Origin of the sequence: Rhizobium sp. BK008, from assembly GCF_014197345.1 — a bacterium.
Taxonomy (GTDB): domain Bacteria; phylum Pseudomonadota; class Alphaproteobacteria; order Rhizobiales; family Rhizobiaceae; genus Rhizobium; species Rhizobium anhuiense.
On record NZ_JACIFK010000002.1, the window covers coordinates 340,845 to 397,974 of the forward strand.

55 protein-coding genes (2 of these 55 only partly in view) are annotated in these 57,130 nt (G+C 62.3%); 38 read left to right on the forward strand and 17 right to left on the reverse strand.

The window, feature by feature from the left end:
- The 5 genes from hutH to FHT69_RS13095 form a co-directional block, all read left to right on the forward strand.
- A protein-coding gene (gene hutH / locus FHT69_RS13075; RefSeq protein WP_028757211.1) for a histidine ammonia-lyase crosses the window boundary here: on the forward strand, positions 1-1,441 show its 3' portion. It extends 95 nt beyond the left edge of the window; the window shows 1,441 of its 1,536 coding nt (coding positions 96-1,536); the start codon falls outside the window, past its left edge; it ends in the stop codon at positions 1,439-1,441.
- 52 nt (positions 1,442-1,493) lie between these two features.
- Positions 1,494-2,297 carry an N-formylglutamate deformylase gene (gene hutG / locus FHT69_RS13080; protein ID WP_183905455.1) on the forward strand — a complete coding sequence of 268 codons (804 nt, stop codon included), beginning with the start codon at positions 1,494-1,496 and terminating at the stop codon, positions 2,295-2,297.
- A 44-nt stretch (positions 2,298-2,341) separates the two neighbouring features.
- Positions 2,342-4,015, forward strand: a complete 1,674-nt coding sequence (gene hutU / locus FHT69_RS13085) for a urocanate hydratase (protein WP_047612722.1) — start codon at positions 2,342-2,344, stop codon at positions 4,013-4,015.
- Between the two features lie 5 nt (positions 4,016-4,020).
- Positions 4,021-4,596, forward strand: coding sequence for a HutD family protein (locus tag FHT69_RS13090; protein ID WP_028757208.1), 576 nt, complete (start codon positions 4,021-4,023; stop codon positions 4,594-4,596).
- A 174-nt stretch (positions 4,597-4,770) separates the two neighbouring features.
- Complete coding sequence (locus FHT69_RS13095; protein ID WP_028756049.1) at positions 4,771-5,400, forward strand: J domain-containing protein; 630 nt, start codon at positions 4,771-4,773, stop codon at positions 5,398-5,400.
- 18 nt (positions 5,401-5,418) lie between these two features.
- On the opposite strand, the gene FHT69_RS13100 is transcribed toward FHT69_RS13095, so the two are convergent.
- The 3 genes from FHT69_RS13100 to FHT69_RS13110 all read right to left on the reverse strand — a co-directional run bounded on the left by FHT69_RS13100 (position 5,419) and on the right by FHT69_RS13110 (position 6,672).
- A complete protein-coding gene (locus FHT69_RS13100) occupies positions 5,419-6,120 on the reverse strand; it encodes a DUF899 family protein (protein WP_183905456.1) in 702 nt (233 codons plus the stop codon).
- Between the two features lie 80 nt (positions 6,121-6,200).
- Positions 6,201-6,356, reverse strand: coding sequence for a hypothetical protein (locus FHT69_RS13105; RefSeq protein ID WP_174824428.1), 156 nt, complete (start codon positions 6,354-6,356; stop codon positions 6,201-6,203).
- Between the two features lie 55 nt (positions 6,357-6,411).
- Entirely contained in the window at positions 6,412-6,672 is a 261-nt protein-coding gene (locus FHT69_RS13110) for a DUF982 domain-containing protein (RefSeq protein WP_028757206.1), read from the reverse strand.
- A 514-nt stretch (positions 6,673-7,186) separates the two neighbouring features.
- Between FHT69_RS13110 and FHT69_RS13115 the strand changes: the two genes are divergently transcribed.
- The 3 genes from FHT69_RS13115 to FHT69_RS13125 are packed head-to-tail and all read left to right on the forward strand — an operon-like array spanning position 7,187 to position 8,610.
- A complete protein-coding gene (locus FHT69_RS13115) occupies positions 7,187-7,531 on the forward strand; it encodes an ArsR/SmtB family transcription factor (protein WP_028756051.1) in 345 nt (114 codons plus the stop codon).
- Entirely contained in the window at positions 7,512-7,997 is a 486-nt protein-coding gene (locus FHT69_RS13120; protein WP_080759865.1) for an SRPBCC domain-containing protein, read from the forward strand. The genes FHT69_RS13115 and FHT69_RS13120 overlap by 20 nt, the downstream gene beginning before the upstream one ends.
- Positions 7,990-8,610 carry a glutathione S-transferase family protein gene (locus tag FHT69_RS13125; protein WP_028757559.1) on the forward strand — a complete coding sequence of 207 codons (621 nt, stop codon included), beginning with the start codon at positions 7,990-7,992 and terminating at the stop codon, positions 8,608-8,610. The genes FHT69_RS13120 and FHT69_RS13125 overlap by 8 nt, the downstream gene beginning before the upstream one ends.
- 321 nt (positions 8,611-8,931) lie before the next feature.
- Here FHT69_RS13125 and FHT69_RS13130 read toward each other — a convergent pair whose 3' ends face one another.
- Positions 8,932-9,114, reverse strand: a complete 183-nt coding sequence (locus FHT69_RS13130; protein ID WP_028756053.1) for a hypothetical protein — start codon at positions 9,112-9,114, stop codon at positions 8,932-8,934.
- 70 nt (positions 9,115-9,184) lie between these two features.
- Here FHT69_RS13130 and FHT69_RS13135 point away from each other — a divergent pair, with 70 nt between their 5' ends.
- Positions 9,185-9,826 carry an alpha/beta family hydrolase gene (locus FHT69_RS13135; RefSeq protein ID WP_028756054.1) on the forward strand — a complete coding sequence of 214 codons (642 nt, stop codon included), beginning with the start codon at positions 9,185-9,187 and terminating at the stop codon, positions 9,824-9,826.
- A 23-nt stretch (positions 9,827-9,849) separates the two neighbouring features.
- Here the strand turns inward: FHT69_RS13135 and FHT69_RS13140 are convergent, their stop codons facing one another.
- From FHT69_RS13140 to pcaQ, 4 genes are all read right to left on the reverse strand, one after another.
- Entirely contained in the window at positions 9,850-10,521 is a 672-nt protein-coding gene (locus FHT69_RS13140) for an RES family NAD+ phosphorylase (RefSeq protein ID WP_028756055.1), read from the reverse strand.
- Positions 10,518-11,042: an MbcA/ParS/Xre antitoxin family protein gene (locus FHT69_RS13145; RefSeq protein WP_063475968.1), complete on the reverse strand. Its 525-nt coding sequence runs from the start codon at positions 11,040-11,042 to the stop codon at positions 10,518-10,520. The genes FHT69_RS13140 and FHT69_RS13145 overlap by 4 nt, the downstream gene beginning before the upstream one ends.
- 81 nt (positions 11,043-11,123) lie before the next feature.
- A complete protein-coding gene (locus FHT69_RS13150; protein WP_097543548.1) occupies positions 11,124-11,738 on the reverse strand; it encodes a methyltransferase family protein in 615 nt (204 codons plus the stop codon).
- Positions 11,739-11,831: 93 nt separating this feature from the next.
- Positions 11,832-12,749, reverse strand: a complete 918-nt coding sequence (gene pcaQ / locus FHT69_RS13155) for a pca operon transcription factor PcaQ (protein ID WP_028756380.1) — start codon at positions 12,747-12,749, stop codon at positions 11,832-11,834.
- A gap of 94 nt (positions 12,750-12,843) precedes the next feature.
- Here pcaQ and pcaD point away from each other — a divergent pair, with 94 nt between their 5' ends.
- From pcaD to FHT69_RS13195, 8 genes are all read left to right on the forward strand, one after another.
- Complete coding sequence (gene pcaD / locus FHT69_RS13160; protein ID WP_183905457.1) at positions 12,844-13,653, forward strand: 3-oxoadipate enol-lactonase; 810 nt, start codon at positions 12,844-12,846, stop codon at positions 13,651-13,653.
- Positions 13,650-14,054, forward strand: a complete 405-nt coding sequence (gene pcaC / locus FHT69_RS13165; protein ID WP_028757479.1) for a 4-carboxymuconolactone decarboxylase — start codon at positions 13,650-13,652, stop codon at positions 14,052-14,054. The genes pcaD and pcaC overlap by 4 nt, the downstream gene beginning before the upstream one ends.
- Positions 14,055-14,063: 9 nt before the next feature.
- Positions 14,064-14,813 carry a protocatechuate 3,4-dioxygenase subunit beta gene (gene pcaH, locus FHT69_RS13170; protein ID WP_028757480.1) on the forward strand — a complete coding sequence of 250 codons (750 nt, stop codon included), beginning with the start codon at positions 14,064-14,066 and terminating at the stop codon, positions 14,811-14,813.
- Positions 14,814-14,815: 2 nt separating this feature from the next.
- Positions 14,816-15,427 (forward strand): protocatechuate 3,4-dioxygenase subunit alpha, encoded by a 612-nt coding sequence (pcaG, locus tag FHT69_RS13175; protein WP_028756260.1) that lies wholly within the window; start codon positions 14,816-14,818, stop codon positions 15,425-15,427.
- A 197-nt stretch (positions 15,428-15,624) separates the two neighbouring features.
- Complete coding sequence (locus FHT69_RS13180) at positions 15,625-16,671, forward strand: 3-carboxy-cis,cis-muconate cycloisomerase (protein ID WP_183905458.1); 1,047 nt, start codon at positions 15,625-15,627, stop codon at positions 16,669-16,671.
- A 326-nt stretch (positions 16,672-16,997) separates the two neighbouring features.
- Positions 16,998-17,828 carry an MBL fold metallo-hydrolase gene (locus FHT69_RS13185; protein ID WP_028756262.1) on the forward strand — a complete coding sequence of 277 codons (831 nt, stop codon included), beginning with the start codon at positions 16,998-17,000 and terminating at the stop codon, positions 17,826-17,828.
- 86 nt (positions 17,829-17,914) lie between these two features.
- A complete protein-coding gene (locus tag FHT69_RS13190) occupies positions 17,915-18,289 on the forward strand; it encodes a GFA family protein (protein WP_028756263.1) in 375 nt (124 codons plus the stop codon).
- A 23-nt stretch (positions 18,290-18,312) separates the two neighbouring features.
- Entirely contained in the window at positions 18,313-19,182 is an 870-nt protein-coding gene (locus FHT69_RS13195) for an alpha/beta fold hydrolase (RefSeq protein WP_028756264.1), read from the forward strand.
- A gap of 41 nt (positions 19,183-19,223) precedes the next feature.
- Here FHT69_RS13195 and FHT69_RS13200 read toward each other — a convergent pair whose 3' ends face one another.
- Positions 19,224-19,985, reverse strand: a complete 762-nt coding sequence (locus FHT69_RS13200) for a polysaccharide deacetylase family protein (RefSeq protein ID WP_028756265.1) — start codon at positions 19,983-19,985, stop codon at positions 19,224-19,226.
- On the reverse strand, positions 19,982-21,073 hold the full coding sequence (locus tag FHT69_RS13205) for a glycosyltransferase family 4 protein (RefSeq protein ID WP_028756266.1): 1,092 nt from the start codon (positions 21,071-21,073) through the stop codon (positions 19,982-19,984). The genes FHT69_RS13200 and FHT69_RS13205 overlap by 4 nt, the downstream gene beginning before the upstream one ends.
- A gap of 181 nt (positions 21,074-21,254) precedes the next feature.
- Between FHT69_RS13205 and FHT69_RS13210 the strand changes: the two genes are divergently transcribed.
- From FHT69_RS13210 to FHT69_RS13220, 3 genes are all read left to right on the forward strand, one after another.
- Positions 21,255-22,973 (forward strand): adenylate/guanylate cyclase domain-containing protein, encoded by a 1,719-nt coding sequence (locus FHT69_RS13210; protein ID WP_097543508.1) that lies wholly within the window; start codon positions 21,255-21,257, stop codon positions 22,971-22,973.
- On the forward strand, positions 22,973-23,851 hold the full coding sequence (locus tag FHT69_RS13215; protein WP_028755875.1) for an FkbM family methyltransferase: 879 nt from the start codon (positions 22,973-22,975) through the stop codon (positions 23,849-23,851). Before FHT69_RS13210 ends, FHT69_RS13215 begins: the two co-directional genes overlap by 1 nt.
- A 172-nt stretch (positions 23,852-24,023) precedes the next feature.
- On the forward strand, positions 24,024-25,088 hold the full coding sequence (locus FHT69_RS13220; protein ID WP_028755874.1) for an acyltransferase family protein: 1,065 nt from the start codon (positions 24,024-24,026) through the stop codon (positions 25,086-25,088).
- Positions 25,089-25,389: 301 nt separating this feature from the next.
- Here FHT69_RS13220 and FHT69_RS13225 read toward each other — a convergent pair whose 3' ends face one another.
- Positions 25,390-26,295, reverse strand: a complete 906-nt coding sequence (locus FHT69_RS13225) for an NAD(P)/FAD-dependent oxidoreductase (protein ID WP_028755873.1) — start codon at positions 26,293-26,295, stop codon at positions 25,390-25,392.
- A gap of 132 nt (positions 26,296-26,427) precedes the next feature.
- On the opposite strand from FHT69_RS13225, the gene FHT69_RS13230 reads away from it, so the two are divergent.
- A complete protein-coding gene (locus tag FHT69_RS13230; RefSeq protein ID WP_028755872.1) occupies positions 26,428-26,883 on the forward strand; it encodes an Rrf2 family transcriptional regulator in 456 nt (151 codons plus the stop codon).
- Positions 26,884-26,890: 7 nt separating this feature from the next.
- On the opposite strand, the gene FHT69_RS13235 is transcribed toward FHT69_RS13230, so the two are convergent.
- Entirely contained in the window at positions 26,891-27,370 is a 480-nt protein-coding gene (locus FHT69_RS13235) for a class I SAM-dependent methyltransferase (RefSeq protein WP_028755871.1), read from the reverse strand.
- 123 nt (positions 27,371-27,493) lie between these two features.
- On the opposite strand from FHT69_RS13235, the gene FHT69_RS13240 reads away from it, so the two are divergent.
- On the forward strand, positions 27,494-28,669 hold the full coding sequence (locus tag FHT69_RS13240; protein WP_028755870.1) for a DUF3095 domain-containing protein: 1,176 nt from the start codon (positions 27,494-27,496) through the stop codon (positions 28,667-28,669).
- On the opposite strand, the gene FHT69_RS13245 is transcribed toward FHT69_RS13240, so the two are convergent.
- Positions 28,659-29,996 carry a nucleotide sugar dehydrogenase gene (locus FHT69_RS13245; protein WP_028755869.1) on the reverse strand — a complete coding sequence of 446 codons (1,338 nt, stop codon included), beginning with the start codon at positions 29,994-29,996 and terminating at the stop codon, positions 28,659-28,661. The two genes, FHT69_RS13240 and FHT69_RS13245, sit on opposite strands and share 11 nt — an antisense overlap.
- 472 nt (positions 29,997-30,468) lie before the next feature.
- On the opposite strand from FHT69_RS13245, the gene FHT69_RS13250 reads away from it, so the two are divergent.
- The 10 genes from FHT69_RS13250 (at position 30,469) to FHT69_RS13295 (ending at position 45,107) form a co-directional block, all read left to right on the forward strand.
- Positions 30,469-31,812 carry an adenylate/guanylate cyclase domain-containing protein gene (locus FHT69_RS13250; RefSeq protein ID WP_028755868.1) on the forward strand — a complete coding sequence of 448 codons (1,344 nt, stop codon included), beginning with the start codon at positions 30,469-30,471 and terminating at the stop codon, positions 31,810-31,812.
- Positions 31,813-31,967: 155 nt separating this feature from the next.
- Complete coding sequence (locus FHT69_RS13255; protein WP_047612666.1) at positions 31,968-33,857, forward strand: ABC transporter ATP-binding protein; 1,890 nt, start codon at positions 31,968-31,970, stop codon at positions 33,855-33,857.
- The gene (locus FHT69_RS13260) at positions 33,857-35,764 is read left to right on the forward strand and encodes an ABC transporter substrate-binding protein (RefSeq protein WP_028755866.1); all 1,908 of its coding nucleotides are present in this window, start codon (positions 33,857-33,859) and stop codon (positions 35,762-35,764) included. The genes FHT69_RS13255 and FHT69_RS13260 overlap by 1 nt, the downstream gene beginning before the upstream one ends.
- A 3-nt stretch (positions 35,765-35,767) precedes the next feature.
- Positions 35,768-36,766 carry an ABC transporter permease gene (locus tag FHT69_RS13265; RefSeq protein ID WP_028755865.1) on the forward strand — a complete coding sequence of 333 codons (999 nt, stop codon included), beginning with the start codon at positions 35,768-35,770 and terminating at the stop codon, positions 36,764-36,766.
- Positions 36,766-37,938, forward strand: coding sequence for an ABC transporter permease (locus FHT69_RS13270; RefSeq protein ID WP_028755864.1), 1,173 nt, complete (start codon positions 36,766-36,768; stop codon positions 37,936-37,938). Before FHT69_RS13265 ends, FHT69_RS13270 begins: the two co-directional genes overlap by 1 nt.
- Before the next feature lie 96 nt (positions 37,939-38,034).
- On the forward strand, positions 38,035-39,243 hold the full coding sequence (locus FHT69_RS13275; RefSeq protein ID WP_028755863.1) for a glycosyltransferase family protein: 1,209 nt from the start codon (positions 38,035-38,037) through the stop codon (positions 39,241-39,243).
- 9 nt (positions 39,244-39,252) lie between these two features.
- Positions 39,253-40,500: a glycosyltransferase family 4 protein gene (locus FHT69_RS13280; RefSeq protein WP_028755862.1), complete on the forward strand. Its 1,248-nt coding sequence runs from the start codon at positions 39,253-39,255 to the stop codon at positions 40,498-40,500.
- On the forward strand, positions 40,497-41,642 hold the full coding sequence (locus tag FHT69_RS13285) for a glycosyltransferase family protein (protein ID WP_028755861.1): 1,146 nt from the start codon (positions 40,497-40,499) through the stop codon (positions 41,640-41,642). The genes FHT69_RS13280 and FHT69_RS13285 overlap by 4 nt, the downstream gene beginning before the upstream one ends.
- A 182-nt stretch (positions 41,643-41,824) precedes the next feature.
- Entirely contained in the window at positions 41,825-44,539 is a 2,715-nt protein-coding gene (locus FHT69_RS13290) for an ABC transporter ATP-binding protein (protein WP_028755860.1), read from the forward strand.
- A 100-nt stretch (positions 44,540-44,639) separates the two neighbouring features.
- Positions 44,640-45,107, forward strand: a complete 468-nt coding sequence (locus FHT69_RS13295; RefSeq protein ID WP_003563501.1) for a cyclic nucleotide-binding domain-containing protein — start codon at positions 44,640-44,642, stop codon at positions 45,105-45,107.
- A gap of 105 nt (positions 45,108-45,212) precedes the next feature.
- Here the strand turns inward: FHT69_RS13295 and FHT69_RS13300 are convergent, their stop codons facing one another.
- Positions 45,213-46,544, reverse strand: coding sequence for an MFS transporter (locus FHT69_RS13300; protein WP_028755859.1), 1,332 nt, complete (start codon positions 46,542-46,544; stop codon positions 45,213-45,215).
- A gap of 379 nt (positions 46,545-46,923) precedes the next feature.
- Here FHT69_RS13300 and cyoA point away from each other — a divergent pair, with 379 nt between their 5' ends.
- Genes cyoA through FHT69_RS13325 form a run of 5 tightly spaced genes read left to right on the forward strand, consistent with a single transcriptional unit; the run spans position 46,924 to position 51,955 of the window.
- Positions 46,924-48,105 (forward strand): ubiquinol oxidase subunit II, encoded by a 1,182-nt coding sequence (gene cyoA / locus FHT69_RS13305; RefSeq protein WP_028755858.1) that lies wholly within the window; start codon positions 46,924-46,926, stop codon positions 48,103-48,105.
- A gap of 42 nt (positions 48,106-48,147) precedes the next feature.
- Complete coding sequence (cyoB, locus tag FHT69_RS13310; RefSeq protein WP_028758834.1) at positions 48,148-50,151, forward strand: cytochrome o ubiquinol oxidase subunit I; 2,004 nt, start codon at positions 48,148-48,150, stop codon at positions 50,149-50,151.
- Between the two features lie 6 nt (positions 50,152-50,157).
- Positions 50,158-50,778, forward strand: coding sequence for a cytochrome o ubiquinol oxidase subunit III (gene cyoC, locus FHT69_RS13315; RefSeq protein ID WP_028756183.1), 621 nt, complete (start codon positions 50,158-50,160; stop codon positions 50,776-50,778).
- A complete protein-coding gene (cyoD, locus tag FHT69_RS13320; RefSeq protein WP_028756182.1) occupies positions 50,775-51,176 on the forward strand; it encodes a cytochrome o ubiquinol oxidase subunit IV in 402 nt (133 codons plus the stop codon). The genes cyoC and cyoD overlap by 4 nt, the downstream gene beginning before the upstream one ends.
- Positions 51,173-51,955 (forward strand): SURF1 family protein, encoded by a 783-nt coding sequence (locus tag FHT69_RS13325; RefSeq protein ID WP_097543510.1) that lies wholly within the window; start codon positions 51,173-51,175, stop codon positions 51,953-51,955. The genes cyoD and FHT69_RS13325 overlap by 4 nt, the downstream gene beginning before the upstream one ends.
- Here FHT69_RS13325 and FHT69_RS13330 read toward each other — a convergent pair.
- The 3 genes from FHT69_RS13330 to FHT69_RS13340 all read right to left on the reverse strand — a co-directional run bounded on the left by FHT69_RS13330 (position 51,936) and on the right by FHT69_RS13340 (position 56,270).
- On the reverse strand, positions 51,936-53,864 hold the full coding sequence (locus tag FHT69_RS13330) for a PAS domain-containing sensor histidine kinase (RefSeq protein ID WP_028756180.1): 1,929 nt from the start codon (positions 53,862-53,864) through the stop codon (positions 51,936-51,938). The two genes, FHT69_RS13325 and FHT69_RS13330, sit on opposite strands and share 20 nt — an antisense overlap.
- 69 nt (positions 53,865-53,933) lie before the next feature.
- Entirely contained in the window at positions 53,934-55,340 is a 1,407-nt protein-coding gene (locus tag FHT69_RS13335; RefSeq protein WP_028756179.1) for an FAD/NAD(P)-binding protein, read from the reverse strand.
- A gap of 312 nt (positions 55,341-55,652) precedes the next feature.
- The gene (locus FHT69_RS13340; protein ID WP_028756178.1) at positions 55,653-56,270 is read right to left on the reverse strand and encodes a flavodoxin family protein; all 618 of its coding nucleotides are present in this window, start codon (positions 56,268-56,270) and stop codon (positions 55,653-55,655) included.
- A gap of 124 nt (positions 56,271-56,394) precedes the next feature.
- On the opposite strand from FHT69_RS13340, the gene FHT69_RS13345 reads away from it, so the two are divergent.
- Positions 56,395-57,130, forward strand: the 5' portion of a protein-coding gene (locus FHT69_RS13345) for an ABC transporter ATP-binding protein (protein WP_028756177.1). It continues 1,226 nt past the right edge of the window; the window shows 736 of its 1,962 coding nt (coding positions 1-736); it begins with the start codon at positions 56,395-56,397; the stop codon falls past the right edge of the window.

Here is a 57,130-nt window from a genome sequence, read left to right on the forward strand (position 1 = left end):
TGCCGGCATCACCAAGGCCGCCGCCCGCATCGCCGAGATCGCCGCCGGCAATGCCCCGGTCTACGGCATCAATACCGGCTTCGGCAAACTTGCCTCGATCAAGATCGACAGCGCCGATGTCGCGACGTTGCAGCGCAATCTCATCCTGTCGCACTGCTGCGGCGTCGGCGCGCCGCTGCCCGACAATATCGTCCGGCTGATCATGGCGCTGAAGCTGGTCTCGCTTGGCCGCGGCGCCTCCGGCGTGCGGCTGGAGCTGGTACGGCTAATCGAAGGCATGTTGGAAAAAGGCGTCATCCCGCTGATCCCGGAAAAAGGCTCGGTCGGCGCCTCCGGCGATCTTGCCCCGCTTGCCCATATGGCGGCGGTGATGATGGGCGAGGCCGAAGCCTTCTTCGCCGGCGAACGCCTCCCGGGCGCGCAAGCCCTCGAAAGGGCCGGGCTGAAACCGGTGGTGCTCGCCGCCAAGGAAGGCCTGGCGCTCATCAACGGCACCCAGACCTCGACGGCGCTGGCGCTGGCCGGCCTGTTCCGCGCCCATCGCGCCGCACAATCGGCCTTGATCACCGGCGCTATGTCCACCGATGCCGCCATGGGCTCTTCGGCACCCTTCCATTCCGATATTCATACTTTGCGTGGCCACAAGGGCCAGATCGATACGGCATCCGCCCTTCGCGCCCTGCTCGAAAACTCCATCATTCGCCAGAGCCATATCGAGGGCGACGAGCGCGTGCAGGATCCCTATTGCATCCGCTGCCAGCCACAGGTCGACGGCGCCTGCCTCGATCTGCTGCGCTCGGTCGCCCGCACGCTCGAAATCGAGGCCAACGCGGTCACCGACAATCCGCTGGTGCTGTCGGACAATTCCGTTGTATCCGGCGGCAATTTCCACGCCGAACCCGTCGCCTTCGCCGCCGACCAGATTGCGCTCGCCGTCTGCGAGATCGGCGCGATTTCGCAGCGCCGCATCGCGCTGCTGGTCGATCCCACCCTCTCCTACGGCCTGCCGGCCTTCCTCGCCAAGAAGCCGGGCTTGAACTCCGGCCTGATGATCGCCGAGGTCACCTCGGCGGCTTTGATGTCCGAGAACAAGCAGATGTCGCACCCGGCCTCAGTCGATTCGACGCCGACCTCGGCCAATCAGGAAGACCATGTCTCCATGGCCTGCCACGGCGCCCGCCGCCTGCTTGGGATGACCGAGAACCTGTTCGCCATCATCGGCATCGAGGCGCTGACCGCCGCCCAAGGCGTCGAACTGCGCGCGCCGCTGTCGACGAGCCCGGAACTGAGCAAGGCGATCGCCGCCATCCGCAGCAAGGTCCCGACCCTCGATACCGACCGCTACATGGCAAACGACCTCGCCGCCGCTGCCGAACTGGTGGCGACGGGCGCGCTGAACGCCTCGGTTTCAACAGGCATATTGCCGGTATTGGAGGGTTGATCGTGATGTATGTGCATTTGGGTATCGCCCGAGACACCGGAGCACTTTGCCCATGACCACACCATACGAAATCCGTCAGGGCACCTCGCCCGTCATCCTCGGCTTCCCCCACACCGGCACGTCAGTGCCGGCTGAGATCGCCGACCGTCTCAACGACAATGGCAGGATTCTCGCCGATACCGACTGGCACATCCACCACCTCTATGACGGGCTGCTCGACGACGTCACGGTCGTGCGCGCCACATTCCACCGCTACGTCATCGATGCCAACCGAGATCCGGCAGGCGTCAGCCTCTATCCCGGCCAGAACACCACCGGCCTCATTCCCGAAACGGATTTTGACGGCAAGGCGATCTGGAAGGATGGACAGGGACCTGACGAGGCCGATATTGCGGCGCGGCTGCGGGATTTTCATGCGCCCTATCATGCAGCCCTTGCCGCCGAGATCGAGCGCGTGAGAGCGATCCATGGCGTCGCGATCCTTTACGATTGCCACTCGATCCGGTCCCACATTCCTTTCCTGTTCGAAGGAAAGCTGCCGGATTTCAATATCGGCACCGATATGGGCAAGACCTGCGACAGCGCCATCGAACAGGCGACGCTCACCGTCGTCGAAGCCGCCGAGGGGTACGACCGCGCGCTCAACGGCCGCTTCAAGGGCGGCTGGACGACACGCCATTATGGAAAGCCGGAAACCGGTGTGCACGCGATCCAGATGGAGCTTGCGCAATCGACGCATCTCCAGACCGAGGCACCGCCCTTTGCCTATGACGCCGCCAAGGCGGACAGGCTTCGCGTGCATCTCAAAGACATTCTGGTGCGCCTCGAACAGATCGCACCAGGCCTGAAACGCTGACGCCCGAAACCTGACGATTGAAACCTGAGAACAGGGGAACCGCCATGACCAATCCACGCCACAATATCCGTGAAATCCGCGCGCCCCGCGGCAACGATCTCAATGCCAAGAGCTGGATGACCGAAGCGCCGCTGCGCATGCTGATGAACAATCTCGATCCCGACGTCGCCGAAAATCCGAACGAACTCGTCGTCTATGGCGGCATCGGCCGCGCCGCCCGCACCTGGGAGGATTTCGACCGCATCGTCGCGACTCTGAAGACGCTGACGGAAGAAGAAACCCTGATCGTGCAATCCGGCAAGCCGGTCGGCGTCTTCCGCACCCACAAGGATGCGCCGCGCGTGCTGATCGCCAACTCCAACCTGGTGCCGCATTGGGCGACCTGGGATCATTTCAACGAGCTGGATAAGAAGGGCCTTGCCATGTACGGCCAGATGACGGCCGGCTCGTGGATCTATATCGGCACGCAGGGCATCGTCCAGGGCACCTACGAGACCTTCGTCGAGGCCGGCCGCCAGCACTACGGCGGCAATCTCAAGGGCAAATGGATCCTGACCGGCGGCCTCGGCGGCATGGGCGGCGCCCAGCCGCTCGCCGCCGTCATGGCCGGCGCCTGCTGCCTCGCCGTCGAATGCAATCCGGATTCGATCGATTTCCGGCTGCGCACCCGCTATGTCGACGCCAAAGCCGAGACGCTCGACGAAGCGCTTGCGATGATCGACCGCTGGACCAAGGCGGGCGAAGCCAAATCCGTCGGCCTGCTCGGCAACGCCGCCGAAATCCTGCCGGAAATGGTCCGCCGCGGCATTCGACCCGACATCGTCACCGACCAGACCTCGGCGCACGACCCGATCAACGGCTACCTGCCGAAGGGCTGGACGATGGCCGAATGGAAGGCCAAGCGCGAAAGCGATCCGAAGGCTGTCGAAAAAGCAGCGCGCGCCTCGATGCGCGAGCATGTCGAAGCGATGATCGCCTTCTGGAACGCCGGTATTCCGACGCTCGACTACGGCAATAACATCCGCCAGGTCGCCAAGGAAGAAGGCTTGGAAAACGCCTTCGCCTTCCCGGGCTTCGTGCCGGCCTATATAAGACCGCTGTTTTGCCGCGGCATCGGTCCCTTCCGCTGGGCAGCCCTGTCAGGCGACCCGGAAGATATCTACAAGACAGATGCCAAGGTAAGGGAGCTGACGCCCGGGAATACCCACCTGCACAACTGGCTCGACATGGCCAGGGAACGCATCGCCTTTCAGGGTCTGCCAGCGCGCATCTGCTGGGTCGGGCTCGGCGACCGTCATCGCCTCGCTTTGGCCTTCAATGAAATGGTCAAGAACGGCGAGCTTTCCGCTCCGATCGTCATCGGCCGCGACCACCTCGATTCCGGCTCCGTCGCCTCGCCGAACCGCGAAACGGAAGCGATGAAGGACGGCTCCGATGCCGTCTCCGACTGGCCGCTTTTGAACGCCCTGCTCAACACCGCGTCGGGCGCCACCTGGGTATCCCTGCATCATGGCGGCGGCGTTGGCATGGGCTTCTCCCAGCACTCCGGCGTCGTCATTTGCGCGGATGGCACGGATGATGCGGCAAAGCGTCTCGAACGCGTGCTCTGGAACGATCCGGCGACCGGAGTCATGCGCCATGCCGATGCCGGCTATGAGATCGCCCTCGACTGCGCCCGGGAAAAGGGCCTGCGCCTGCCCGGCATTCTCGGGAACTGATCCTCGTGAGGATCCTGCGCGCCGGTGATTGTAAACGCATGCCCTGGAAGAACGGCGGCGGCGAAACGGTGGAAATCGCCGTTTCGCCTGAGAATGCCGGTCTTGCCGGTTTCGACTGGCGCGTCAGTATGGCGACCGTCGCAACCGACGGCCCGTTTTCGATTTTTCCCGGCATCGACCGCACGCTGGCGATCCTCGATGGCAACGGCATGGTGCTCGATATCGAAGGCAGCACGCCGGTGCTGCTGACGACGGCAAGCGATCCCCTGGCCTTCCCGGCGGATATCCCCGTCGCGGCCAGGCTCCAGGACGGCGCCATCACCGATCTCAACGTCATGACCCGCCGCGACGGGCTCGCCCACAGGCTGGTCCGGATCGACGTCGATGGCAGCAGCACCCTGCCGCTGCCGCCCTCGACATGCCTGTTCCTCTGCCATGGCGGCGCGCTCTCCTTCCGGCGGGGCGGCGAGACCGGCGCGCTTGCGGCCGGCGATGCGCTGCTGATTGAGGATGCGGCCGCGATCGCGCTTGAGGTCGATGGTGAAGCCAAATGTTATCTCGCATCGATCACCACAGGCTGACTTTCAAATAACGATTTGAAAAGATTGAACAATCTAGAATTTGGCTAAGCATGCGCATCGACTATCCTGATCTCGGGCCATGGACGTCATTCCTGCTTTCGGTCTAAACTTTGCCCTTCTGATGCAGAAGAAGACCTAGACTGCCCGCAACATGCGGGGAGCAAGGGAGCAGGCGTGACGGATCCATACGATATTCTCGGCGTTGAACGCGATGCGGACGAGGCGCAGCTGAAGGCCGCCTACCGGCGTCTGGCGAAAGTTGCCCACCCCGATTCGGGCGGTGATTCGGACGCCTTTGCCAATTTGCAGAAAGCCTATGGGCTGCTTCTCGATCCGGTCCGGCGCAAGGTCTACGACGATACCGGTTACGACGTTGAATTCGCCGATGCCGCCGAGCTGCAGGCGCTCGTGATGATCGAGAAGCTCGTCACCGACGCCGTGCTCGACGAGCGCGCGCCGGGAAGTTTCGATCCCGTCGCTGTCATGCAGGAAAGCCTTTCCGAAGAACTGCGCAAGGCCCGTTTCAGCAAGAGCGAATTGGAGCGCCACGCCTCGCGCATCGGCCTGCATCTGGAACGGCTCGAAAAGCAGTCCGGCCGCGATGTGCTTGCCCACATGTTCCGTGCCCGCATCGAAGCCATCGCCAAAGCGGTCGCGGAAACCGAGGCGAAGATCAAGGCGACCGAACGCGCCGCCGATATGCTTAGCGGTTATGTCTACGACATCGATCCGCCGCCGCTGCCGGATGCCGCGGTCACCAACATCGAATGGGTCGAGACCTCCAGAAACCGCTCCACCGGCTGACGGACGACGCGGCCGATCTTAATAGGACAGTTTCGGATACCAGTCCGGCGCCCGGCCTTCGGGCGTCGCATCGAGCACGGTCCAGAGCGGCATCAGATCAGGTGCGCCGCGCGGATCCTCGCCGGGATCGGCCGTCGCTTCGCCCATCTCCTCGCTCCAGAAATGGCGGATGGTGCCGTCGCGCCGCGTGAAGACGTTGAAGGCGGCGCCATCGCTGCCGTCGCTGCCGATCGCGCGATAGTCGCGGCTGTAATCGTCCGTCATGTCGGAGTAGAGCGGCAGGTGGTGCCAGCCGCGTTCCTTCTTGAAGGCGAGCAGCCTTTCGATCGGCGAGCGGGCGACGATCGCAAGGGCGGCGCGCTGCTGGATGTCAGGTACCTCGCCGTCCCAGGCCGACAGCAGCGAGGTGCACATTGGGCATGGGCGCTCGCGTTGTGGGCCGAACATGTAGCTGTAGACGATCAGCGTATCCTTGTCGGCGAAGAGCTCGGCAAAGGAGATCGGCCCATCGCTGCTTTCGAAGCGGTATTCTTTTGTCACCTCGCCGCCCGGCGGCAGCGCCCGGCGCTGTCTTGCCACGCGCTCGATATGACGGCGCAATTCGATCTCTTCGGCCAGCAGCGCATCGCGGGCGCTGCGATAGGCCTCGCTCTCATTCGGGAAGCGGGCGCCGTTCTTGGCCGCAAGCACGGCGGCGGGTACCAGATGCCGATTATCCATGACGATATCCTCCTTCTGTTGCCGCGCGCCTCAGACGCGCAAAGGACGTGCTGAAGCCACGACCGGGTCGCAGCACATCATTACAAGGACGATCGGCTGATGCGAAAATCGACAGAAGCCGACGGAAAATATTCGCCCCGCGCTTTGGCCGGCCCGGTGCCCGGATCGCCAAAGCCAAGCAGATCAAGATCGCGCGTTCCGAAATGCGGATCATCGAACCAGATCATGATCAGCATTGCGCCCTTCCTAGAGGACGCCGCCCCGAACTCATTTCACCGTCGGCTGCGAAACTCAGTGAACGGTGATCACCGGAATGCCAGCTTCGTCGGCGGCACGGATAAGCGCTGCTCGCGCGTCCTGCGCCGGAATTTCCCCATGAATTGCATGTCGGCACGCACTAATCGCTATAAGGTACTCTTCTCCGTCGTCGATCGGCCAACCAACTGTCAGCATCTCGGCAGCCTGGAAAAGAGTTGCGACAAGCTTGTATTTTTCCGACCCACTCACAACGAACATCAGAGGGGCAAACTCTGCGGATGTGCACCACTTCATGACATTAGGTCTCCCCACAGTAAACATATTAGTAACCGTGCAAGAACCGTTCCGTGATCTTCGCTCGCATGCCGAAGCTCGTTTTGGAGGCCGCATAATGGAAAGGAGAATATTTCTTAAGGGGCGCTTTAGCCGCCTCGGCATCGCCAGCATCAGCATGGGCACCAGTTGGCAGGGAAACGGTCGCCGGCCTCATTGCCCGCCATGCTGAAGCCACCAAAGCCGCCGACATGCTTATACCAGGCGCCCTTCCCGGTCTTCTGCCTCCTCAGCAAACTCAAACTGCTCCGCGGCGGCATCAGCGAGCGCGGTGTGCCTCTGCAACCGGAAACATTTCATCAGCAGAGCGGCAGAAAGAGATCCCGTAGTCGCCTCCGACTCCGGCACGACAGACGCGGGACTTCCCGCTCTGTTGCCCACGCATGAGTCTCTGTTGCCAACCTACCGGAAGATTGCCTTTGACACATCGCGATAAGTAATATATCTATGTGGTTATATAGCCATGTGGTGATATATGAAAAGCAGCCTCGATGCGATTTTCTCCGCACTTTCAGATCCAACAAGGAGAGCAATTCTTGGGCGGCTTGCTCACGGCAAGGCGACCGTGGCCGAACTCGCAGATCCCTTCGAGCTGTCTCAGCCTGCCATTTCAAAGCATCTCAAGGTCCTGGAACAGGCCGGATTGATCCGCTCCGGCCGTGAAGCGACTTCGCGTCCCCGCGAACTTGAGCCGGACGCATTGAAGAAAATCTCTGATTGGATTGGCGATTACAGACGCTTCTGGGATCAGAGCTTTGATCGTCTCGATGGCTATTTGTCCAAGGTACAAGGATACGAAGATGACAAATCCGGAGACTGATACTGACAACGCCCGCGATCTGGTTTTTGTACGAAGGTTCGATGCCCCATGCGATCTCGTTTTCAGAGCATGGACCGACCCCAAAGCGCTAGCGCAATGGAGCGGTCCTCACGGCTTCAAGGCGGTGGGCGACCAGCTTGAAGTGTGGCCCGGCGGTAGACACCGCGCCTGTCTGATAGCGCCAGATGGAGAGGAGCACTGGGTTAGCGGAAAATACCTTGAAGTCAACCCTCCGCACAGGCTTGTCTTCACACATGCCTGGGAGATCGGAACCGGCGAAAAAAGCCCGGAAACAGTCGTCACCATCACGTTAAAGGAAAGCGACGGAGGAACGGAAATGACATTTCGGCAAAGTGGATTTGAAGACGCATCATCACTTAAGGGTCATGAAGGTGGTTGGTCGCAAAGCTTCGAGCGACTGGGCGTTTTTCTGGGGGCTACGTCCGAAAGGCCGGATCATGAGTAAGGCGGCGATGAAGCTTTACTATTGCGAGACGCTCAATCCTCGGAAGGCCTGCGCCGCTGCCCGTTTTCTTAAAGCCGACGTGGAGTTCATAAGGATTGACCTAGCCAGCGGAGAGCAGCGTACCACGGAATTCCTGGCTCTCAACCCGAACGGGAAAGTCCCTGTGCTGCAGGATGATGCCGGAACCTTGTGGGAAGCGAATGCCATCATGTGCCGATTGTCTGACAGAGTTGGCTCGGATTTCTGGCCGCATGACCACAGGCAGATCGACGTCCTCCGGTGGCTGAGCTGGGACGCGAGTCATTTCACCCGGCACGCGGCAGCCTTGTGGTTTGAATACTTGATCAAACCTTTGTTCGGCGGGGAGCCTGACGTCGCCGTGATCGAAGATGCGAAGACGAGCTTCCGACTACATGCTCGCGTGCTCGACGACCATTTGGCCACTAACAGCGTCGCGGTCGGGAAGACGCTGACTGTCGCAGATTTCGCATTGGCCGCTGCACTTCCTTATGCGACTTCTGCTGAGATTCCACTTTCCGAGTTTACGCATATTCAGGCGTGGTACGAACGGCTTGAACAACTAGATGCGTGGAGAAACCCTTTCCCGGCGTAACAAGGTGCGGCCGCTGTTCCGTGGTTATTATTTCCGCCCACGTTTCTACAAGTTTTGCCGGTAATTCGCTCCACAGGGCCTCGCTTCTCCGTCGCTGGAATCCCTTCCGCCATCAAACGACAAGACGAAAGCGGTGATATGCGCAAGGGCTGTAAAGCAAAAAGGGCGCTCGACCCTTGCGGGGAGCGCCCTTATCCTGTCGGACAACGAACAGTTCGACGACGTCGATACCGCGCGCATCCATTTTTCAGGCAGGGCCGGTATATGGACCTTTTGCGCCCCGGTTTCAAGGGCTATTCGGCAGGACATTGACAAGGTCCGTCAGATGGCAACTCCACTGACGGGATTGACCACCGGTCGTTCGCTCTTGTCCCCGACCCCGGCCGGCTGCACCGCCGGCGGCGCCATCGATTCTGCGTCGGCGGGCTCCGGCTTGTCGGGAACGGCGCCGACATCTTTGGGGCGCCGCTGCTCGGGCTTTACGTTTTGATCATTCGTCGACATTGTCAGTCTCCTTTCAGTGAAGAAGTCACGGCCGTCGACATGGTTCCGACGATGGCATGGAGGATTACCGATGCTTGACAGGTTTCTGCTGCAGGGGCCTCAGGATGCGCGCTTCACGATCCTTCTGGCCCATGGCGCAGGCGCGCCGATGGATTCGGCGTCGATGACAGCAGCGGCAAATGCGCTTGCCGGCGTTGGCTTCCGTGTGGCCCGCTTCGAATTCGCCTATATGGCCGCCCGCCGCACCTCGGAAGGCCGCAAGCCGCCGCCGCGCGCCGAAACGCTCAATCCCGAATATGAGGCGGCCATTGCCACGCTCGGTGCCAGCGGCCCGCTTATCATCGGCGGCAAGTCGATGGGCGGCCGGGTTGCCAGCATGATCGCCGACGATCTTTATCACAGGGGGAAGATCGCCGGCCTGCTCTGCCTCGGCTATCCCTTCCATCCGCCTGGCCAGCCGGAGAAGCTGCGCACCGCCCACCTTACCGGGCTGACGACGCCCGCCTTGATCTGCCAGGGAACGCGCGACGAATTCGGCACACGAGACGAGGTGCCGGGCTATGATCTCTCCGACAGGATCGAGATCCTCTGGCTCGAGGATGGCGACCACGACCTCAAGCCGCGCAAGACGATCTCCGGCTTCTCCAGCGCCGATCACCTCGCCACGATGGCCAAGGCGGCAAAGGCCTGGGCCGAACGATTGCCGGTTTGAGGCTCACCTTGCGATTGCCGATATCAGGCGGCAAGCTTCCTGATATCGATGCGCCGGTCAGTGGCGGAAACGGTGATTTCGAAATGGTCGGCCTGCACGACGTCCCGGATGTTGCGCGGTCTATGCGCGACGATGACCACCCCGCCCCTCAGCCGGACACTGTCATAGAGGATGCCGGCGCCACCGCTCGAGCGGACCTCTTCCCCCAGCACCTGCGACGCCGCATAGCTGGCGCCGTCATAGACATCGGGCCGCAGCAACTCTTCGCCGCGAATGTCGAGGTAATCGCCAATCAGGGTGGCCGCATAGCTTCGATAGGAGCGCGCCATCATCGCCACCCCGCGTGCGACAGCCTCGCGCCGAAGATGGTGGCCGACCTCGGCAGCGGCTGTCCTGAGATCATCGGCGGCATACCAGGCGCCGAGATCAGAGCCGTTGAACCGCATTCCTCCCGGCGCAACATGCAGGAAAGCCGCCATCACGATGCTGGCGTTTGGCGTGCCATAAACCCATTCAGCCTGGGGAAGCCGTTGGATGCGATCGGCGACGAGACGGTCGTTGGTCCAGCCGACGAGTTCCATCACCGCTTCAAGGTCGGACACCCGCGTCACCGTCTCGAAAAGCCCGATCGGTGGAAATTGCGACGGGATCAGCCGGTGTGACGGACGCGGCGCCTCTGCAAAACGATCCCTCACCGGAAGACGATGTCCGCATCTTCGTAAGGCGTGAAGGCTTCGTCGAGCCTGTTCGGCTGCATGTAGAGACCACCGCGCGCGCCGTCGAGAAACCGGCGGACGGTCATCAGCCCGTCCTGGGTTCCGCTGGTCACGATATCAAGTGGCGGATGTCCGCCAAAAACCGGCGCCTGATGCGGCGTGCGCAGCCAGGCGACGCCGGCGCGTTCATCGGAAAAAAGCACGCCGAGTGCCTGATGGATGCCGAGCACGGCCGAGATCCGGGTCAGCGTATCGACGTCAAGCGTGAAAGCGCCGTGCTCGCGCGCCTGTTTGGCCCAATTGTGGTAGGTCGACCGGGAGGGATAACCGAGCACGAGCAGACGCTGTTCTTCCGTCAGTCCCCAGAGATCGGCGATCGCCAGGAAGGTGCGCAATGCCGGTGCGCTCAGCCTCTTGCGGTTTGCCGGTGCAAAGCGCTCCATGTCCAGCCGCTGTGGCCCCTGGCCCTCCCGGTGCTCGGTGCGTCGCGCATGCTGCATAACAGCCTCCTGTCTTGAATTAGACATAGTCCAAATCTGGGGTTTCGGCAACAGATTTCAAGAATTGCTCCAATGGAGCCGTCACCATAGCCCAGGCAGCAGCCGGTCGCGGACCTTGCGGCGGTATTCGGCGTAACCCGGCAGGTCTCTTGTCAGATGTTTCTCCTCGTCCAGCAGCCGCGCGACAAGTCCGGCAAAGGCAGGAGGGATGGCCAGCAGGCCCCAATAGGAACCGAGCGACAGCGGTATGCCGACGAAGAGCACCAGCGCCGCCGCATACATCGGATGGCGCACGACGCTGTAGAGCCCGCTTGAAATGACCCGCTGATCCCGGCGGATCTCGACCGTTGCCGAAGCGAAGCTGTTTTGCCGCAGCACGAGGAAGCAGCCGTAAAAGCCGGCCGCCATCAGAACATTGCCGAAAATCACGATCGGCGCCGGAACGGCCGACCAGCCGAACCGGTAATCGAGCGCCGAACCGATGAAGAGCGCGATCAGCACGATGCCGTTGAAAAGCTGAATGCGCTTCTGGGCCGGTTCCCGCTCCGCAGCCGGCCCGACATGCAGCCGCTGTTCCAGCAAGGCGCGGTCATATTTCAGGAAATAGGCCGTCGTCGCGACAATCCAGCCGCCAAAATTGAAAAGGAACAGCCAGCCCTGCCAATAGGACAGCGAGCCCGCCGCGATGAAGATCATCGCCGCAAGCACTCGACGAATTTCACCGTCGCTTCCGTCGCCCGCCTGCCGAGACTCCTCTTCTGATCCTCCATCGGTCCGTCCTCCATTACCTCAGGAAACCTCGCCTGCCGCCTCCCGGATCGTATGCATCAGGATCGATTGCGGCAGCGACGGCACGGCATCGGCGCGCATCGTCAATCCGACCGGCCCCTTGGTCTCGCCGGTATCGATCGGCAGAAGCGCCAGCCGCCCGTCGGCGACATCGTCGGCCACGACGCCGTGGGAAATGATCCAGATCGCGTCGTTTGCCCGGAGGAAAGCGCGGCCGAAGGAATCCGATACCGTCTCGATCTGGTTGGGCAGGCTGGCGACGCCATTGGCGATGAGAAAATTTTCGACCACCGGCCGGATGATCGAACCCCGCGTCGGCATCAGCACCGTGTAGTTGCCGAAACCTGAAAACAGCGATTGCCGGCCGTCGAGCAGCGGATGGCCGGGGCGCACGGCAAACACTACCTGTTCGGAATAAAGATGCTCGAAGGAAAAGCCGGCCATCTTCTCGGCGCCTGCCAGACGCCCGACGACGACATCGAGATCGCCGACACGAAGCTGCTCCAAGAGCACCGCATTCTCGCCGGTGACGATCTTCACCCGACTCCAGGTATTCTCCTTGAGGAAGAGCTCCATCGCCCGCGGCATGATTCGCGATGAAACCGTCGGCAGCGCGCCGATCCGGATCGGCGGCGCTTCGGAAAACTGCTCCTGCGAGACGGAATCGAGACCCTGGCGCAGCGCCGTCAGCGCCGCACCAGCGTGCCGCAGGAAGACCTCGCCGTAACGGGTGATCTTGATGCCGCGGCCGTCGCGCTCGAAGACATCGACACCCAGCACCTGTTCCAGTTCGCGGATCGTCTTGGTGACCGCCGGCTGGCTGACATGCAGCAATTCGGCGGCCTTCATGACGCTCTTCTGCCGCGCCACCTCGACAAAGGTCTGCAGATGGCGAAACTTGACGCGGCTGTCGATCATCGCTCACATAACTCCGAAGTTATCGAAAAGCCTAAAAATATCATTTTACTTAACCGGATCAAACATTCAATTTCGCCTTCAGGAGGAGAATGACGTGCAATTCGCCCGCATAAACGACGTGACGATCCATTATCAGGTCATCGGTGCACCAGCCGACAGGCCGGTGATCGTCTTTACCAATTCGCTCGGGACGGATTTCCGCATCTGGCGCGACGTCGTGGTGCGGCTTGCCGGCGAATTCCCCATCGTGCTTTACGACAAGCGCGGCCACGGCCTGTCCGATGTCGGCCAGCTCCCCTCATCGATTGCGGATCATGCGACGGATCTCGCCGGCCTGCTCGATCTCTTGTCGGTCAAGAAGGCCGTCATCTGCGGCCTCTCCGTCGGCGGCCTCATCGCCCAGTCGCTCTATCAGCGCCGGCCGGACCTGGTCAGTGCCCTGATCCTGTGCGACACCGCCCATAAGATCGGCACAGCAGAGAGCTGGAACGCCCGCATTGCCGCCGTCGAGAAAAACGGCATCGGCAGCATCGTCGACGCCATCATGGAGCGCTGGTTCATGCCGGCCTTCCGCCGGCCCGAAAACACCGCCTATTCAGGCTATTGCAACATGCTGACGCGTCAGCCGGTCGAAGGTTATGTCGCTGCCTGCGCCGCGATCCGCGACGCCGATTTTACCGAAACTGCAAAGACGATCACTGTCCCGACAATCTGCGTCGTCGGCGACCAGGATGGCTCGACGCCGCCCGATCTGGTGCTCTCGACCGCCAAGCTTATCCCCGACGCGCGTTATGAGGTCATCCCCAATTGCGCGCACATTCCCTGCGTCGAGCAGCCGGAAGCGCTAACGGCGGTCATCCGCGCCTTCCTCACATCCATTACGCCTGGAGAAAACAGCCCATGAACGAAACCGCGTCCTCCTCCGAGCGCTATCGCCAAGGCATGGCGACCCGCCGCACCGTGCTCGGCGACGCCCATGTCGACCGAGCCGCCGCCGCATCGACGGAGTTCGACCGTCCCTTCCAGGAATTGATCACCGAAGCCGCCTGGGGCCATGTCTGGTCGCGCCCGGCGCTGACGAAGCGCGAACGCTCGATCGTCACCATCGCTCTGCTCGCGGCGCTCGGCCAGGACGACGAGGTCGCCATGCATGTGCGCGCCACCGTCAATACGGGTGCCTCCCGTGAGGATATCTGCGAGGCGCTGCTGCATGTGGCGATCTATGCCGGCGTTCCCGCCGCCAATCACGCGATCAAGATCGCAAAGCAGACCTTCGCACAGATGGACGCCGACAAGGCGGCCTGAGGGGGAAAAATGTCCGAACGAGCAAATCGCAAACCCGAGACCGGCGCCTTCTTCGGCCGCGACCGTGCCTGGCATGCGCCGGCGCTGACCCCCGGCTACAAGACCTCCCTGCTGCGCGCGCCGCAGCGTGCGCTGCTGTCGCTCGACGGCACGGTTTCCGAAACCACCGGGCCGGTCTTCGGCCATTCGATGATCGGCGAACTCGACAACGACCTGATCCTGAATTATGCGCGCCCCGGCGAAAGCGCTATCGGCGAACGCATCATCGTCCATGGCCGGGTGCTCGACGAGCGTGCCAAGCCGGTTGCCGGCGCCCTGGTCGAGTTCTGGCAGGCCAATGCCGGCGGCCGCTATCGCCACAAGAAGGAAACCTATCTTGCGGCGATCGACCCGAATTTCGGCGGCTGCGGCCGCGCCATCACCGACGAGGAAGGCCGTTACTCTTTTCGCACCGTCCGCCCCGGCGCCTATCCCTGGCCGAACGGCGTCAATGATTGGCGGCCGGCCCATATCCATTTCTCGATCTTCGGCCACGGCTTTGCCCAGCGCCTGATCACCCAGATGTATTTCGAGGGCGATCCGATGATCTGGAAATGTCCGATCGTCGGCACGATCCCCGACAAGGCGGCGATCGAGCAGCTGATCGCGCCGCTCGACTGGGGCAACACGATCCCGATGGATTCACGCGCCTATAAATTCGATATCGTGCTGCGCGGCCGCCGCTCGACGATGTTCGAAAACAGGCTGGAGGGCAACTGACCATGCAGCAGCTCGGCTATCTTAAGGAAACCCCGTCGCAGACGGCAGGCCCCTATGTCCATATCGGCCTGACGCCGAATTTCTGCGACATAAAGGGCGTCTACGACACCGATCTCGGCATCGAGATGGTCAATGACAAGACGCTCGGCGAACGCATCACCGTCACCGGCCGAATCTTCGATGGCGCCGGCGCATTGGTGCGCGATGCCGTTATCGAGATCTGGCAGGCCGACAGCGCCGGCCTCTACAACAGCCCTTCGGAAATGCGCGGAACCGCCGATCCGAATTTCACCGGCTGGGGCCGCTGCCCGACCCGCGCCGAGGATGGCGTCTACAGCTTCGAGACCGTCAAGCCCGGCCGTGTCCCCTTCAAGGACGGCCGTAGACAAGCCCCGCACATCACCTTCTGGATCGTCGCCCGCGGCATCAATATCGGCCTGCATACGCGTATGTATTTCCCGGAAGAGACGGAGGCCAACGCCGCCGACCCGCTGCTGTCCCGCATCGAACATCGCGAGCGCGTCGCAACGATGGTCGCCACCCGCGACGGCGCAACCTGCCATTTCGACATCCATCTGCAGGGTCCCAAGGAAACGGTATTTCTCGATATCTGAGGGTCGGCATGCCGGTGGCTTGTTCGGACAGCCCTGTGCAAGTAGCCTCCCCCTCACCGGACCCTCTCCCCGAGGGGAGAGGGACGTGCCCACGCGAGATTACCTGCCCATAAAGCGCGGACGCCACCGCAGTCCCGTCCCCCCAAGAGGGAGAAGGTGGCGGCAGCCGGATGAGGGGCCAGCAAAGCGAGACAATCATGACCGCATCGCCCTTCGACCACCCCTTCCTTTCCGGCCTGCTCGGCGACGGTGAAATCGCCTCCTATTTTTCCGCCGAGGCCGATATCCGCGCCATGCTCTCCTTCGAGGCCGCGCTCGCCAGGGCCGAAGCCGGCCATGGCCTCATCCCCGCCGAAGCAGCAAGGCGCATCACCGAAATCTGCGCCGCCTTCTCGCCCGATCTGGCCAGCCTTCGATCGGCAACGGCAAGGGACGGTGTCGTCATCCCCGAACTCATCAAGCAGCTGCGCACCGCTGTCGGCGAGGAGGCAGCCAAGAGTCTCCATCTCGGCGCCACCAGCCAGGATGTCATCGATACCAGCCTGATGGTCCGCCTCAAGGCCGTCGTCTTCCTGTTTGCCGGCCGGCTTTCCGCCATCCTCAAGGGGCTCGATGCGCTCGACGGCCAGTTCGGCCAAAACAGGCTGATGGGCCATACCCGCATGCAGGCGGCGATCCCCATCACCGTCACCGATCGCCTCGAAGCCTGGCGCACGCCGCTTGCGACCTATCGCGACCGCCTGACCGAGCAGAGTTTTCCCGTCCAGTTCGGCGGTGCGGCCGGCACGCTTGATAAGCTCGGGTCGCAGGCCGCAGCCGTTCGCACCTCGCTCGCCCAGGAGCTCGGCCTTACCGACGCAACGCAATGGCAGAGCGGGCGTCTGCCGATCGCCGATATCGCCGGCCTGTTCGCGTCGATATCGGGCAGCCTCGGTAAGATAGGCCAGGATATCGCGCTGCTCGCCCAGGCCGGCGGCGAAATCGAAATTGCCGGCGGCGGCACCTCGTCGGCGATGGCGCACAAGCAGAACCCGATTTCCGCCGAAGTCCTGATCTCGCTCGCCCGCTTCAATGCCACTGTTCTCTCGGGCATCCACCAGTCCCTCGTCCACGAGCAGGAACGCTCAGGCGCTGCCTGGACGCTCGAATGGCTGCTGCTGCCGCAAATGACCATGGCAACCGCCGCCTCGTTGCGTCTCGCCGCGGACCTCATGGGAAATATCAACAGGCTTGGAACTGCCTGACGCCGCGCTGGCGTGCCACGATCTTGACAAAGGCATGCAGTGGATCTGGGCCTGAGGAGGCAGCAATTGTTTTTTCAATCGCGCGCAACCATCTAATAGGCATGACTTGCGGAAAACGCCCCGCCCCAGCAGCCCGTTTACCGAAAACCAACCAAACCGGCTTGCTTTCCGAAGCGAAAGCCGATTGCTTAGGAAAATCTACTTCTTCTTCCGCTAGCGGTTAGGAGAATGAAAGGGGGCGCAGGCAAACCCGTGGAATTCTACTGCTTCGCATCGGGATAAACAATGACTACGATGGCGACGCGGGAAGGCCGGTTTGAAGAACGATGACGACAGAACTGTTTCAGGTAAAATTTTGGGGCGTCCGTGGCAGTATTCCAGTGTCGGGCCCCGAGTTCGATCGCTACGGCGGTAACACTTCCTGCATCGAAATTCGCTGCGGAAAACATCGGATGATCTTCGACGCGGGCTCCGGCCTGCGCGAGGCGGGGCTTTCGTTGCTCGCCGACGGCGTCAGCGACGTGGACCTGTTCTTCAGCCACTGCCACTATGACCACATCATCGGCCTGCCCTTCTTCAAGGCGATCTATTACCCCTCGATCAACGTCAACATCTGGTCCGGCCACCTCGACGGCAAGATGAGCACGCGGGAAATGGTCGATCAGTTCATCAGCCCGCCCTGGTTTCCCGTCAAGACCGACATCTGTCAGGCGACGATGAACTTCCGCGACTTCCATCCCGGTCAGGTTCTGACCCCCCACGAAGGCATCGCGATCAAGACCTTCATGCTGAACCATCCGGGCGGCGCCATCGGCTACCGCGTCGAATGGCAGGGCCGTTCGATCGCTCTCGTCTATGACATCGAACATATTCCGGGCGCTTATGATCCGGTCTCACTGGAGATGATGCAGGACGCCGATCTCGTCGTCTACGACTGCACCTACAATGAAGACGAGATGCAGCGTTTCAAGGGCTTCGGCCATTCGACCTGGCAGCACGGCACCGAGCTTGCGAAGATGGCGGGCGCCAAGCGCTTCGCGCTCTTCCACCACGCCCCCTCGCGCACCGACGAACAGCTGGCTGAGATGGAAGCGCAGGCGCAGGCCGCCTTCCCCGAATCCTTTGCCGCCCGCGACAATCAGACCGTGGTGATCTAGCAACCCGCGAAACCTCAGCTTGCTGACGGAACAGATGTTGGATCAGGCCGTTTCCCGGCAGGTAAACCATTACGCGGGGACCAGCTATGACCGTGTTTTCCGGAAAGTGCCTTTGCGGGCAGGTGCAGATCTCTGTTCGCGGCGAACCTTTGCGCGTCGGGATCTGTCATTGCACCGACTGCAGGAAAGAAAGCGGTTCGGCCTTTACCTTTTACGGGATCTGGCCAGCCGGCCAATTCGAATATTCTGGGGAAACCGCCGAGTTCCGAGGTCGCCATTTCTGCACCGGCTGTGGTTCGCGGCTGTTTTCCGCCGATGACGAAGAGGCGGAAATCAAGCTCGGTATCCTGTCCGATGCCCCGACGCCGCTTGTGCCGTGCTACGAACTCTGGATCAAGCGCCGCGAGCCCTGGCTGCGGCCGGTGGAAGGCGCCGAGCAGCATGAAGGGGATCGAAAGTGAGCGGCAGCGTCGGAAGCTTCCCGATGTCCGCTCTCGTCCGGCATCGCACGATCACGGTCGCAGGCATCGAGACTTTTTACCGCGAGGCCGGTCGGCCGGATGCTCCGGTCTTGCTGCTGCCGCACGGTTACCCCTGCTCGTCCTATGAATTTCGCAATCTCATGCCGCGCCTTGCCGACCGCTGGCGCCTGATCGCACCGGATTTCCCTGGCGCGGGCTATAGCGGCACGCCTGACGATTTCGACTACAGCTTCGATGGTTATGCCGCCTGGCTGCAGGCCTTTATCGACGCCGTCAATATCGACCGCTTCGTCCTCTACCTGCACGATTTCGGGTCGCCTATCGGCGCGCGGCTGGCAATCAAAGAGCCTCGGCGCATCGTGGCGCTCATCATCCAGAATGGCGACATCCCCTATGAGGATGCCCTCGGACCCAAGTATGCCGATATCGAGGCGACGTGGACGCTTCCAATTTCGGAAATGAGGAAGGCGCTGGCGGAAGCGGTCAGCGAGGAGACCTTCAGGGATGAATTCCTCAACGATCTGTCGCCGGCTCTGGCCGGTACCATCCCGCCCGATCTCTGGAAACTGCATTGGTCGCTGACCACGCCGCGGCGCAAGGAAATCGCCATCGACCTGATCGCCGGATTGAAGGAGAACCGGGCCTGGTTTCCGGAACACCGGAAATACCTGCGGGAATACCAGCCTGCGACCTTGATCGTCTGGGGTCCCAACGACCACTACATGCCGGAAAAATCGGCGCGAGCCTATCTGCGCGATCTGCCGGATGCCGAACTGCATCTGCTTGGCGGCGGCCACTGGCTGCTCGAGACGCATCTCGATGACGTCGTCGCACTCATGCGAGACTTCCTCGGGCGCGTTCACGCCGCCTGATCTTGTTTTTACGCATGTCGTTATCGCAAAACCGCGGCACACTATTGCGCGACATGCTCAAGCAGCTCCGACGCCGATGACCAGCGGACGGCCGGATGCCGGCCCGTCACTGCAAACAAGGCCGACAGGAAGTCCCATGCGGCCGCATCGTGCACCAGATGGTGAGTGAGCACGCCGACAGGTTCCTTGCTGCCGGCAAACCGATCGCGGAGCTCCGCTACCAGTTCGGCCACCAATTCCGCCTCGCCCCGTCCGCCGCGCGTGCCGTGCCAGTCGATGATATCGACATGGGTGTTGAGCAGCGGCACCGGGCCATCCTGCCTTGCCCGCCCATAAACCGAAAGGGCGGTAAATCCGAGGCCCGGCAGCGCCGGGATAAGACTAGCGTCGATCCGGTTCCAAGGCGGCACCAGCATCGGCAGGAAGCGGGCCGGATGCAACAGCTGCAACAGCCGGAAACCTTCACGCAACTCGCCGAGCACGACATCCGCCGGGCGTTCGCCGCCGAGTTCCTGCTTCTTTTTTTCCGGCCCCGCATGGTTCGTATGAGACCAGCCATGCACCGCAACCGTGATGGCTGTTTCCTCCCCTAGGCGCGCGGCCAAGGCCCCGCCGGTCAGGGCGGGAATAACCGCGAGCGTCAGCGGAACGTTGCTTTCGCCCGCGAGCGCCGTCAGCGTCTCCAGTGCCGGCGTCGGTTCGACGGCATCGTCATCCCGCAGCCAGAACCGCGCCACGCGGCCGGCCGCCTGCCAGCGGTCAAGCTCGCGCCGCACAGGCTCCCAGGCCATTTTGTCGGTCATGCCGTCGCTCCCATTCCCAGATTGTCCTGCAAAATTCCGTTCAACACTCGCGCCGCGTTGGGAAGCGAGCGCTCCCCAGGCACGAAGCGCCGTGCCGCCTGCCCCATGGCGTCGCGCCTTTGCCTGTCGTCAAGCAGGGCGGCCACGGCGCCAGCATAGGCCACGACATCGCCATCCGCTGTCAGCAGGCCGGTCACGCCAGCCTCGACCACCGCCGGCACGCCCGCCGTTTCTTGCGCGACGATAGGCAGGCCGGCGGCCTGGGCTTCCAGATAGGCAAGGCCATAGGCCTCGCCGCAGCCGGGCCAGACATAGAGGCCGCCGTGTCCGAGCAACTCGGCGATCTCGACGGCATTCCGCTCGCCCAGCCATTCGACGCGGCCGGGAAGATCGGCAAACAGCGCCTGCACCTCGTGGCGCATCGGACCATCGCCGATGACGGCAAGCGTCCAGGGCCGGTCTTCGATCAGCCGCAATGCTTTTGCGAGCATCGCATAACTGTCCATCTTGTCGCCGGCCCGCATCATCGCGACCGTCATCAGCCGGCGCCGATCGGGCTCCGGCGAAATCGTTTCAAACAGCGTCGTATCGATGAAGGGTTTCAGACGGGCAAGGCGCGCCTGCGGAAAAGCGGCCGCAAGTCCTGCCTGGTCACGCTCGGTGAAGCTGATATTGACCGCCGCCTGCATGATCGCCGCGCCCACGCACGTCTGCGACGCGGCCCAGCCGCTCGCGTTGCGTTTTGCCGCATAGGTGGCTTCGGCAGTGACATAGGGAATGACGAATTCGGCAGAGAGGACAGGCCCGAAGGGATCGGGCGATTTGTAATAGGGGTGGTAACAGAACCAGAGATCCGGCCGCGGCGCGGATTTCCATGCCAACCGCAGCCGCTCCAGTTCGGTGTGGACGGCGGGTTCGAGCTCCGCTGCGGCTTCCGGTGTCGAGGCATAGGCGCGGAATTCGGAAGCGACCTCGACCTCGTGTCCGGCAAGTTCCAGCGTCCGGATCAACAGCCGTGCCATCAGCCGGTCGCCTGACGGCACCGGATGGTTCGGCGATTTCATCGGCGCGTAGAAAGCCACCCGCATTGACACCTCACATAAGACAGACAGTTTACAACCGGCACTCGTGCTATCACGAAAAATTCCGCTATTGTCCCCTTCATTAAAACTTGCGCATAAGCATATGGAATGTGATCGCGATCGAAGCAATTCCGCCTCTTTCTCAATCTCTATGGGCCTGCGGTTACATCGACAAGAACGGGAATGAATGACGACGGTCTCGGCCACAGGGATTTTTTCGGAGCGTGCGATCAGAAGGGCGAGGCTCGGTTCCGGCCTCGTCATTTTCATCTTCGTCCTGCTGCATTTGTCAAACCATGCGATCGGCCTGATTTCGGTCTCCGCCGCCGATAAAGCCGCCCATCTTTTCCTGATGATCTGGCGCAATCCTCTGGGGACGACCATCTTCTATTCGGCGGTCCTCATCCATATCGCGCTGGTGCTGCGCGCCATCTATGTCAGACGCAGCCTCGTGATGCCGAAGGGGGAAATGGCGCAGATCGTGCTCGGCTTGATGATCCCGCTGCTGCTCCTCGATCATGTCATCGGCACGCGTATCGCCCACGAGTTCTACGGCTACATTGATGACTATGAGGCGGTCGTCAGCATGCTCTGGATCAGGAATCCGGCGAACGGATTGCGGCAGGGCTTCGCTGTCGTCGCCGTCTGGATCCATGGCTGCATCGGCATCCATTTCTGGCTGCGCTATCGGCCCTGGTATCCGGATTTTGCGCCCCTCCTGTTGGCGCTTGCGATCCTCGTGCCGGTGCTTTCGTTGCTCGGCTTCGTCGAAATGGGCCGAACGCTCGCCGATCCCTCCTACCAGCAGGCAATGACGATCAGCGCTTACAAGGAGGGCGTCAATACCCGTTACATCTCAAACCCGGAAGTTCACCGTCAGGTCGCCATGATCCGTGCCGGGCTCTACGGCGCCTTCTCGGCCTCGCTGCTGATCGTCGTCATCGCCCGCGCCCGGCGCAAATTGAAGGAGCGGCTTGACCAGGTCGCCGTGAACTATCCGGGCGGCGAGGTGATTCGCGTACCTCGCGGCTTCTCGGTGCTGGAAGCAAGCCGGCTCGGCGGCCTGCCGCATTATGCCGTCTGCGGCGGCAAGGGGCAGTGCTCCACCTGCCGGGTGCAGATCCTTGGCGATTACGACAGCCTGCCGGCCCCCGACAAGATGGAACAGACGACATTGAGGCGCATCAATGCCGGCCCGGATGTCCGGCTCGCCTGCCAGCTTCGTCCGAACCACAACGTCGCGGTTGCGCCGCTTCTCGTGCCGGCGACCGAGGCCGCTCTTCCCGCAAACAGTCAGGAGACGAGCCCCGGCCGCGAGCGCGAGATCGCCGTGCTGTTCGTCGATATCCGCCATTTCACCACGCTGACGGAAACCCGCCTGCCCTTCGACGTCGTCTTCCTGCTGAACCGCTATTTCGCCATCATCGGCAAGGCGGTGGAGCAGGCGGGCGGACGGCTGGACAAGTTCATCGGCGACGGCGCCATGGCGCTCTTCGGCCTCAACACCGCGCCGGAGGAAGCCTGCCGCCAGGCGCTCCACGCAGCAGCAGCGATCGTCGCCGAGATCGAGAAGCTCGCCGCAGAGCTCGCCGACGAACTGGCGCTGCCGCTGCGCATCGCCATCGGCATTCACACCGGCCCGGCCGTCGTCGGCACGATGGGATATGGGCGGGTGCGCAGCATGACGGCGATCGGCGATACCGTGAATGTGGCGAGCCGGCTCGAGACCGCCGCCAAGGAATTCGAAGCGGCAATCGTCATCTCCGAGCCGGTGGCGAACCTTTCGGGTGCTGATCTCGCCGGCATCGAAAGCCGTGAAATCAGCGTGCGCGGCCGGGCCTTGCCCTTGAAAGTCTACGTCATTCCGAGAGAGAAAGCGGCAGAACCGCTCGAAGGAAAAGACTGATGCCCGGCAAGCCCTGGCTGACCGCCAAATATTGGAGCCGTCGCCTGCGCAAGGCGCGCAATGCCGCCGCTTCGCGCTTCTTCGACACCCGCTTCGGCCGTCGCCTGCTGATCGAGAATATCGGCCCGCGCGTGGTCTCGATGACGGTCGACGCCGGCGACCATCGGATGACCTTCTCGCCCGCCGACTATATCGGCCGCAAGGTCTTCCGGAAGGGCCATTTCGAGCGCGAGGCCGTCGACCGGCTCATCGTCATCCTGCGCGAGCGCGGCCTGCTCAGAAAGGATGCGACGCTGCTGGAGATCGGCGGCAACATCGGCACCCAGACCGTCTATTTCGCGTTGAGCGGCACTTACGCCCGGATCGTCAGCATCGAGCCCGACCCGCGCAATTTCCCGCTGCTTGCCCTCAACATTCGCCAGAACCGGCTGGAGGAGAAGGTCCGGCTCGTCAATTGCGCCGCCGGCGAGAGCGAAGGCGAGATCGACTTTTTTCTCAACCTCAACAATCACGGCAAGAGCAGCGCCATCCGCCAGAGCCCGACGGACAAGAAGATCAGCGTGCCGGTAAAGCCGGTTTCCGAGATCCTTGCCGGCCTTTCGATCGACCCGGCCGCGATCGGCCTCGTCTGGATGGATATCGAGGGTTACGAGCCGGTCGCCTGCCGGTCGATGCAACCGCTGCTTGCCCGCCGCATTCCGCTCTACATGGAGTTCACGCCGCTCTTCTACGGCCCGGAAGGAACGAAAGCCTTCGTATCAATGCTGTCGGGATTCTACGAGGATTGCCTCGTCCTCTTCGAGGACCGTGAGGAGGAGATGAAGGTGCGTGATCTGCCGGGCGAGTTCGATCAGTACAATGTGCTGTTCCTGCCCTAAAGTGGGTCGCAATCTTTCAGAGTCTCTAACCGCGCTTTAGAACGCCGATTTTGCGCATGATATGATCGCGAAACCGCTGCACACTTTTGCGCGACCTACCTAGATCTTCGTCCTCTTGCGCCCCGCCGGGGCATGGCGGAATATGACCATCGGGCGAAGGAACGGGTGGGGAATGGAGGCGGATCGGATACGAGGCCTTGATGGCATCAGGGCTTTTGCCATTCTTGGAGTGTTCTATACGCATTTCGTCGACGAAAATTCCTTGCTCGGCGATCTGGCGGTGCGAACGTTCTTCATTTTGAGTGCCTTCCTGATTACCGGCAAACTGGTCGCGTTGCGCGACGCCGAGGGGTTCACATTTGCGGCGCTGCGATCATTCTACGCGCGAAGGGCGCTCAGGCTCCTGCCGACCTATTACGCCATGGTCCTGGCCCTTGCCGCGATCGGACTCGTCACGATCCGGGATGGGCTTTTTTATCATCTCGCCTTTTTGTCAAACGTCTGGTTCGCGATGGCCATGAATTGGAACCCGTGGGTGCTTGCCCATACCTGGACCCTGTCCGTCGAATGGCAGTTTTATCTCATTTGGCCCCTAGTTGTCCTCAACTGCGCAAACAGATCGGTGGCGCTGGCAGCCGCAGGTGCCATCGCCATTGCGCTGGCATTCTGGCTCGGGTGCTATGTCGCCGGCTATTACCCCGACAACGTGGTCTTATGGTCTCCCTTCTCGCTTGATGCATTCGGCATGGGGGCGTTGACCTTCTTTTATTCGGGCGTGCTGGCACGCACGCTCCGAACTCGCCTCATTGCGGCACTCCTGCCGGCGGCGCTGTGGAGTGCCCTGCAACTCGTTGAGACAGATGGCCGTCCACCGTTCCTAGTGGTCGTCGATTTTCTTCTACAAATTCTTCCGCTGCTGCCAATGGCAATCCTGATTGCCATAACGGCCTCAGGGACAAGCCCGATTCTCAATCGCATTCTTGGAGCCCGGCCCTTGGCCTATCTCGGCCGCATTAGTTACGGATGTTATCTTTACCACTTTCCGATGCTTTGGCTGATGATGCATATTATGTGGCAAGTGTTCGATTATCCGCTGAAGCGGGGGATCATCGAACTGGTCGTCGTTGCGATCCCGACAATCGCCTTTTCTGCGCTAAGCTGGAAATTCATGGAACGGCCGATCCAGAAATGGGGGGCCGATCGCCAGAAGGCCGCGCAGGCCAAGATCACCGCATGAGCCAATGGATCGATCCCCATCAAACCGGCCGACGGAGCTCGCCCTCACCGCCGATCAACAGTGGTCAAATGACACGAGACGCAGGTCTTTGTCGACACGCAGTCAAGAAGGGAAGGCCCTCGATGATCTGCTTTAGGTCGCGGTCTTTGATCGGGCCCTCCGGTGTCGGCGCCGTCAACCCACAAGCGGCCTGTCCGACCGGGTCAGGGAATCCGAATCCTTCGGGTAGATCGGCGTCTAACGCGTTGAGATGTTCACTTCGGGAATTGCGAGGTGGACGTGAAGGACCCTGACCGTTGCCTTATGCGACCGACTGCGTGACAAGCGATTGATGGCAGTGCACGCCGGCGAGCACGCCTGAGGCGGAGGCGAGGGTGGCATTGTGCATGGCGCTTGCCGCATCGCCGGCGGCAAAGACACCCTTGACGGTGGTTTCCTTGTTATCGGCGATCCGGATGATGGGTCCGAACGGGCCGTCGTCGAAGGCGCAGCCGAGCTGTTCGGCAATCGGGCTCGCCATCGTCGTTTTCGGCGCGACGAACACCGCGTCCAGCGGCACGACGCGGCCATCGGCGAGGCGAACCGCCTCAAGCTTCGGATTGTCGCCCAACAATTCCACGATGGGGCTGCGTTCGATCCGGACACCCCGGGCAGTCAGCCGCACCAGTTGCTCTTCGTCGGGCTCAAACAGCGCCTGGGTGAAAAAGGTCGTTACTCCCCAGTCGGGAATCATCATGGCCGAATGGGCCGAATGCGGATGGTTTGCGAGAACGCCGAGCTTGCCGCCGCTGACCTCATAACCGTGGCAATAGGGGCAGTGCAGCGCGGAGCGGCCCCACCGATCCCGCAGTCCGGGGATCTCGGGCAGCGTGTCGCTGACGCCGGTTGCGAGCACGATGCGCGCGGCTCGTTCTTCGCCGCCGTCTTCGGTGCCGACGGTGAACGCGTCACCATCCCTCTGTGCCTGGACGACTTTCCCATCGCGGATGGTGATGGTCGCATAGAGTGAAAGCTGCCGTTTTCCCTCCCGCATGATCGCTGCCGGCGTCTGGCCGTCCTGTCCGAGGAAACCATGCGATGCTTCAGAAAACCGGTTACGCGGCGCGCCGGCGTCGACGAGCAGCACGCGCCGCCGTGCCCTGGCAAGCTGCATGGCTGCCGACAGGCCGGCAAAATTTCCGCCGATGATGATGACTTCGTAGGACATGGAACTCTCCTTGGGCTCAACCGATCATGAATCATCATAAGTTACATGAAGAGGCACGGTCAAGCATCACGTCACTTGTCTTGTTACGATTGACTTGCGATAATGCCCCGTCCGATCGACAGGAAGAAAACCATGCGCAATGACAGCCGCCTTTCACGCATGCTGCACGTGCTGATCCACATGGATAGGCACCAGCACTCGGCGACCTCCGAAATGATTGCCAAAATGCTGAACACCAATCCTGTGGTCGTGCGCCGCACTATGGCCGGCCTTCGCGAACAGGGCTACGTCCGCTCCGAAAAGGGCCATGGCGGCGGCTGGACGCTGGTGCGTCCCTTATCGGAAATCACCCTGCTCGACGTCTACCGCGCCATCGGCGAGCCGCATCTTTTCGCCATCGGCCCAGCCGACGATCAGCCGCAATGCCTGGTGGAACAGGCCGTGAATATCGCCCTCGGCGACGCGATGAAGGAAGCCCAGTCCCTGCTCCTGCAGCGGCTGGGCAGCGTGACGCTGGACGAAATCGCTGCCGACTTCGAGGAAAAACTCACTGCCCGCTCTGCCGCATCCTATTCCTGCGCTTCATGAGCGGAGATCATGTCCTGCGATAGAGAAAATACCGCCCTTCCTTAATCCCCTCCGGCAGCGGCAGCGCCACCAGCTCGGGATGCTCCAGCGGCAGGCCGCTGACGGCGATGCCGTTTTGGGCGAGCACGCCGGCCATCAGTTGCGGCAGCCAGGTCAGCGTCACGGCGTCGATCTCGTCATGGCCGGTTCCGATATCGGCATGGGCAAGGGCTGCGCCGATGCCGACAAAGGCCTGGCCGGATTCGCGGATGTTGCCGGTCACCATGTCTTCGGCCTCCGGTGTCGAGGCCGAATAGGAGCGCACCTCCCAGTCGAAGGCGACTATGCGCCGGCCGGGAAAGTTTTCGCGCAGGTGATCATAGGTGCGGCCGTTGCCGAGGCCGAACTCCAGCACCGGGCCTTCGATTTCCCCGACCAGATCGACGATCGAGTTCAGAATGTCGCGTTGAGCCGTCAACCGGCGAATGAAGCTGTCGAGGCGGCTCATCTAATCCGTATCCGTCATGAAAATCGTGTGGGCGTGCTAACACATGAAACCGCGCCAAGTCGATTGCCGTAAATGGGAAATGGCGTTGCAGTGGCAACATGGGTCTGTGCTAAGCTCGATAATATGAAAACAGTGACCGATGAAGATTTCTTTGCCGAAGTGCCGCTCTTCAGCGAATTCGAGGGCGTGACCGACGCCGCCAACTACCGGCCGCTGCCGGACGGATGGGTGCTGGCGCTGGCCGACATCGTCGGCTCGACGCAGGCGATCGCCAGCGGCCGTTACAAGGACGTCAACATGGCGGGCGCCAGCGTCATTTCGGCGGTCTTAAATGGCGTCGGCAAGGGCGATTATCCCTTCGTCTTCGGCGGCGACGGCGCGCTGATCGCGCTGCCCGGCTCGCTGGAGAAGGCGGCGCGCGATGCACTTGCCGCCGTGCAGGTCTGGGTTGAGGAAGATCTGAACCTGATGCTGCGCATCGCCATCGTGCCGGTCGCCGACACTCGCGCCGAGGGCCTCGACGTCCGCGTCGCGCGTTACGCCGCAAGTCCTTACGTGACCTACGCGATGTTCTGGGGCGGCGGCACCAGCTGGGCCGAAAGACAGATGAAGCTCGGCCGTTACGGCGTTGAGCGGGCAACTGCCGGAACGCGCCCGGATCTCACCGGCCTCTCCTGTCGCTGGAGCCCGATCGACGCACGCAACGGTGAGATCGTCTCGATCATCGCGATTCCCGGCGAAGGCCGGCCGGGCGAAGAATTCCGCGATCTTGTCAACGGCATCGTCGCCATTACCACCGAGCAGAACCGGGACAGCCATCCGGTGCCGGCGGATGGCCCGAACCTTGCCTTCTCGCTGCACGGCATCAATCGCGAAGCCAAGGCCACCGCGCCGGCAGGCCGGCGACTGCGGCAGAAACTCATCATCTTCCTGCAGCTCGCGATCACGGTCGTGTTCTACAGGCTCGGCATTCCGCTCGGCAACTTCGACGCCCGCCGCTACAAGCGCGACGTCGCCGGCAATTCCGATTTCCGCAAGTTCGACGACGGGCTAAAGATGACGGTCGACGTCGATGCCGAACATCTGAAACGGATCGAGACGCTGCTGGAAGGGGCTCGCGCCAAGGGCATTGCCCGCTACGGTCTGCATCGGCAGACGTCGGCGCTGATGACCTGCTTCGTGCCGACGCCGATTTCACGCGACCATGTGCATTTCATCGACGGGGCGGCGGGCGGTTATGCCGTGGCCGCAAGCCAGATGACCGGCAAGTCTTTTTCAAGCGTTTCCGTCACGCCTTGATGACATGACCGGCCGAGAGGCCGAGCCGGTTGAAGACGTTGCGCGTGTCGACGATCAGCGCCGCGCTTTTCGACAGCGCCGCATAATCAACTTGGTCGTGGTCGGTCGCGACCAGCACCGCATCGTAGCCGGCGATAGCATCAGGGGTCAGCGCCACCGATCTGCGGCCCTTCAGCGCCTGGTATTCGCGCGTCGGCGGGATCTCGGCGACGAAGGGATCGTGGTAATCCGCCCGTCCGCCGCGCTCCTCGATGATCTCGATCAGCCGCAGCGACGGGCTCTCTCTTATATCGGCGACGTTCTTCTTGTAGGCGAGCCCGAGCACCAGCACCCGGCTGCGGCTCAGCGCCTTGCCGGCGCGGATGTCGAGCGCTTCAGCAAGCTTGCCGACGACATAACGCGGCATTGCCGAATTGATCTCGCCGGCCAGCTCGATGAAGCGGGTCGGCAGCTCGTATTCGCGCGATTTCCAGGTGAGATAAAAGGGGTCGATCGGGATGCAATGGCCGCCAAGGCCGGGGCCGGGATAGAAGGGCATATAGCCGAAGGGCTTGGTCTTGGCCGCGTCGATCACTTCCCAGACGTCGATGCCCATGGCCGCATAGACGGTCTTCAGCTCGTTGACGAGGGCGATGTTGACCGACCGGAAGATGTTCTCGGTGAGCTTCACGGCCTCGGCCGTCGCATTCGAGGAGACCGGAACGACGGTCGACACCGCCGCACCGTAGAAGGCCTTCATCAGCGCCAGCGCCTCGGCCCCGTCGCCGGCGACTACCTTCGGGATGGTGGCGGTATGATAATGCTGATTGCCGGGATCCTCGCGCTCCGGCGAGAAGCCGACGAAGAAGTCCGAGCCGGATTTCAGGCCGGCCCTTTCGAGAATGACCTTTACCACGTCATCGGTCGTGCCGGGATAGGTGGTCGATTCCAGCACGACGAGTTGACCGGGGCGCAGATGCGCGGCGATCGAGCGCGACGTCGCCTCGACGAAGGAGAGGTCGGGATCGCGATGCTTCGTCAGCGGCGTCGGCACGCAGATGATGATGACGTCGCAATCGACAAGGCCGGCGAAATCGGTGGTCGCCTTGAATCGGTCCGCATCGATCTCGGCGGACAGTGCCTCGTCGCTGACCGCGTCGATATAGGAGCGGCGGGCATCGAGCGCCACCATCTTGCCGGGATCGATGTCGAAGCCGGTGACGGCAAAGCCGCTGCGCGCCACCGCGATCGCCAGCGGCAGGCCGACATAACCGAGCCCGATAATGCCGGCGCGGGCGGTGCGGGTTTCGATCTTCTGCAAAAGCATATCGAAGGGGGAGATGGCCAAGGCGGGATCTTTCAAACGGGAAATTCAAGACGCTGATCTAATGCATGATCAGGGCAAATTAAACCCGGGCGGCGGATCTTCCTCTTATCGCTGGCGATGCTGCTGTCCGTTTTGCCCCCATGGCTACCTCCCTCACCCCGCTGCCGTTACTCACCGTCGCAGCAGGGTGTGGCCGAAATGACTCGCCCAGCCCCTTCGCTGCAACTTGAGCGCACAAAAAATTCCAGATCCCATTGTTTCGCACTTGCAGCATCCCTATTTTGACTTTTGATAATGAACCACCTGGAAAGGACTACCCGTCCGATCCCCGGCATGGGGAGCTGAGGGGCGCTGCTGCCGGGCTTCGGCAGATCGTTGACACAATAATACCGCTCGTACATCCTGATTTCCCTGTGACCTGCGCATGAAAATGTGCCGGGCGAGGGACTTTTGGCTCTTGGGGATGGCGTGCTTTATGAGGATCATACCGAGAATGAGCACGATCGAATCCAGCGTGTCCTCCATCTTGTTGGACCGGGTCGCTGAATGGCTGACGAACTCATCGCTGGCCGGAGACGAGCTTGAAAACATCGTGCGCGGTTTCTGCGAAAGGCTCACCGCTGCGGGCCTGCCGCTTGCGCGCGTGCATCTTTCCTTCTCGATGCTGCATCCGCTCTACGATGCGCTGAGCTTCACCTGGCGGCGCGCCAGCGGCGTCACCATCGAGGGCTTCCGCATGCCCGCCGGGCAAAAGCCGGACCGCTTCCTGCAGAGCCCTTATTATTACCTGCTAGACAACAATCTGCAGCACATCCGCCGCCGGCTGATGCAGGATGGGCCGAACGAATTTCCCATTTTCGAGGACCTGCGCAAGGACGCCATCACCGATTACCTGGCCTTCGTGCAGCCCTTCGGCGACGGCTCGGTGCAGGGCATGATGGGCTCCTGGTCGACGGACCATAATACCGGCTTTTCCGACGACATGATCGATGCGCTGCTCAGGATGCAGAACCATCTGGCGGTTGCCGCCAAGATGGCGGTGCTCGGCAAGCTCGCCAACAACATGCTGACCACCTATCTCGGCGGCGACGCCGGCAAACGGGTGCTGAACGGCCAGATCCGTCGCGGCGACGGTGAGACGATCCGCGCAGCCCTCGTCATGGGCGACATGCGCGAATCCACCATGTATGCCGAAAAGGAAGGCCGGCAGGCCTATATCGACACGCTTAACCAGTTCTTCGATGCCATAGCCGCCCCCTTCAACCGCAATGGCGGCGAAATCCTGAGCTTCCTTGGCGATGGTTTTCTCGCCGTCTATCCCTGCGGGCGTCACAAGGACCCATCGAAAATTGCCTGCGAAGCAGCCCTTTCGGCCGTCCATCAGGCGCAGGCGCGGGTCGCCGAACTCAACCGGGACCGCGAGCAGAAAGGCCTGACCAGGGTCGGCTACGGCATCGGCCTGCATGTCGGCAACGTCATGTTCGGCAATGTTGGCCTCAAGGACCGCCTGACCTTCTCCGCCTTCGGCTCGGCGGTCAACGAGGTTCAGCGTTTGCAGATCCTGACTAAGAAATACGGCCGCGAGGTCGTCGCCAGCCAGGCGTTCGCCGGTTATTGCGGCGGCGAATGGACGACGCTCGGCGAAGAGAAGCTGCGCGGCATCCGCCAGAAAGTGACGGTGCTGCAGCCGCGCGCGCCCGCCCCTGAAATCAATGTCGACGAAAGCTTCCGCGAGGCCGTGCAGAACGGACTTTCCGAGGCCGAGCAGGTCATTCTCCTGCATCGCGACGCCAAGAAACAGGTCAAGCGCACCAGCATGGAGAAATTCATCCAGTAAAACGCCAAGACCCCGCCATGAATCTGCTTGTTTCGCCTCAGGGAACTTTGGCGGGACGCGGCAGTTTTCCTGTGATTGTCATCTGCTAGACACCCCGTTTGCGGTACGATAGTGTGCCTTAACGGGAACACAGAAGACTGGGGAATTTCATTGGTATGGCGTCTGCGGCCGATTTGTTGCGTATTGAAAATCTCGACGTCTCCTTCTCGGTTTTCGGCGACCGACTCCGTGTCGTAAAGGAAGCCAATCTTCGCATCCTTCCGGGCAAGGTCACCGCTCTCGTCGGTGAATCCGGCTCCGGTAAATCGGTGATCAGCCAGTCGATCATGGGCATCCTGCCCAATCCGGCGAAGGCCTCCGGCCGTATCCTGTTCACCGATCCGCTCGACGGCAGCACGACCGATATCCTGTCCTTTCCACGCGACAGCGAGGAAATGCGCGATCTGCGCGGCCGGCGCATGGCGACGATCTTCCAGGAGCCGATGACCTCGCTCTCGCCGCTGCATACGATCGGCAACCAGATCAGCGAGGTGCTGCTGATCCATACCGAGGTCGACAAGCAGGAAGCGCGCGAGAAAACCGAGGAGATGCTCGGCCTGGTCGGTTTTACCAATCCGCATCGCACCTACGACATGTATCCGTTCGAACTGTCCGGCGGCATGCGCCAGCGCGCGATGATCGCCATGGCGCTGATCTGCAAGCCGGCGCTCTTGATCGCCGACGAGCCGACGACGGCGCTCGACGTGACGATCCAGGCGCAGATCCTCGAATTGCTCCGCGAGCTGCAGGCCAAGCTCGGCATGGCGATGCTGCTCATCACCCATGATCTCGGCATCGTCGCCAACATGGCCGACGAGGTGGTCGTCATCTATCATGGCGAGATCATGGAAGCCGGGCCGGTCGAGGATATCTTCCGCAATCCGCAGCATCCCTATCTCAAGGGCCTGATGGCCGCCGTTCCGCATTTCGACATGAAACCCGGCGAGCGGCTGAAAGCGCTGCGCGATGTGACGGTCAATCTCGAAGCCCTCGTCGGCAAGAAGAAGCCGCTCCAGGCAGAGGCGCCGGGCATCCTGCTTTCCGTCGCCAATCTCTCGAAGACCTACAAGACACGCAAGCGCAGTTTCTTCGGCAAGCACGAAGCCACCGTCTTGCGCGCCGTCGACGACGTCAGCTTCGACATTCGCCGCGGCGAATGTCTGGGCCTCGTCGGGGAATCCGGCTGCGGCAAGACGACGCTTAGCAAGATCCTGATGCGCGCCATCACGCCGGACGGCGGCGCGGTGGTGTTCAACGACGGCAAGGAGGTCGTCGACGTCCTCTCCGTCAAGGGCGCCGAACTGCAGGACATGCGCACCAAGATCCAGATGGTGTTCCAGGATCCGGTCTCCTCGCTCTCGCCGCGCATGACGGTGCGCAACATCCTGAGCGAACCCCTCGAGATCCACGACCGCGGCGACAGCGCCGAGCGCAAGCGCAAGGTCGAAGGGCTGATGGCTGCGATCGGCCTCGACAAGCGTTATCTCAGCCGTTATCCGCACAGTTTCTCGGGCGGCCAGCGCCAGCGCATCGGTATCGCGCGCGCACTCGCGCTCGGCCCGAAACTCGTCATCCTCGACGAGCCGGTCTCGGCCCTCGACGTCTCCGTGCAGGCGCAGATCCTCAACCTGTTGAAGGATCTGCAGAAGGAGTTGGGGCTGACCTATCTCTTCATCTCGCACAATCTCGCCGTCGTCGATTACATGGCCGACCGCATTGCGGTGATGTGCAAGGGCCGCATCGTCGAGATCGCGCCGCGCGAAATCATCCTGCGCGATCCGGTGCACCCCTATACGAAATCGCTGCTCGCCGCCGTCCCCTTCCCCGATCTTGACCGGCCGCTCGATTTCAAGGCGCTCCGGGAAAACGGCGCCGCCGACAAGCAGAACTGGGGCAAGACCTTCACCGCCGAGCATGACGACGCTTCCGAACTTGCCTATGCCGATCTCGGCGACGGCCATCTGGTGCGCGCCCGCAAGGGCGCCGATGCCAAGGAGTTGCGCTGATGGTAACGCGTCGCACGTTTCTCGGCGGCCTCGTCGGTGCGGCAATCGCGCCAGCGGTGCTTCGGGCCGAACAAGCCGGCGAGCCGGAATTCCTGAAGGAGCGGCTCGCAGCCGGCAGCCTGCCGCCGATGGCAGAGCGCATTCCTGCCCGCCCGCGCATCGTCAATCTGAAGGAGATGGGGCTTCAACCCGGCAGCTACGGCGGCACGGTGCGCACCATCATCGGCAGCCAGCGCGACATCCGCTTCATGACGATCTACGGCTATGCCCGCCTCGTCGGCTACGACAAGCACCTGCAGTTCCAGCCGGATATCCTCGCTGCCTTCCAGTCCGAGGAGGATACAGTCTTCACCTTCACGCTGCGCGAAGGCCATAAATGGTCCGACGGCCAGCCGTTCACGGCCGACGATTTCCGCTACTGGTGGGAAGACGTCATCCTGAACGACAAGCTGACCCCGGGCGGCGGCGCTCTGGAGCTTCGCCCGCACGGCAGCCTGCCTCGCTTCGAGGTGCTCGATCCGCTGACCGTGCGCTACACCTGGGAAAAACCCAACCCGATGTTCCTGCCGACGCTGGCAGGGCCGCTGCCGCTCGTCATCTGCGGCCCCGGTCATTATCTCAAGCAATTCCACAAGAAATTCCAGCCGGACCAGGCGAAGCTGGACGAGCTGATGAAGACCTATCGCGTCAAGAAATGGCAGGATCTGCACATCAAGATGGCGCGCTCCTACCGTCCGGAAAATCCGAACCTGCCGACGCTCGATCCCTGGCGCAATACGACGGCGCTGCCGGCCGAGCAGTTCGTCTTCGAGCGCAACCCGTTCTTCCACCGCGTCGACGAGACCGGCAGGCAGCTTCCCTATCTCGACCGCTTCATCCTCAACGTCTCCTCCTCGTCGATCATCGCCGCCAAGGCCGGAGCCGGCGAAGCCGACCTGCAGGCGACCGGCATCGATTTCAACGACTACACCTTCCTGAAGGAAGCCGAGAAGCGCTTCCCGGTAAAGGTCGATCTGTGGAAGCTGGCGCGCGGCTCGCGCATCACGCTGTTGCCGAACCTCAACTGCGCCGACGAGGTGTGGCGCGGTCTCTTCCGTGACGTGCGCCTGCGCCGGGCGCTGTCGCTGGCGATCAACCGGCACGAGATCAACATGGTCGCCTTCTACGGTCTCGGTACCCCGAGCGCCGATACCGTCCTGCCCGACAGCCCGCTCTTCAAGCAGGAATATGCCGATGCCTATGTGAAATTCGATGCCGACGAGGCCAACCGCCTGCTCGACGAACTCGGCCTGAGCAAGCGTGGCGACGACGGCATCCGGCTGCTGCCGGACGGGCGACGCGCCGAGATCACCGTCGAGACCGCCGGCGAAAGCAATCTCGACACCGACGTGCTGGAACTGGTGCACGACCACTGGGCCAATATCGGCCTGGCGCTCTATACCCGCACCTCGCAGCGCGACGTCTTCCGTAACCGCGCCATGAGCGGCTCGATCATGATGTCGATCTGGTACGGCCTCGACAATGGCGTGCCGACGGCCGACATGTCGCCCGCGGGACTTGCGCCGACGCTCGACGATCAGCTGCAATGGCCGCTCTGGGGCATGCATTACCTCTCGGCCGGCCAGGAGGGCGTCGCACCCGACCTGCCGGAGGCAGCCGAACTGGTCGACCTGCTCAGCCAATGGGGGGCGGCGCCGAAATTCGAGGAGCGTCAGGTGATCTGGCACAAGATGCTGTCGCTCTATACGCAGCAGGTGTTCTCGATCGGCCTCATCAACAGCACGCCGCAGCCGATCCTTCGTGCCGCCAAGCTGCAGAACCTGCCGGCGAGAGCGCTCTACGGCTTCGATCCCACCTCCTATCTCGGCGTCTACATGCCGGATGCATTCTGGTACAAGGAGGCCTGAGGCGTGCTCAGATACATTCTCTGGCGCATCGCCGCCATGGTGCCGACGCTCTTCGTCATTTCGGCGCTGGTTTTCACCATCATCGAGCTGCCGCCCGGCGACTTCTTCGAGAGCCAGATCGCCGAGCTGCGCGCTTCCGGCGAGACCGCCAATCTCCAGGAAATCGAGGAGATGCGCCAGCAATACGGTTTCGACAAGCCGGAAATCGTGCGCTATTTCTACTGGGTCGGCGGCATGCTGCACGGCGATTTCGGCTACTCCTTCGAATACCAGCTGCCGGTCTCCGACGTGGTCGGCGAGCGGCTCTGGCTGACGATCCTCGTCTCCTTCACGACGATCCTGCTCACCTGGCTGATCGCCTTTCCGATCGGCATCTATTCGGCCACGCATCAGTACAGCTGGGGCGATTACGGGCTCACCTTCCTCGGCCTGATGGGCATCGCCATTCCGAATTTCATGCTGGCGCTGATCCTGATGTATTTCGCCAATATCTGGTTCGGCGTCTCGATCGGCCATCTGATGGACCAGCAATATATCTCGGCGCCGATGAGCTGGGAGAAGGCACGATCGATCCTCTCTCACCTCTGGATCCCGGTCATCATCGTCGGCACGGCGGGAACGGCCGGCATGATCCGGCGGCTGCGCGCCAACCTGCTTGACGAGATGCAGAAGCAGTATGTCGTCACCGCCCGCGCCAAGGGCCTGCCGCCGCTCAAAGCGCTGGTTAAATATCCGCTGCGCATGGCGCTCAACTTTTTCGTCGCCGATATCGGCTCGATCCTGCCGTCGATCATCTCCGGCGCCGAAATCGTCGCCATCGTGCTGTCGCTGGAGACGACCGGGCCGATGCTCATCAAGGCGCTGCAGAGCCAGGACATGTATCTCGCCGGCTCCTTCCTGATGTTCCTGGCCTTCCTCAACGTCATCGGCGTGCTGATCTCCGACATCGCGCTCGGCTTCCTCGATCCCCGCATCCGTCTGCAAGGCAGGAGCACCAAATAATGTCGCCCCTTCCCGCACCCGGCGCACCGCTGCCGCACTACGTCTCGACCGCGCCCTTCGATCCGCACGCGACCGAAACTATGACGGCGGCGCAATCGCGCATCCATCTCGCCTCGCAGAAAAAGCTGATGTGGTGGAAGTTCAAGCAGCACAGGCTGGCCTTGATTTCCGGCATCTTTCTCGCCGTCATCTACCTGATGATCCTGATCGTCGAGTTCCTGGCGCCCTACGGCCTGCACACGCGCAACGTCGATTTCATCCATGCGCCGCCGCAGACCATCCACTTCTTCGACAAGGGCAGCTTCGTCGGGCCCTTCGTCTATGGCCGCAGCATGACGCTCGATATCGACACGCTGCATCGCGTCTATGCCGACAGGCCGAACGACGTGCAGCCGATCCGTTTCTTCTGCCGCGGCGATGGCTACAAGTTCTGGGGCGTCGTCGCCTCCGACTATCACCTCGTCTGCCCGGCGATCGGTGGCCAGATGTTCCTGCTCGGCACCGACCGGCTCGGCCGCGATGTGCTCTCGCGCATCCTCTACGGAGCGCGGATATCGCTGACGATCGGCCTGATCGGCATTTCGATCAGCTTCGTGCTCGGCATCGTCATCGGCGGGCTTGCCGGTTATAGGGGCGGCGTTTTCGATCTCATCGTCCAGCGCCTGATCGAAGTGCTGCAGTCGCTGCCAAGCCTGCCGCTGTGGATGGCGCTGGCCGCCATCATGCCGGTGACGTGGAGCCCGATCGTCATCTATTTCGGCATCACGGTGATCCTCGGCATCATCGACTGGACCGGGCTAGCGCGCGCCGTGCGCTCCAAACTGCTGGCGCTGCGCGAAGAGGATTACGTGCAGGCCGCACAGCTGATGGGCGCCAGCACGCCGCGCATCATCGGCCGGCATCTGGTGCCGGGTTTCATGTCGCATCTCATCGCCTCGGCGACAATTTCGATCCCCGGCATGATCCTCGGCGAAACCGCGCTCTCCTTCCTCGGCCTCGGCCTTCGTCCGCCGATCACCAGCTGGGGCATTTTGCTCACCGAAGCAAAAAGCGTCAGCGTCATCGCCTTTTATCCTTGGCTGCTCTATCCGATCATTCCTGTTGTTCTTGTCATTTTGGCGTTCAACTTTCTGGGAGACGGCTTGCGTGATGCGGCAGATCCCTACAAATAGCAGAAAGCTCGGCGGCGCCTCACGGCGCCGCCCCCGCCTTGCGGCCTCCGGACGGTGGGGGTGCTAAGTATGTTGCTCACCCCAGAAGGGATGCCCATGTCCAGACGTCTCGAAGATGCGCGCATCCTCATGTACAGCCACGACACATTCGGTCTCGGCCATCTGCGCCGCTGTCGCGCCATTGCCCATGCTCTGGTCGAGGATTATCGGGGCCTCAACATTCTGATCATTTCGGGTGCCACGATCGCCGGCGCCTTCGACTACCGCGCCCGCGTCGACTTCGTGAAGATCCCGAGCGTCATCAAGCTGCGCAACGGCGAATATACGTCGCTCGCCAGCCATATCGACCTGCACGAGACGCTGAAGATGCGCGAATCGAGCATCCGCCACACCGCCGAGACTTTCCAGCCCGATATCTTCATCGTCGACAAGGAGCCGATGGGGCTGAAGGGCGAGGTCGAGGATACGCTCGCCTATCTCAAGGCCCGCGGCACCGTCCTGGTGCTCGGCCTGCGCGAGATCATGGACGCGCCGCATCTGCTCGAGGCCGAGTGGAAGAAGAACAGCATCATGCAGAAGATCGACCAATATTACGACAGCGTCTGGGTCTATGGCCCGCCTGACTTTTACGATCCGCTGATCGGCCTCGACGTGCCGGCGAGCCTGCGCCGGAAGATGGATTTCGTCGGCTTCCTGCAGCGCAGCGTCTCCAAGGGCAAGACCTCGATCAATGCCCGCAAGGATAATTACCTCCTCGTCACCACCGGCGGCGGCGGCGACGGCTCCGATCTCGTCCACGACGTCATGAACGCCTACGAGGCCGATCCGACGCTGACGCAGAAGGCGCTCGTCGTGCTCGGGCCCTATATGCCGGCGGCCGAGCGCGCCAAGCTGGTGCAGAAGGGGGAAGCCATCCCCTATATCGAGGTGATCGAGTTCGACAATCACATGGAAGAGCTGATCGACGGCGCCACCGGTGTCGTCGCCATGGGCGGGTACAACACCTATTGCGAGATCCTCTCCTTCGACAAGCCAGCGCTCATCGTGCCGCGCGTCAAGCCGCGCGAGGAACAGCTCCTGCGCGCCAAGCGCGCCAGTGAACTCGGCCTCGTCGACATGCTGCTGCCGGACCAGTCGGTCGACCCGATCATCATGGCCGAGGCGCTGAAGCGCCTGCCCTCCCGCCAGCCGCCTTCGAAGAGCGGCGGCAATATGCGTCTCGAAGGGCTGGACCACATCTCGCAAACCGTCGCCCGCTGGATCGACGGCCGCGGCAGCCATCTTTCCCTCGTCGGCGCGGAATAGGGCACAGCCTTGCCACCACGCCGCAAGATCCTCGTCGTACTGAAAGGCTATCCCCGCCTTTCGGAAACCTTCATCGCCCAGGAGTTGCTCGGCCTCGAAAAGGCCGGCTTCGACCTCACGCTGATTTCCATGCGCCGGCCGACCGACAGGAAGCGTCATCCCGTGCATGACGAGATCAGGGCGCGCGTCGTCTATCTGCCGGAATATCTGCACGAGGAGCCGATCCGCGTGCTGAAGGGCCTGATCGCCGGCTTCTCCAAACCCGGCTTCACGGCGCTGATCAAACGCTTCCTCGCCGATCTCAAGCGCGACATCTCCCGCAACCGCTTCCGCCGTCTCGGCCAGGCGCTGGTGCTGGGACGCGAATGGCCGGATGGCGGCGAATGGCTGCATGCGCATTTCATCCACACGCCCGCCTCGGTGACGGAATATGCGAGCATCCTGACGGGCACGCCCTGGACCTGTTCGGCGCACGCCAAGGACATCTGGACGTCGCCGGACTGGGAACTGCACGAAAAACTCGGCAGCGCCCGCTGGGCGGTCACCTGCACCAGAACGGGCTACGAACACATGCGGGAATTGACCGACCGAAAGGATGCGGTGCATCTGAGTTATCACGGTCTGGATCTTGCCCGCTTCGGCCATTTTGCCGGCGAACGGTCGGACCGCACCGGCAGCGACCCCGACGATCCGGCCTTCATCCTCAGCGTCGGCCGCGCCGTCGAGAAGAAGGGTTATGACGTACTGCTGCAGGCCCTGGCCCTGCTGCCCGCTGACCTGCACTGGCGCATGGACCATATCGGCGGCGGCGAGGAGCTCGCAAAACTGAAAGTCCTGGCCACCGAACTCGGCATCTCCGGTCGCATCGTCTGGAAAGGCGCCTTGGCGCAGGAAGAGGTGCTCGACCATTACCGCCGCGCCGACCTCTTCGCGCTGGCCTGCCGCATCGCCGCCAACGGCGACCGCGACGGCCTGCCGAACGTGCTTGTGGAAGCCTCGAGCCAGCGGCTCGTCTGCCTCTCGACCGACGTATCCGGCGTGCCGGAGCTTTTGAAGGACGGTGAAAACGGCCTCGTCGTGCCGCCCGAGGATCCGGCGAAGCTCGCCGGAGCGCTGGAAGCGGCGATCCGCGACCCGGCGCTGCGCAAGCGTCTTGGCGATGCGGCCGAACGCCAGGTGCGTCAACATTTCGACTATCACTCCAGCATCAGACAGCTCACCGGCCTGTTCGAGGCCGAATGGCAGAAGGCGTCATGACGGCACCACGCATCTTCTTCTACGTCCAGCACCTGCTCGGCATCGGCCACATCGCCCGCGCCAGCCGTATCGCCAATGCGCTGGTCAAGGACGGCTTCGACGTGACCGTCGTGACCGGCGGCCTGCCGGTGCCGGGTTTTCCCGCCGAGGGCATCAAGACCGTCGCCTTGCCGGCGGTCGTCGCCAGCAATGCTGGCTTCTCCGGCCTCGCCGATGCCGATGGCCGGCCGGCCGGCGAGGAGTTCCTCAATGCCCGCCGCGAGCGGCTGCTCGAGGCCTTTCATGCCGCAAGGCCCGATGTCGTGATCATCGAAGCCTTCCCCTTCGGCCGGCGGCAGATGCGCTTCGAACTGCTGCCGCTGCTTGCCGCGATCGAAAACGCCGAACCCCGGCCGAAACTTGTAAGCTCGGTGCGCGACATCCTGCAGGAAAACCGCAAGGCCGGCCGCGACGCCGAGACCGTCGCACTGGTCAAGGAGCATTTCGATGCCGTGCTCGTCCATGGCGATCCCGGCTTCGTCAGGCTTGAGGACACCTTCCCGCTGACACCCGAGATCGCCGACAGGCTGCGTTACACCGGCCTCGTCGCACCTCCACCGGCGCCGGAACCGATCGAGACCTTCGACATCATCGCATCGGCGGGCGGCGGCGCGGTCGGCGCCGAACTGATCGGCGCGGCAAAACAGGCGGCAGCGATGCTGCCCGATGATCTTCGCTGGCTGCTGATATCAGGCCCGAACCTGCCGGAGGCCGATTTCGCCGCGCTGTCGCGGGACGCGCCCGCGAATGTGACGCTGGTGCGCTTCCGCAGGGATTTTCCCTCGCTGCTGCACGGCGCGAAGGTGTCGATCTCGCAAGCGGGCTACAACACGGTCGGCGATCTCCTGCGCACCCAATGCCGGGCGATCCTCATCCCCTTCGTCGCCGACGGCGAGACCGAACAGACGGTGCGCGCCGAACGGCTGCAGGCGCTTGATCTTGCCGATATCCTGCCGGAAAAGGGACTGACGTCGGGCCATCTGAAGGAGGCTGTCGAAAAGGCGCTTGCAGCGCCGCGACGGCGGTCGGTATTGCTCGATCTCGCCGGGGCGGAGAAGACGGCCGGCATCATTCGCTCACTGATTGCCGAATCGCTCGCCTAATCCAAAATTCCTGTGATATAAGCAAAGTTCCGGCGAGAATCGGCGTTTCTGCAGCCGGTCGCTTCGCCTTGTTTTCATTGCGATATCGGCGGTCCGGCTGCATGGTCCTGTTCTCAAGCTTCCTCCCTGTCCCGGCGCCCGGATCGCGCCCCCGGAATGTCCCAGCAAGCTGACGGTTAGCCATGGAAAAAAGCCTCGCCCGCTACATCTGGAAGAACACGCGGCTGCAGCAGCTGTGGATTCTGGCTGTCGTCGCCGCCTCGATGGTGCCCTACTTCCTGTCCTTCGACCTGCCGAAGCAGATCGTCAACGGACCGATCCAGGGTGACGGTTTCGAAGGTCCCGGGGCAAAGCAGACCTTCATGCACATTGCCTACGACATTCCGCTGATCGGCCATGTCGAATTCTTTCAAGGGTTGCAGCTCAACCGCTTCCAGATGCTGATGGCCCTCAGCCTGGTGTTTCTGGCGCTGGTCGTGCTGAACGGCCTCTTCAAGTTCTACATCAACACCTATAAGGGCCGGCTCGGCGAGCGCATGCTGCGCCGTATCCGCTTCGAGCTGATCGACCGGGTGCTGCGTTTTCCGCCCATTCACTTCAAGCGAGTCAAATCGGCCGAAATCGCTACGATGATCAAGGATGAAGTGGAGCCGATGGGCGGCTTCACCGGCGATGCCTTCGTCTCGCCTGCCCTTCTCGGCGGCCAGGCGATCACGGCGCTCGCCTTCATCATCGTCCAGAATTTCTGGCTCGGCATGATCGCCGCCGGCATCGTCGGCGTGCAGGCCGTCGTCATTCCCCGCATGCGCAAGCGTCTGCTGGAGCTCGGCCGCCAGCGGCAGCTGACGGCACGCGAGCTTTCCGGCCGCGTCGGCGAAATCGTCGAGGGCATCGGCACGATCCACGGCAACGACACGTCAAACCTCGAGCGCGCCGACATCGCCTCGCGGCTCGGCCGGATCTTCTCGATCCGCTACGACCTTTACCAGTGGAAGTTCCTGGTGAAGTTCATCAACAACTTCCTCGCCCAGGTGACACCCTTCCTGTTCTACGCGATCGGCGGCTATCTGGCGCTGCAGGGCCGGCTCGACATCGGCCAGCTCGTCGCGGTCATATCGGCCTACAAGGACCTGCCCGGCCCGCTGAAGGAACTGATCGACTGGGACCAGATGCGCCAGGACGTGCAGGTGAAGTACCAGCAGGTCTATGAGCAGTTCAACGTCGAGCCGCTGATCGACAGCCGCATCCAGGAACTCGCCACTGCTCCGGTGGGCGCACTGACGAGCGCGCTCGTCGTTACCAACCTGTCGCTCTCCGACGACAGCGGCGCCCGCCTCGTCGACCACGTCTCCGTCGAGATCAAGCCGAACGAAACGGTGGCGATCGTCGGCCCGAACGGCAGTGGCGCCGAAGCCTTCGCCGAAGCGCTCGGACGCATGGTCTGGCCGGATTCCGGCCGCATCACCATCGACGGCCGCGATCTGCTGGACCTGCCGGAATCGATCACCGGCCGGCGGATCTCCTATGCCTCGGCCGACACCTTCTTCTTCCACGGCACGCTCGCCAGCAATCTGCTCTACGGCCTCAAGCACGCGCCGATGACCGATCCCGTCTATGACGAGAGGGAAGCGCTGGAGTATAAATGGCATTCCGCCGAGGCGGTGAAGGCCGGCAATCCGACGCTCGACCTCAACAGCGACTGGGTGGACTACAAGGCAGCAGGGGCCAGCGGGCCCGAGGACCTGCTGAAAGCGATCCGCCCGGTGCTAGACGCCGTCCTGATCTCGCAGGACATCCTCGATCTGGCGCTGCGTTCGACCGTCAACACCGACGTGCACGTTGCCGTCAGCGACCACGTCGTGGCGCTACGCGCCTCGCTGCGGGACCGGCTGCGCGACGAAGGGCTCGACACGATCGTCGTGCCTTTCGATTTCGACGCCTATAACGCCCAGGCGACGGTTGGCGAGAACCTGCTCTTCGGCACGATGAAGCGGCCTTTGATGACCAATCGCCGGCTTGCCGCCCATCCCTATTTCCAACAGCTATTCCGCGAGACCGGCCTCAGCACCGATCTCTACGCCATGGGCCTCGAAATCGCCGAGAACGCAGTGGAACTCTTCCACGACCTGCCGCCGGACCACCCCTTCTTCCAGCAACTGACCTTCATGACGGCGGACGACATTCCGACCTATCAGGCGCTGCTGCAGAAGCTGCAAAGCCGCCGCTTCGAGGACGCAACGCCTGAGGAACGGTCGGCCATCATCCGGCTGAGCTTTGCCTATATCGAGCCGCGCCACCGCTTCGGCCTGTTGACGGACGAGCTGATGGACAAGATCGTCAGCGCCCGCAAGCAGTTCCACGAGCATATACCGGCCGATCTCGCCGAGTTGATCGAGCGCTACGACGCCGAACGTTTCACCCCGTCGGCAAGCCTGATGGACAATGTGCTCTTCGGCCGCATCGCCTACCAGCAGGCCGATGCCTCCGACCGCATCCGCGGCATCATGGGCGAACTCTTCGACGCGCTCGACCTTTACGACGACGTGCTGTCGATCGGCCTCGAATTCGACGTCGGCTCCGGCGGCAAGCGGCTGACCATGGTGCAGCGGCAGAAGCTGAACCTTGCCCGCGCGCTCCTGAAGCGCTCGGACTATTTCATCTTCAACCGGCCGCTCTCGGCGCTCGACCAGCGCGTTCAGGATCGGATCACCCGTAACATCATCGAGGATCTGCACGAGGAAGGCCAACGGCCGGCGATCATCTGGGTGCTCTCCAATGCCCGGCTGGCGGAGATGTTCGACCGGATCCTGCTCTTCGACCGCGGCGGATTGGCCGAAGCCGGAAACTATCCCGAACTTTCCGAGAAAAACGGGATGTTCAAGGAACTGTTATCGTAATATTCTATAGGGGCGGCGATAATGGGCGTTCCCGGCGGGACGCCTCGGAGTTTGAAGACGCCTGGTCCCGCGGACCCTGCGTTAGGGGGTAAAAACGCTCATGCTGTTGAGAGACGAAGTCGAAATGCTGCGACGGGTGCCGATCTTTTCCAGGATCGCACCAGCAAAGCTCAAGCTTTTGGCCTTCACCTCCGACCGCATGACCTACAAAGCCGGGCAAAACCTCTTCCATCAGGGCGATGTCGGCGACGCTGCCTATGTCATTCTTTCGGGCACCGCCGACATCATCGTCTCCTCACCGGCCGGTGAGATCAAGGTCGCCGACGTCGAGCTCAATTCCATCGTCGGCGAAATCGCCATCCTCTGCGACGTCTCGCGCACGGCAACGGTGCGCGCCACCTCGCCACTCGAGGTGCTGCGCATCAGCAAGGAGCACTTCCTGAAACTGCTCAGCGATTTCCCCGAGATGGCGGTTGAGATCATGCGGGTGCTGGCCGACCGCCTGAACCACACCACGGCGGAACTGACCGCGGCGCGGGCGGCAAAGCAGCCGCAGATGGCGCAGTAAGACGCATTCAGCGTTTCGATTGCAATGCATTCAATAATTGGATTGCGCAGTCCGAAAAAGAAAGCCTGCATGGTTTCCCATGCAAGCCCATGCATTTAAGTCCGCCTATTCGCGCTGTTCCAGCGCCCTGCTGAAGGCGAGTGCCGCCAGCGTGCAGATGGCGCCGGACAGCAGGTAGTAGCCGACGAAGGTCAGGCCGAAGCGGCTGGAGAGGCTGAGCGCCACCAGCGGCGCAAAACCGGCGCCGACCAGCCAGGCGAGATCCGAGGTGAAGGCGGCACCCGTGTAGCGGTAGCCGCGGCCGAAGCGCGACGAGATCGAGCCCGTCGCCTGGCCGAAGGACAGGCCGAGCACGCCGAAGCCGATGATGACGAACGCGTCGTGGCCGCTGTTGCCGGATGCGATCAAAATCGGCCCGACGAAGCTGAAGATGGCGATGATGACGGCGCAGATGGCAAGCTGGGCGCGTCGGCCGATGCGGTCGGCGATCAGGCCCGACGCGATGATGGTGACGATGCCGACCATGGCGCCGACCACCTGCACCACCATGAAGGCACCGATCGGCTGGTTGCCGTAAAGGCTCATCCAGCCGAGCGGGAAGATGGTGACGAGGTGGAACATGGCGAAGCTTGCGAGCGGCACGAAGGCGCCGATCAGGATGTCGCGGCCATGAACGCGCAGCACGTCGAGGATGGGTGCTGCTTCCAGCTCATGCTGCTCGAGCAGCGTGCCGAATTCCTTCGTCATCACGAGGCGCAACCGCGCAAACAGCGCCACGACGTTGATCGCGAAGGCGACGAAGAAGGGATAGCGCCAACCCCAGGAGAGAAAATCCTCATTGGAAAGATTGGCAACGAAATAACCGAACAGGGTGCTTGCCAGCGCAAAGCCGATCGGTGCGCCGAGCTGCGGGATCATCGCATACCAGCCGCGATGCTTGGCCGGCGCGTTGAGCGCGAGCAGCGAGGCAAGGCCGTCCCAGGCGCCGCCGAGCGCGAAGCCCTGGCCGAGACGGAAGAGCGCCAGCAGCGCGATCGACCAGACGCCGATCTCCTGGTAACCCGGCAGGAAGGCGATCGAGGCGGTGGAGCCGCCGAGCAGGAAAAGCGCGATCGTCAGCTTGGTGCCGCGGCCGTATAGCCGGTCGATCGTCATGAAGACGACGGAGCCGACGGGGCGGGCCAGGAAGGCGAGCGAGAAGATGGCGAAGGAATAGAGCGTTCCCGTCAGCCTGTCCGGCGCGAAGGGGAAGATCAGCTGTGGAAAAACCAGCACCGAGGCGAGGCCGTAGACGAAGAAATCGAAGAATTCCGACATGCGGCCGATCACCACGCCGACGGCGATGCTGCCCGGCGAAACCGGTTTGTCGTCGTGAATGCGCCGCGCGTCGCGTTCCAGCGACGACGATGACGGTCCGTAATGCGATGTTGTAGCCATGAAAACGCCTCCCTCGTTGAAGCGCTTTCGCCAAGGCGCCTCAGCCTGATCTTGATCAAACCTGCAGGCTTATCAAGTCCGTAACACGTAAATAGTTCGTCATGGCGGCTCAAAATGAGGCTTGGATGGGAAAAATAGCGTGATCGGGACCGCGATTTTCCCATGGGAACGCTGGCATGGCCGGCTGTAGCGGATATATTGGTCGAAACATGCGCTCGCGAAAAATCCTTCTTGATTTCATCAGGATTTCGAAGCTGTAGTGCGACCTGATTTGTACCGCAATGCGGCAAGATTGCTGCACTGCGACCTTCCGCCTCATGTCGCGATCGGGTTCAGTGCTTTAGTCGCGGATCAAATGAAACAACAAGAGCTTAGAGACGTGCCAAAACTCATGAAGTTTTCCCGCCTTCTATCCGTCTTGCCGCTGCTTTTCCTGGCAGGATGCAACATGGTGGTCATGGCGCCTTCCGGCGACATCGCCATGCAACAGCGCGATCTCATCGTCATCTCGACGGTGCTGATGCTGTTGATCATCATCCCGGTGATCTTCCTGACGCTGTTCTTCGCCTGGCGCTACCGCCGCGCCAATACAGCCGCAACTTACGCGCCGGAATGGCACCATTCGACCCGCCTCGAAATCGTGATCTGGGCAGCACCGCTGGCGATCATCATCGCGCTTGGCGCCGTGACCTGGATTTCCACCCATAAGCTCGATCCCTACCGCCCGCTCGACCGCCTCGATGCCGAGCGCCCCATTCCCGCCGATACCAAGCCGCTGACCGTCGAGGTCGTGGCGCTCGACTGGAAGTGGCTGTTCTTCTATCCCGAACTCGGTATTGCCACGGTCAACGAGCTCGCGGCTCCTGTGGACAAGCCGATCAATTTCAAGATCACCGCCTCCTCGGTGATGAACTCCTTCTACATCCCTGCCCTTGCCGGCCAGATCTACGCCATGCCGGGCATGGAGACGAAGCTGCACGCCGTCATCAACAGGGAAGGCGAGTATGACGGCTTCTCTGCCAACTACAGCGGCGCAGGCTTTTCCCACATGCGCTTCAAGTTCCATGGCCTGACCAAAGAGGGATTTGACGCCTGGGTGGCGCAGGTCAAGCAGCAGGGCACGATGCTCAATCGCGACGCCTATCTGAAGCTCGAAAAGCCGAGCGAGAAGGAACCGGTGCATTATTATGCCGGCGCCGATGCCGACCTTTACAACGCCATCCTCAACATGTGCGCCGCGCCGGGCAAGATGTGCATGAACGAGATGATGCACATCGACATGATGGGCGGCGGCGGCAAGGAAAGTGCGGAGAACCACGAGAAGCTGCGCTATGACGATCGTCATGCCGACGAAGGCATCGTGGCGCCGGCGGCCACCGTGCCGGCAACCGGGGCTCCGGCCCGAAGCGAGCCCGAGCGTTCCGACGGCAGCAGCATGCAGCACGATATGCCCGGCATGCCTAGTACGCCCGGGATGGACATGCAGCATCAGGGTCATTCCATGCCCGGCATGAGCAATGGCGCCGATCCGGCGCCGGCGCAGCTCAACAACAACAATTAACCTGGCGCTTTGCGTCGCAAGACATAATGAACGGGTTGTTCCATGTTTTCCAATCCTGACCTCCTGAAGTTCGTCTTCGGCCGGTTGACCCTCGATGCCATCCCCTATCACGAGCCGATCCTGGTCGTGACCTTCATCGGCGTCGTCATCGGCGCCATCGCGGTGCTCGGCCTTATCACCTATTTCAAGTTCTGGGGTCCGCTCTGGCGCGACTGGATCTGCAGCGTCGATCACAAGAAGATCGGCATCATGTATGTGATCCTGGCCGTCATCATGCTGCTGCGCGGCTTCTCCGACGCGATCCTGATGCGCATCCAGCAGGCGATCGCCTTCAACGGTTCGGAGGGTTATCTTCCGCCGCACCATTACGACCAGGTCTTCACCGCCCACGGCGTCATCATGATCTTCTTCGTGGCGATGCCCTTCGTCACCGGTTTGATGAACTTCGTGGTGCCGCTGCAGATCGGCGCGCGCGACGTCTCCTTCCCCTTCCTCAACAACTTCTCTTTCTGGATGACCACCGCCGGCGCGATCATCATCATGCTGTCGCTGTTCATCGGCGAGTTCGCGCAGACCGGCTGGCTCGCCTACCCGCCGCTGTCGGGGGCGGCCTACAGTCCGGGCGTCGGCGTCGACTATTATATCTGGGGGCTGCAGGTGGCCGGCGTCGGAACGACGCTGTCGGGCATCAACCTGATCGCCACCATCGTCAAGATGCGGGCTCCGGGCATGACCTTCATGAAGATGCCGGTCTTCACCTGGACGGCGCTTTGCACCAACGTGCTGATCGTCGCCTCCTTCCCGATCCTGACGGCGACGCTCGCGCTGCTGTCGCTCGACCGCTACGCCGGCACGAACTTCTTTACCAACGACCTCGGCGGCAATCCGATGATGTATATCAACCTCATCTGGATCTGGGGTCATCCGGAGGTCTACATCCTGGTGCTGCCGGCCTTCGGCATCTTCTCGGAAGTCGTCGCCACCTTCTCCGGCAAGCGCCTGTTCGGTTACGCCTCCATGGTCTACGCCACCTGTGTGATCATGATCCTGTCCTACATCGTCTGGCTGCACCACTTCTTCACGATGGGCTCGGGCGCCAGCGTCAACTCCTTCTTCGGCATCACCACGATGATCATTTCGATCCCGACGGGGGCGAAGATGTTCAACTGGCTCTTCACCATGTATCGCGGCCGCATCCGCTATGAGGTGCCGATGCTGTGGACGGTCGGCTTCATGGTCACCTTCGTCATCGGCGGTATGACCGGCGTCATGCTTGCCGTGCCGCCGGCCGATTTCGTGCTGCACAATTCACTGTTCCTGATCGCCCATTTCCACAATGTCATCATCGGCGGCGTTCTCTTCGGCATGTTCGCCGGCGTGAACTACTGGTTCCCGAAGGCCTTCGGTTTCAAGCTCGATCCCTTCTGGGGCAAGCTGAGCTTCTGGTTCTGGCAGATCGGTTTCTGGTTCGCCTTCATGCCGCTCTACGTGCTCGGCCTGATGGGCGTCACCCGCCGGGTCAGCCAGTTCGAGGACCCGTCGCTGCAGATCTGGTTCATCATCGCCGCCTTCGGCGTCGGCCTGGTCGCACTCGGCATCGCCGCCTTCCTGATCCAGATCGTCGTCAGCTTCATGAAGCGCGAGGAATTGCGCGACGACAGCGGCGACCCGTGGGACGGCCGCACGCTGGAATGGTCGACCTCCTCGCCGCCACCGGATTACAACTTCGCCTTCACGCCCGTCGTGCACGATCATGACGGCTGGTACGACATGAAGAACCGCGGTTATGCGCGTCCGCTGCAAGGCTTCCGGCCGATCCACATGCCAAAGAACACCGGCACCGGCGCAATCCTGTCGGGCATCAGCGTCGCGCTTGCCTTCGGCCTGATCTGGTACATGTGGTGGCTGGTGGTCGTCTCCGCCGTCGCCATGCTGGCTGTGGCGATCGGCCATACCTTCAACTACAGACGCGACTTCTACATCCCCGCCGAAGAGGTAACCGAAACGGAAGGCAAGCGCACCGCGCTGCTTGCCGAGCAGGTGTAAGAGACCATGAGCGATCACACCATCGACACGGCCGAAAAGCCTGAATTCTACCTGACGGAAGATCATCATCCGGAGAACAGCACCAATCTCGGTTTCTGGCTCTACCTGATGAGCGACTGCCTGATCTTCGCGGTGCTGTTTGCAACACACGGCGTGCTTGGCCGCAACTATGCCGCCGGCCCGTCGCCGGCCGATCTGTTCGATCTGCCGATCGTTGCCCTCAACACCTCGATGCTGCTGTTCTCCTCGATCACCTATGGCTTCGCCATGTTGCAGATGGAGCGAAACGCCAAGGCGGAAACGCTGTTCTGGCTTGGTGTGACCGGCCTGTTCGGCGCAGCCTTCATCGGGCTCGAACTCTACGAGTTCATCCACCTGATCCATGAGGGAGCCGGGCCGACGCGCAGCGCCTTCCTCTCCTCCTTCTTCACGCTGGTCGGCACGCACGGGCTGCACGTCACCTTCGGCATCATCTGGCTGATCACGCTGATGGTGCAGGTGTCGATGCACGGGTTGATCGAGGCCAACCGCCGCCGCCTGATGTGCCTTTCGATGTTCTGGCACTTCCTCGACGTCGTCTGGATCGGCGTCTTTTCCTTCGTCTACCTGCTGGGAGTTCTCGGATGAGTTCGCAAGCACCTGCACATGAGGATGCCCACGAGGCTCATCACGGCCACAGCCACGGCCATCAGGCCGGCCACGGCACGTTCCGCAGCTATATGGCGGGCTTCGTGCTCTCCGTGATCCTCACCGCCATTCCCTTCTGGCTTGTGATGGCAGGCGTGTTCGAAAGCCCGGCGGTGACGGCGGTGCTGGTGATGGGCCTCGGCGCGATCCAGATCGTCGTCCATATGGTCTTCTTCCTGCACATGAACACCAGGAGCGAGGGCGGCTGGACGATCATGGCGCTGATCTTCACCCTCATCATCGTCGCCATCGCGCTCTCCGGCTCGCTCTGGGTCATGCATCATCTCAACACCAACATGATGCCGATGAGCCCCGAAATGATGAAGAACATGCCGTGACTGCTACGAAGGGGCGGCGGCAGCGTCACCCGCAGGCTCCCTCGGAAAAACGGCGTTATCAGGTAAAACGCGCGGTCTTCGCCGTCTGCCTGATCCTGCTTGCCGCAGCACTCGCGGCACTCGGCACCTGGCAGGTTGAGCGCCTCGCCTGGAAACGCGACCTCATCGCCCGCGTCGACCAGCGTGTGCATGCCGCACCCGTGCCTGCACCGACGCGCGCCGAGTGGAGCAAGGTCAATGCCGCCGATGACGAATATCGGCGGGTGACCGCGGTGGGGATGCTGGCGAACGACAAGGAGACGCTGGTCTATGCCTCCACGATACTCGGTCCGGGTTATTGGGTGATGGCGCCGCTCACACTTGCCGACGGCACATCGATCCTCGTCAATCGCGGTTTCGTGCCGACCGACAGGCGCGACCCGGCCTCGCGCCGCGAGGGCGAACTGTCCGGCCCGGTCGAGATCACCGGGCTGATGCGCATGACGGAGCCGAAGGGATCGCTGCTGCAATCCAACGACGTCGCAGCCGACCGGTGGTATTCACGCGATGTCGCGGCGATCGCTGAAAAGCGCGGCATCAGTGCGGTCGCTCCCTATTTCATCGACGCCGATGCCACGGCCAATCCGGGCGGCCTGCCCGTCGGCGGCCTCACGATCATCGCTTTTCCCAACAACCATCTCCTCTACGCGATCACCTGGTACGGGCTGGCGGCGATGGTGTTGGCATTGCTGGTGTTCATTCTTCGCGGCGAGAAAGCCGCTATGAAGCGATCCGGCTGATCGCCTCGGCGAGTTGCGCTTGCGAAAACGGCTTGCCGAGGCGCGGCAGGTCAACGATGCCTGCCCCTTCGGGGATCTCGGCGTAACCGGTTGCGAGGATGATCGGCATATCGGGCCATTCCTTGCGGATCGCCTGTGCGAGCTGTGCGCCGGTCATGCGCGGCATGGCATGGTCTGAAATTACCAGGTCGACTTTCTGCTTGCGCAGGATCTCCAGCGCCTCGGAACCCGCCATCGCCTCGAACACCGTATGGCCGAGGTCCTCCAGCATCAGCGTCGTGTTCATCAGCACCAGACCATCGTCATCGACGGCAACGATGCGCAGCCGGCGCGGCGCATTGTCCTCGCCTAGCGGCAGGCCGGCAGCGGCCTCGGTCACCCGCTCGACAGTGACGACCGGGAACCACATTTCGGCCGTCGTGCCTTCGCCGAGGCTGCTCTTCAGCATGAGGCGGCCGCCGGACTGGGACGCAAGGCCCTGCACCATGGAAAGGCCGAGGCCGGTGCCCTTGCCGACACCCTTGGTGGTGAAGAACGGAGTAATTGCCTGCTCCATCGTCTTTGCATCCATGCCCTCGCCTTCATCGATCACCGCGATGCGGACATAGCGGCCGGGCGGCAGCGGACCCTTGCCCGCCGGCACCGATTCCTCGGACGCGCGAAGCACGATCCGGCCCCCGGACGGCATGGCATCGCGGGCGTTGACAACGAGGTTCAGGATCGCCATCTCGAGCTGGTTCGGATCGGTCAGGATCGTCGGCAGCCTGACCGGGAAAGAGGTTTCGATCACGGTCAGTGGTCCGAGCGAACGGCTCAGCATATCCATCATGCCGCGGACCAGGCCGGAAACGTCGATCGGCTCCATCAGCAGTTCCTGCCGGCGGGAAAAGGCCAGCATGCGCTGCGTCAAGGCAGCACCCCGCTGAGCACCCTGCATGGCATTGTCGACCAACGACGTCAGGGAGAGATCCTGCGGCATGCGCTTCTTGAGGATTTCGAGACTGCCGAGTACAGCCATCAGCAGATTGTTGAAATCATGGGCGATACCGCCGGTCAATTGACCGATGGCTTCCATCTTCTGCGATTGGAAGAGCTCTTCGCGCGCCTGCTCCAGTGCCCGCTGGGTCTCCATCTTCTCGGTGATATCGCGGGTGATCTTGGCGAAACCGAGCACACCGCCTTCGTCGTCGCGGATGACGTCGATGACGACGCTCGCCCAAAAACGGGTGCCGTCCTTGCGCATGCGCCAGCCTTCCCGCTCGAACCGGCCCTCGGCGCGCGCAATGGCGAGAGCGGCCTCCGGCACGCCGGTGGCGCGATCCTCGGGGGTGTAGAAGGTCGAGAAATGCCGGCCGATGATTTCATCAGGCCGATAGCCCTTGATACGCTCGGCGCCGAAATTCCAGCTGCTGACGTTGCCGTTGGGATCGAGCATGTAGATCGCATAGTCCGAGACGCCCTGGATCAGCCGGCGGAACTGTTCCTCGCTCTGACGGATCGCCTTTTCGGCCGCCCTGCGTTCAGTCAAGTCACGAGTGATCTTGGCATAGCCGATGAGCTCGCCTGAGGGGCGGCGGATCGGATCGATGATCACATGCGCCCAGAAGCGGCTGCCATCCTTGCGCTGGCGCCAGCCTTCCCCCTCGAACCGGCCGTGTTCCGCCGCCGTGGCGAGAGCCCTCGCCGGAACTCCCGCTGCGCGGTCCTCTTCCAGATAGAAACGGGAGAAATGCTCGCCGAGAATTTCGGAAGGCTTGTAACCCTTGAAGCGCTGAGCGCCGGTATTCCAGCTGGTGATGATGCCTTCAGGGCTCAGCATATAGATGGCGTAGTCGGTGATGGCATCGACCAGAAGGCGAAAGCGTCCCTCCTCGTTGAGAGACGTATCATGTCGATTCAGCGCTTCCATCGGCCCCTCTTAACCACCAGCGCATTATAACGCAGCGGCGGGCGGATGGTTCCGAAACAGCCTCGAATTTCAGACGGCCTTGACCTGCGGGTAGAACCGCTCACCGACGCGCTCGGCAGCCGCATAGGCCTGCGAGACGATCTCCGGCACGAGATCGATATCGGGCAGGCTGCCAAGGCCGAGCGGGCCGACGGCAAAGAGCCCGGCGACCGTCGAACCGTCCTCGAGGAAGGGCTCGCCACGCGCATTGACCGCCAACCCCAGCGACAGCTCATCCGGCATGGCGAGGCCGGCCGAAAGCAGGCTCTGCATCAGCGGCGCGGAAAGATCCGGCGCCTGACAGCGGCAGTCAATGATGCGCTCGGCATGGATGACTTCCTCGGCAGCGGAACCGGCCGGCGTGAAGAACAGGCCGCTCAGGCCCCGGCGACCAGCGCGGCCGCGGCGCAGCACCGTGCGACCCTCGGCGAGCTCGCGTTTCAGCCGCAGGTGCATGGCCTCCGGCAGGCGGTTGCGATGGCTGTCGTAGATCGCCCTGAGGTGCCGGTTGAACTGATGTTTGTCCCGCGCCGGCAGCGAGCGCCAAAGCGAGCGGGCGTGTTTCCTGAGGCCGTTCATCACCGATTGCCAACTCCGGCCCTCCTCCTCCGCCTCGCGACAGGCCTGGCGGATGAAGTGGACGATGTCAGGCAGGCTCTGCGGCAGCGCTTCGGCCGGGAAGACCGGATCGGCGGAATTCGGCGTATGGCTCTGGGGCAGAAAGCCGTGCCGGGAAATGATCGTCACCTGGCCGGCATAACCGGAATCGCGCAGCTGCAGCAGCTGGTCGACGACGCGGATGCCGCTGCCGAGCAGCACGGCATGCGGCCGCGCCACCAGGCGCTGGGCTCTGACCGGCGAAGCCTCCTGCTCGCCGGCATCCGGCGCAGTCAGGCCGTAGCCGGTGGCAAGCATCACGGTATCGAACAGCGGATTGGCGGGATTGGCGCTTTCTAGCAGGAAGCGGTTGCCGTGGCTCCTTCGGATCGCCACGACCGGATCGTTGCAGACCTGGACGGTGATGTCCCTGCGGGCGGCCAGCGCCTCCGAAAAGCGCTGGTAGACATAATCGCTGAAAATTTCCTTCGGCACGAAGATCTGCCGGAATCCGGGGATGGCCGCCGGCACGGCGGCGCGGAAGGCGGCGTTGCTGCAGAGCCAGTCGTTGAAATCGTCATTATCGCCGAGCGAAACCGAAAGATCGCGCACGCGGGTGTTGAGGATCGTCGACGAGCGGGCTGAAGCCAGCGCCTGCCCGCCGCTGACCGACGAATTCGGATCAAACAGCTGCAGATGGAAGGGCGCGCGCACCGTCTTCATCAGCGCGATCGCCGTCATCATGCCGGAAAAGCCGCGCCCGACGATGGCGATGCGCGGCACGGCCGAAATCTGCGCCGCCGCATTGGCTCTCGCCGAAAAAAGTCCCTGAACCGTCATCACAACTCCTTTGCGGCTTCATCCGCACTATGGGTCGATCGAGGTTTCAACGCATAAAACAGCGGATCATGCGTTGATGAGGTTCATGCGGCCATTCGCAACATCTGCCGCGGCATCGGCGGTCCGAACCAGCGGCCCCGCAAGGAAACTAGGGGAGCAATCACGCTCGTCCATAGTCTATTAAACTAGTAGTGTATGAAAGCGCTAAATGGCGCATGTGGCAAGAGCTTTATTGCCACATCGTTTCAATCCATTGAAATATAAAGATAATTTACAGATATTTCGGATAAAGTCCGGCCGGGCCGCCCCTCTTCAGCTGCCCTCGCCCGGATATTGTTTGGCCTTCAGCAGGTTTGCCAGATGCACCGTGTTGCGCGCCAGCATCTCGACTGATGTCGCCACGACCTTCGGCACCTTGTCGAGATCGACGAAATTGGTGGAACTCATCGCCTCGCCGACCCAATAGGCGACCGCATTCGCGGGGATGGTGAAACCGACGTCGTTCAGCGCCTGGAAGAGCTCGGCCGACACGTGATGGGCGCCGTCCTCGTTGCCGACGACGGCGACGGCCGCGACCCGGCCATAGGAGACCATACGGCCCTGATCGTCCGTCTCATCGAGGAAGGCGTCCATGCGCTCCAGCGCCCGCTTGCAGACACTGGATGGCTGGCCGAGCCAGATCGGCGTCGCCATCACCAGGATGTCGGCGGAGAGCAGCTTTGCGCGAATATCAGGCCAGTCATCGCCGGCGCCTTCGTCCGAAGTGACGCCCGGCTTGATGTTGAAATCGGCAAGGCGCAGCACCTCGGTCACGCCACCGTGCGCGGACATTGCCTTGTCGATCAGGCCGATCATCCGGTCGGTCGAGGACGCCTCCTTGGCGTCGCTGGTCTTAAGCGTGGCATTGAGGGCGAGAGCTTTGAGCGGCATGGGTCTCTCCGGTAAAGGCTGGCTGTCGGGCATTCGCCTGCTGCAACCTGTTCGCGTGCAGATTGTTCCCGCCGGGGTGGCGAGGCGACCTCACGTAAAAATAACCAACTGGTGAATTCTTTACTTGAACCCCCAAATGGAATCGGCAAAAGTGAAGATGCTATCAATCCCTTCATGGATTTGCCGTCTTTTCGGGCCAGCGTCCGACCACACATCTATTGGAAAAAATACCGTGAGCAGCGATGCGTTAACACGCGCGACGAAGCCTTCGGCTTCGATGGCGCTTGCAACTGCGGCAGGCTGGGGCCGAGGCCTCTACACATTGGTGCGCATCACCATGATGGCCTTCCGCCACCCCTGGCAATCCGGCTTTGCGATCGGCGCCACGCTCGTCGCCTCCACCTTCCAGCTGATGATCCCGCGCCTTCTCGGCCAGGCCGTCGACCACACGCAGATGGCGATGACCGGCGGAGCGGCAGGCCAGGTGGCGCAGGACGCGCTTCTGACCACGGCGCTGCTGCTGCTCGGGGCCAGCGTGCTGCGCGGCCTCTTCACCATGGTCCAGAACTATTACAGCGAATCGGTCGGCCATCACATCGGCTACGAGTTGCGGCTGGCCTGCTACGAAAAGATCCAGCGGCTCTCCTTCAGCTTTCATGACACCGTGCATTCCGGCGACCTGATCACCGTCGGCCTGCTCGATCTCGAAGGCGTGCGCATGTATTTTTCCACCGCGCTCGTCCGGATGATCCTGCTGTCGATCCTGATCGGAATCGGCGCCTATATGCTCCTGTCGACCGATATCGTCCTTGGCCTGCTGGCGCTCTCCTTCGTGCCCTTCGTCGGCTGGCGCTCCTCGG

Coding starts and splice junctions, on each gene's coding strand:
- cyoC (WP_028756183.1), top strand. CDS start 50,158: ATGAGCGATCACACCATCGACACGGCCGAAAAGCCTGAATTCTACCTG.
- FHT69_RS13105 (WP_174824428.1), bottom strand. CDS start 6,356: ATGCTGATCATGATCTGGTTCGATGATCCGCATTTCGGAACGCGCGAT.
- FHT69_RS13260 (WP_028755866.1), top strand. CDS start 33,857: ATGGTAACGCGTCGCACGTTTCTCGGCGGCCTCGTCGGTGCGGCAATC.
- FHT69_RS13235 (WP_028755871.1), bottom strand. CDS start 27,370: ATGAGCCGCCTCGACAGCTTCATTCGCCGGTTGACGGCTCAACGCGAC.
- pcaG (WP_028756260.1), top strand. CDS start 14,816: ATGCAGCAGCTCGGCTATCTTAAGGAAACCCCGTCGCAGACGGCAGGC.
- FHT69_RS13250 (WP_028755868.1), top strand. CDS start 30,469: ATGAGCACGATCGAATCCAGCGTGTCCTCCATCTTGTTGGACCGGGTC.
- FHT69_RS13290 (WP_028755860.1), top strand. CDS start 41,825: ATGGAAAAAAGCCTCGCCCGCTACATCTGGAAGAACACGCGGCTGCAG.
- FHT69_RS13285 (WP_028755861.1), top strand. CDS start 40,497: ATGACGGCACCACGCATCTTCTTCTACGTCCAGCACCTGCTCGGCATC.
- FHT69_RS13215 (WP_028755875.1), top strand. CDS start 22,973: ATGCCCGGCAAGCCCTGGCTGACCGCCAAATATTGGAGCCGTCGCCTG.
- FHT69_RS13210 (WP_097543508.1), top strand. CDS start 21,255: ATGACGACGGTCTCGGCCACAGGGATTTTTTCGGAGCGTGCGATCAGA.
- hutG (WP_183905455.1), top strand. CDS start 1,494: ATGACCACACCATACGAAATCCGTCAGGGCACCTCGCCCGTCATCCTC.
- FHT69_RS13110 (WP_028757206.1), bottom strand. CDS start 6,672: ATGAAGTGGTGCACATCCGCAGAGTTTGCCCCTCTGATGTTCGTTGTG.
- FHT69_RS13335 (WP_028756179.1), bottom strand. CDS start 55,340: ATGACGGTTCAGGGACTTTTTTCGGCGAGAGCCAATGCGGCGGCGCAG.
- FHT69_RS13230 (WP_028755872.1), top strand. CDS start 26,428: ATGCGCAATGACAGCCGCCTTTCACGCATGCTGCACGTGCTGATCCAC.
- cyoD (WP_028756182.1), top strand. CDS start 50,775: ATGAGTTCGCAAGCACCTGCACATGAGGATGCCCACGAGGCTCATCAC.
- FHT69_RS13255 (WP_047612666.1), top strand. CDS start 31,968: ATGGCGTCTGCGGCCGATTTGTTGCGTATTGAAAATCTCGACGTCTCC.
- FHT69_RS13205 (WP_028756266.1), bottom strand. CDS start 21,073: ATGCGGGTGGCTTTCTACGCGCCGATGAAATCGCCGAACCATCCGGTG.
- FHT69_RS13145 (WP_063475968.1), bottom strand. CDS start 11,042: ATGCAGCATGCGCGACGCACCGAGCACCGGGAGGGCCAGGGGCCACAG.
- FHT69_RS13275 (WP_028755863.1), top strand. CDS start 38,035: ATGTCCAGACGTCTCGAAGATGCGCGCATCCTCATGTACAGCCACGAC.
- FHT69_RS13100 (WP_183905456.1), bottom strand. CDS start 6,120: ATGGATAATCGGCATCTGGTACCCGCCGCCGTGCTTGCGGCCAAGAAC.
- FHT69_RS13200 (WP_028756265.1), bottom strand. CDS start 19,985: ATGACCGACAAAATGGCCTGGGAGCCTGTGCGGCGCGAGCTTGACCGC.
- FHT69_RS13225 (WP_028755873.1), bottom strand. CDS start 26,295: ATGTCCTACGAAGTCATCATCATCGGCGGAAATTTTGCCGGCCTGTCG.
- cyoB (WP_028758834.1), top strand. CDS start 48,148: ATGTTTTCCAATCCTGACCTCCTGAAGTTCGTCTTCGGCCGGTTGACC.
- FHT69_RS13270 (WP_028755864.1), top strand. CDS start 36,766: ATGTCGCCCCTTCCCGCACCCGGCGCACCGCTGCCGCACTACGTCTCG.
- pcaH (WP_028757480.1), top strand. CDS start 14,064: ATGTCCGAACGAGCAAATCGCAAACCCGAGACCGGCGCCTTCTTCGGC.
- FHT69_RS13300 (WP_028755859.1), bottom strand. CDS start 46,544: ATGGCTACAACATCGCATTACGGACCGTCATCGTCGTCGCTGGAACGC.
- FHT69_RS13330 (WP_028756180.1), bottom strand. CDS start 53,864: ATGGAAGCGCTGAATCGACATGATACGTCTCTCAACGAGGAGGGACGC.
- FHT69_RS13130 (WP_028756053.1), bottom strand. CDS start 9,114: ATGTCGACGAATGATCAAAACGTAAAGCCCGAGCAGCGGCGCCCCAAA.
- pcaQ (WP_028756380.1), bottom strand. CDS start 12,749: ATGATCGACAGCCGCGTCAAGTTTCGCCATCTGCAGACCTTTGTCGAG.
- FHT69_RS13180 (WP_183905458.1), top strand. CDS start 15,625: ATGACCGCATCGCCCTTCGACCACCCCTTCCTTTCCGGCCTGCTCGGC.
- FHT69_RS13195 (WP_028756264.1), top strand. CDS start 18,313: ATGTCCGCTCTCGTCCGGCATCGCACGATCACGGTCGCAGGCATCGAG.
- FHT69_RS13340 (WP_028756178.1), bottom strand. CDS start 56,270: ATGCCGCTCAAAGCTCTCGCCCTCAATGCCACGCTTAAGACCAGCGAC.
- FHT69_RS13220 (WP_028755874.1), top strand. CDS start 24,024: ATGGAGGCGGATCGGATACGAGGCCTTGATGGCATCAGGGCTTTTGCC.
- FHT69_RS13150 (WP_097543548.1), bottom strand. CDS start 11,738: ATGATCTTCATCGCGGCGGGCTCGCTGTCCTATTGGCAGGGCTGGCTG.
- FHT69_RS13115 (WP_028756051.1), top strand. CDS start 7,187: ATGAAAAGCAGCCTCGATGCGATTTTCTCCGCACTTTCAGATCCAACA.
- FHT69_RS13240 (WP_028755870.1), top strand. CDS start 27,494: ATGAAAACAGTGACCGATGAAGATTTCTTTGCCGAAGTGCCGCTCTTC.
- FHT69_RS13295 (WP_003563501.1), top strand. CDS start 44,640: ATGCTGTTGAGAGACGAAGTCGAAATGCTGCGACGGGTGCCGATCTTT.
- hutU (WP_047612722.1), top strand. CDS start 2,342: ATGACCAATCCACGCCACAATATCCGTGAAATCCGCGCGCCCCGCGGC.
- FHT69_RS13125 (WP_028757559.1), top strand. CDS start 7,990: ATGAGTAAGGCGGCGATGAAGCTTTACTATTGCGAGACGCTCAATCCT.
- pcaC (WP_028757479.1), top strand. CDS start 13,650: ATGAACGAAACCGCGTCCTCCTCCGAGCGCTATCGCCAAGGCATGGCG.
- FHT69_RS13135 (WP_028756054.1), top strand. CDS start 9,185: ATGCTTGACAGGTTTCTGCTGCAGGGGCCTCAGGATGCGCGCTTCACG.
- FHT69_RS13190 (WP_028756263.1), top strand. CDS start 17,915: ATGACCGTGTTTTCCGGAAAGTGCCTTTGCGGGCAGGTGCAGATCTCT.
- FHT69_RS13185 (WP_028756262.1), top strand. CDS start 16,998: ATGACGACAGAACTGTTTCAGGTAAAATTTTGGGGCGTCCGTGGCAGT.
- FHT69_RS13120 (WP_080759865.1), top strand. CDS start 7,512: ATGACAAATCCGGAGACTGATACTGACAACGCCCGCGATCTGGTTTTT.